The sequence below is a fragment of the Streptomyces sp. NPDC046716 genome, from assembly GCF_040645755.1.
GTDB lineage: Bacteria > Actinomycetota > Actinomycetes > Streptomycetales > Streptomycetaceae > Streptomyces.
On the sequence record NZ_JBEYYU010000038.1, the window covers coordinates 1 to 57069 of the forward strand.

General features: G+C 71.0%; 50 protein-coding genes and 1 riboswitch (1 of these 51 only partly in view). Of the genes, 15 read left to right on the top strand and 35 right to left on the bottom strand.

Annotated features, from left to right (window positions below; translation table 11 throughout):
- From ABZ930_RS26095 to ABZ930_RS26115, 5 genes are all read right to left on the bottom strand, one after another.
- Positions 1-1484 (bottom strand): DUF4118 domain-containing protein (locus ABZ930_RS26095; protein WP_361552325.1); only part of this gene is annotated, 1484 nt, incomplete at its 3' end.
- 137 nt (positions 1485-1621) lie between these two features.
- Positions 1622-2830: an alginate lyase family protein gene (locus tag ABZ930_RS26100; protein WP_361552328.1), complete on the bottom strand. Its 1209-nt coding sequence runs from the start codon at positions 2828-2830 to the stop codon at positions 1622-1624.
- Between the two features lie 199 nt (positions 2831-3029).
- The gene (locus ABZ930_RS26105) at positions 3030-3806 is read right to left on the bottom strand and encodes a DUF3710 domain-containing protein (RefSeq protein WP_361552330.1); all 777 of its coding nucleotides are present in this window, start codon (positions 3804-3806) and stop codon (positions 3030-3032) included.
- Between the two features lies 1 nt (position 3807).
- Positions 3808-4353 carry a dUTP diphosphatase gene (dut, locus tag ABZ930_RS26110; RefSeq protein WP_361552333.1) on the bottom strand — a complete coding sequence of 182 codons (546 nt, stop codon included), beginning with the start codon at positions 4351-4353 and terminating at the stop codon, positions 3808-3810.
- Positions 4350-4934, bottom strand: a complete 585-nt coding sequence (locus ABZ930_RS26115; protein ID WP_361552336.1) for a PaaI family thioesterase — start codon at positions 4932-4934, stop codon at positions 4350-4352. The genes dut and ABZ930_RS26115 overlap by 4 nt, the downstream gene beginning before the upstream one ends.
- A gap of 58 nt (positions 4935-4992) precedes the next feature.
- Between ABZ930_RS26115 and ABZ930_RS26120 the strand changes: the two genes are divergently transcribed.
- Positions 4993-5451, top strand: a complete 459-nt coding sequence (locus tag ABZ930_RS26120) for a DUF3093 domain-containing protein (RefSeq protein WP_361552339.1) — start codon at positions 4993-4995, stop codon at positions 5449-5451.
- Here the strand turns inward: ABZ930_RS26120 and ABZ930_RS26125 are convergent.
- The 4 genes from ABZ930_RS26125 to ABZ930_RS26140 all read right to left on the bottom strand — a co-directional run bounded on the left by ABZ930_RS26125 (position 5440) and on the right by ABZ930_RS26140 (position 9122).
- Positions 5440-6447, bottom strand: a complete 1008-nt coding sequence (locus ABZ930_RS26125) for a hypothetical protein (RefSeq protein WP_361552342.1) — start codon at positions 6445-6447, stop codon at positions 5440-5442. The two genes, ABZ930_RS26120 and ABZ930_RS26125, sit on opposite strands and share 12 nt — an antisense overlap.
- A 13-nt stretch (positions 6448-6460) precedes the next feature.
- Positions 6461-6757, bottom strand: a complete 297-nt coding sequence (locus tag ABZ930_RS26130) for a DUF4193 domain-containing protein (RefSeq protein WP_018535993.1) — start codon at positions 6755-6757, stop codon at positions 6461-6463.
- A gap of 450 nt (positions 6758-7207) precedes the next feature.
- On the bottom strand, positions 7208-8461 hold the full coding sequence (locus ABZ930_RS26135) for a HAMP domain-containing sensor histidine kinase (RefSeq protein ID WP_361552346.1): 1254 nt from the start codon (positions 8459-8461) through the stop codon (positions 7208-7210).
- A gap of 7 nt (positions 8462-8468) precedes the next feature.
- The gene (locus ABZ930_RS26140) at positions 8469-9122 is read right to left on the bottom strand and encodes a response regulator transcription factor (protein ID WP_111662538.1); all 654 of its coding nucleotides are present in this window, start codon (positions 9120-9122) and stop codon (positions 8469-8471) included.
- 349 nt (positions 9123-9471) lie between these two features.
- Between ABZ930_RS26140 and ABZ930_RS26145 the strand changes: the two genes are divergently transcribed.
- The gene (locus tag ABZ930_RS26145) at positions 9472-9645 is read left to right on the top strand and encodes a hypothetical protein (RefSeq protein WP_361552350.1); all 174 of its coding nucleotides are present in this window, start codon (positions 9472-9474) and stop codon (positions 9643-9645) included.
- Positions 9646-9735: 90 nt separating this feature from the next.
- Here ABZ930_RS26145 and ABZ930_RS26150 read toward each other — a convergent pair whose 3' ends face one another.
- Together ABZ930_RS26150 and ABZ930_RS26155 are read right to left on the bottom strand one after the other, a co-directional pair.
- Positions 9736-10533, bottom strand: coding sequence for an inositol monophosphatase family protein (locus ABZ930_RS26150; RefSeq protein ID WP_361552353.1), 798 nt, complete (start codon positions 10531-10533; stop codon positions 9736-9738).
- Between the two features lie 10 nt (positions 10534-10543).
- A complete protein-coding gene (locus ABZ930_RS26155; protein ID WP_361552355.1) occupies positions 10544-11683 on the bottom strand; it encodes a ferrochelatase in 1140 nt (379 codons plus the stop codon).
- Between the two features lie 165 nt (positions 11684-11848).
- On the opposite strand from ABZ930_RS26155, the gene ABZ930_RS26160 reads away from it, so the two are divergent.
- Both ABZ930_RS26160 and ABZ930_RS26165 read left to right on the top strand, forming a co-directional pair.
- Positions 11849-13105: an MFS transporter gene (locus ABZ930_RS26160; RefSeq protein WP_361552358.1), complete on the top strand. Its 1257-nt coding sequence runs from the start codon at positions 11849-11851 to the stop codon at positions 13103-13105.
- The gene (locus tag ABZ930_RS26165; protein ID WP_361552361.1) at positions 13053-14384 is read left to right on the top strand and encodes a D-arabinono-1,4-lactone oxidase; all 1332 of its coding nucleotides are present in this window, start codon (positions 13053-13055) and stop codon (positions 14382-14384) included. Before ABZ930_RS26160 ends, ABZ930_RS26165 begins: the two co-directional genes overlap by 53 nt.
- Before the next feature lie 6 nt (positions 14385-14390).
- Here the strand turns inward: ABZ930_RS26165 and ABZ930_RS26170 are convergent, their stop codons facing one another.
- Complete coding sequence (locus ABZ930_RS26170) at positions 14391-15674, bottom strand: hypothetical protein (protein ID WP_361552364.1); 1284 nt, start codon at positions 15672-15674, stop codon at positions 14391-14393.
- A gap of 522 nt (positions 15675-16196) precedes the next feature.
- On the opposite strand from ABZ930_RS26170, the gene sepH reads away from it, so the two are divergent.
- On the top strand, positions 16197-17285 hold the full coding sequence (gene sepH / locus ABZ930_RS26175) for a septation protein SepH (protein ID WP_361552367.1): 1089 nt from the start codon (positions 16197-16199) through the stop codon (positions 17283-17285).
- 66 nt (positions 17286-17351) lie between these two features.
- Here sepH and ABZ930_RS26180 read toward each other — a convergent pair whose 3' ends face one another.
- Complete coding sequence (locus ABZ930_RS26180) at positions 17352-18209, bottom strand: sulfurtransferase (protein ID WP_361552370.1); 858 nt, start codon at positions 18207-18209, stop codon at positions 17352-17354.
- A 284-nt stretch (positions 18210-18493) separates the two neighbouring features.
- Between ABZ930_RS26180 and ABZ930_RS26185 the strand changes: the two genes are divergently transcribed.
- Positions 18494-19270, top strand: a complete 777-nt coding sequence (locus ABZ930_RS26185; protein ID WP_361552373.1) for a VOC family protein — start codon at positions 18494-18496, stop codon at positions 19268-19270.
- Between the two features lie 37 nt (positions 19271-19307).
- On the opposite strand, the gene ABZ930_RS26190 is transcribed toward ABZ930_RS26185, so the two are convergent.
- The 4 genes from ABZ930_RS26190 to ABZ930_RS26205 form a co-directional block, all read right to left on the bottom strand.
- Entirely contained in the window at positions 19308-19958 is a 651-nt protein-coding gene (locus tag ABZ930_RS26190) for a thymidine kinase (RefSeq protein WP_361552376.1), read from the bottom strand.
- Positions 19959-20009: 51 nt separating this feature from the next.
- On the bottom strand, positions 20010-21197 hold the full coding sequence (locus ABZ930_RS26195) for a nucleotide pyrophosphatase/phosphodiesterase family protein (protein ID WP_361552379.1): 1188 nt from the start codon (positions 21195-21197) through the stop codon (positions 20010-20012).
- Positions 21197-21793 (bottom strand): DUF5998 family protein, encoded by a 597-nt coding sequence (locus ABZ930_RS26200; RefSeq protein ID WP_111662547.1) that lies wholly within the window; start codon positions 21791-21793, stop codon positions 21197-21199. Before ABZ930_RS26200 ends, ABZ930_RS26195 begins: the two co-directional genes overlap by 1 nt.
- Before the next feature lie 87 nt (positions 21794-21880).
- On the bottom strand, positions 21881-24688 hold the full coding sequence (locus ABZ930_RS26205; protein WP_361552382.1) for a GNAT family N-acetyltransferase: 2808 nt from the start codon (positions 24686-24688) through the stop codon (positions 21881-21883).
- Positions 24689-24887: 199 nt separating this feature from the next.
- Between ABZ930_RS26205 and ABZ930_RS26210 the strand changes: the two genes are divergently transcribed.
- Positions 24888-25169 carry an HPr family phosphocarrier protein gene (locus tag ABZ930_RS26210; RefSeq protein ID WP_361552385.1) on the top strand — a complete coding sequence of 94 codons (282 nt, stop codon included), beginning with the start codon at positions 24888-24890 and terminating at the stop codon, positions 25167-25169.
- Positions 25170-25396: 227 nt separating this feature from the next.
- On the opposite strand, the gene ABZ930_RS26215 is transcribed toward ABZ930_RS26210, so the two are convergent.
- From ABZ930_RS26215 to ABZ930_RS26230, 4 genes are all read right to left on the bottom strand, one after another.
- A complete protein-coding gene (locus tag ABZ930_RS26215) occupies positions 25397-26083 on the bottom strand; it encodes a GntR family transcriptional regulator (protein ID WP_361552388.1) in 687 nt (228 codons plus the stop codon).
- A 233-nt stretch (positions 26084-26316) separates the two neighbouring features.
- Positions 26317-27105 (bottom strand): M23 family metallopeptidase, encoded by a 789-nt coding sequence (locus tag ABZ930_RS26220; protein WP_361552391.1) that lies wholly within the window; start codon positions 27103-27105, stop codon positions 26317-26319.
- Positions 27106-27117: 12 nt separating this feature from the next.
- Positions 27118-27277: riboswitch (cyclic di-AMP (ydaO/yuaA leader) on the bottom strand.
- Between the two features lie 253 nt (positions 27278-27530).
- Positions 27531-28898, bottom strand: coding sequence for a pitrilysin family protein (locus ABZ930_RS26225; protein ID WP_361552507.1), 1368 nt, complete (start codon positions 28896-28898; stop codon positions 27531-27533).
- Between the two features lie 17 nt (positions 28899-28915).
- A complete protein-coding gene (locus ABZ930_RS26230; RefSeq protein WP_361552510.1) occupies positions 28916-30265 on the bottom strand; it encodes a pitrilysin family protein in 1350 nt (449 codons plus the stop codon).
- 252 nt (positions 30266-30517) lie between these two features.
- Between ABZ930_RS26230 and ABZ930_RS26235 the strand changes: the two genes are divergently transcribed.
- A complete protein-coding gene (locus tag ABZ930_RS26235; protein ID WP_361552394.1) occupies positions 30518-32986 on the top strand; it encodes a DNA topoisomerase IV subunit A in 2469 nt (822 codons plus the stop codon).
- Here ABZ930_RS26235 and ABZ930_RS26240 read toward each other — a convergent pair.
- A complete protein-coding gene (locus ABZ930_RS26240; RefSeq protein ID WP_361552397.1) occupies positions 32983-34056 on the bottom strand; it encodes a GTP-binding protein in 1074 nt (357 codons plus the stop codon). The two genes, ABZ930_RS26235 and ABZ930_RS26240, sit on opposite strands and share 4 nt — an antisense overlap.
- Before the next feature lie 321 nt (positions 34057-34377).
- On the opposite strand from ABZ930_RS26240, the gene ABZ930_RS26245 reads away from it, so the two are divergent.
- Complete coding sequence (locus ABZ930_RS26245) at positions 34378-34878, top strand: DUF6082 family protein (protein ID WP_361552400.1); 501 nt, start codon at positions 34378-34380, stop codon at positions 34876-34878.
- Between the two features lie 95 nt (positions 34879-34973).
- Positions 34974-35210: a hypothetical protein gene (locus ABZ930_RS26250; protein WP_353945190.1), complete on the top strand. Its 237-nt coding sequence runs from the start codon at positions 34974-34976 to the stop codon at positions 35208-35210.
- 273 nt (positions 35211-35483) lie between these two features.
- On the opposite strand, the gene ABZ930_RS26255 is transcribed toward ABZ930_RS26250, so the two are convergent.
- Positions 35484-36653, bottom strand: a complete 1170-nt coding sequence (locus tag ABZ930_RS26255) for a citrate synthase/methylcitrate synthase (protein ID WP_361552403.1) — start codon at positions 36651-36653, stop codon at positions 35484-35486.
- 97 nt (positions 36654-36750) lie between these two features.
- Here ABZ930_RS26255 and ABZ930_RS26260 point away from each other — a divergent pair, with 97 nt between their 5' ends.
- The 4 genes from ABZ930_RS26260 to ABZ930_RS26275 all read left to right on the top strand — a co-directional run bounded on the left by ABZ930_RS26260 (position 36751) and on the right by ABZ930_RS26275 (position 41452).
- Positions 36751-38025, top strand: coding sequence for a citrate synthase (locus ABZ930_RS26260; protein ID WP_361552406.1), 1275 nt, complete (start codon positions 36751-36753; stop codon positions 38023-38025).
- Between the two features lie 27 nt (positions 38026-38052).
- On the top strand, positions 38053-38979 hold the full coding sequence (locus ABZ930_RS26265; protein ID WP_361552409.1) for a sucrase ferredoxin: 927 nt from the start codon (positions 38053-38055) through the stop codon (positions 38977-38979).
- A 98-nt stretch (positions 38980-39077) separates the two neighbouring features.
- Positions 39078-40745, top strand: coding sequence for a sensor histidine kinase (locus tag ABZ930_RS26270; protein WP_361552412.1), 1668 nt, complete (start codon positions 39078-39080; stop codon positions 40743-40745).
- Entirely contained in the window at positions 40742-41452 is a 711-nt protein-coding gene (locus tag ABZ930_RS26275; RefSeq protein ID WP_361552415.1) for a response regulator, read from the top strand. Before ABZ930_RS26270 ends, ABZ930_RS26275 begins: the two co-directional genes overlap by 4 nt.
- A 76-nt stretch (positions 41453-41528) precedes the next feature.
- Here the strand turns inward: ABZ930_RS26275 and ABZ930_RS26280 are convergent, their stop codons facing one another.
- From ABZ930_RS26280 to ABZ930_RS26305, 6 genes are all read right to left on the bottom strand, one after another.
- Positions 41529-43139 (bottom strand): cation acetate symporter, encoded by a 1611-nt coding sequence (locus ABZ930_RS26280; RefSeq protein WP_361552418.1) that lies wholly within the window; start codon positions 43137-43139, stop codon positions 41529-41531.
- Positions 43136-43669 (bottom strand): DUF485 domain-containing protein, encoded by a 534-nt coding sequence (locus tag ABZ930_RS26285; protein ID WP_361552421.1) that lies wholly within the window; start codon positions 43667-43669, stop codon positions 43136-43138. Before ABZ930_RS26285 ends, ABZ930_RS26280 begins: the two co-directional genes overlap by 4 nt.
- A gap of 74 nt (positions 43670-43743) precedes the next feature.
- Positions 43744-44484, bottom strand: a complete 741-nt coding sequence (locus ABZ930_RS26290; RefSeq protein WP_361552424.1) for a response regulator transcription factor — start codon at positions 44482-44484, stop codon at positions 43744-43746.
- A complete protein-coding gene (locus ABZ930_RS26295) occupies positions 44481-45638 on the bottom strand; it encodes a histidine kinase (RefSeq protein ID WP_361552427.1) in 1158 nt (385 codons plus the stop codon). Before ABZ930_RS26295 ends, ABZ930_RS26290 begins: the two co-directional genes overlap by 4 nt.
- Entirely contained in the window at positions 45635-46141 is a 507-nt protein-coding gene (locus tag ABZ930_RS26300) for a DUF1453 domain-containing protein (protein WP_361552430.1), read from the bottom strand. The genes ABZ930_RS26295 and ABZ930_RS26300 overlap by 4 nt, the downstream gene beginning before the upstream one ends.
- A 182-nt stretch (positions 46142-46323) precedes the next feature.
- Positions 46324-48447, bottom strand: coding sequence for a DNA topoisomerase IV subunit B (locus ABZ930_RS26305; RefSeq protein WP_361552433.1), 2124 nt, complete (start codon positions 48445-48447; stop codon positions 46324-46326).
- 442 nt (positions 48448-48889) lie between these two features.
- Here ABZ930_RS26305 and ABZ930_RS26310 point away from each other — a divergent pair, with 442 nt between their 5' ends.
- On the top strand, positions 48890-49120 hold the full coding sequence (locus ABZ930_RS26310; protein WP_111662563.1) for a hypothetical protein: 231 nt from the start codon (positions 48890-48892) through the stop codon (positions 49118-49120).
- 106 nt (positions 49121-49226) lie between these two features.
- Here ABZ930_RS26310 and ABZ930_RS26315 read toward each other — a convergent pair whose 3' ends face one another.
- From ABZ930_RS26315 to ABZ930_RS26340, 6 genes are all read right to left on the bottom strand, one after another.
- Complete coding sequence (locus ABZ930_RS26315) at positions 49227-50057, bottom strand: serine protease (RefSeq protein ID WP_361552437.1); 831 nt, start codon at positions 50055-50057, stop codon at positions 49227-49229.
- A gap of 161 nt (positions 50058-50218) precedes the next feature.
- Positions 50219-51754 (bottom strand): RNA polymerase sigma factor, encoded by a 1536-nt coding sequence (locus tag ABZ930_RS26320; RefSeq protein ID WP_361552439.1) that lies wholly within the window; start codon positions 51752-51754, stop codon positions 50219-50221.
- Between the two features lie 430 nt (positions 51755-52184).
- Positions 52185-53069 carry a FadR/GntR family transcriptional regulator gene (locus ABZ930_RS26325; protein WP_361552441.1) on the bottom strand — a complete coding sequence of 295 codons (885 nt, stop codon included), beginning with the start codon at positions 53067-53069 and terminating at the stop codon, positions 52185-52187.
- 163 nt (positions 53070-53232) lie between these two features.
- The gene (locus tag ABZ930_RS26330) at positions 53233-55227 is read right to left on the bottom strand and encodes an ATP-binding cassette domain-containing protein (RefSeq protein ID WP_361552443.1); all 1995 of its coding nucleotides are present in this window, start codon (positions 55225-55227) and stop codon (positions 53233-53235) included.
- Positions 55228-55447: 220 nt separating this feature from the next.
- The gene (locus ABZ930_RS26335; RefSeq protein ID WP_361552445.1) at positions 55448-56227 is read right to left on the bottom strand and encodes an NUDIX hydrolase; all 780 of its coding nucleotides are present in this window, start codon (positions 56225-56227) and stop codon (positions 55448-55450) included.
- Between the two features lie 104 nt (positions 56228-56331).
- Positions 56332-57069, bottom strand: partial view of a glycogen debranching N-terminal domain-containing protein gene (locus ABZ930_RS26340; RefSeq protein ID WP_361552448.1) — the 3' portion only. 1182 nt of this gene lie beyond the right edge of the window; only the last 738 of its 1920 coding nucleotides appear in the window; the start codon falls outside the window, past its right edge — the gene reads right to left on this strand; its stop codon occupies positions 56332-56334.

The following is a 57069-nucleotide window of genomic DNA, read 5'->3' on the forward strand; positions in this document are numbered from 1 at the left end:
ATCTCCGACTCCGCACGCAACCGCGCCGCCTGATGCGTACGCCGGGCCGCCAGATCCACCACCGACGCCACCGACACCGCCACCCCGACGAAGATCGCGATGGCCACGATGTTCTTCGGGTCCGCGACGGTCCACAGGTGCAGCGGCGGGGTGAAGTAGTAGTTCAGCAGGAGCGAGCCGAACGCCGCCGACGCGAGCGCCGGCAGCAGCCCGCCGACCAGCGCCGCCGCCACGATCAGGGACAGGAACAGCAGCATGTCGTTGGCGAGGCCGAGGTCGCTGTCCACGTTGGTGAGGATCAGCGCGAGCAGCGCGGGCCCGCCGACGCCGATGAGCCAGCCCCACACGACGCGGGACCGGCCGAGCCGGGCGCCGCGGGCGACGGGCAGGCCGCGTCCCTTGGCGACCTCCTCGTGCGTGACGATGTGCACGTCGAGGTCGGGGCCCGACTCACGGGCGACGGTGGCGCCGACGCCGGGCCCGAACATGTACTGCCAGGTCTTGCGGCGGGAGGAGCCGAGGACGATCTGCGTGGCGTTGACCCCGCGCGCGAACTCCAGGAGGGCGGCGGGAATGTCGTCGCCGATCACATGATGGAACGTTCCGCCGAGGTCCTCGACGAGCGTGCGCTGGAGCGCCAGCTCCTTCGGGGACGCGGCCGTGAGCCCGTCGCTCCGCGCGATGTACACCGCCAGGACCTCGCCCCCGGCGCCCTTCTCCGCGAGCCGCGCCGCCCTCCTGATCAACGTACGGCCCTCGGGACCGCCCGTCAGACCGACGACGATGCGCTCGCGGGCCTGCCAGGTGGAGCGGATGTTGTGCTCGCCCCGGTACTGCTGGAGGTAGGCGTCGGCCCGGTCGGCGACCCACAGCAGGGCCAGCTCGCGCAGCGCCGTGAGGTTGCCGGGACGGAAATAGTTCGAGAGAGCCGCGTCGACCTTGTCCGGCTTGTAGATGTTGCCGTGCGCCATCCGCCGGCGCAGCGCCTGCGGCGACATGTCGACCAGCTCGATCTGATCGGCCCGCCGGACCATCTCGTCCGGCACGGTCTCGCGCTGCCGGACCCCGGTGATCGACTCGACGACGTCGCCCAGGGACTCCAGATGCTGGATGTTCACCGTCGAGACGACGTCGATGCCCGCGGCGAGCAGCTCCTCGACGTCCTGCCAGCGCTTGGCGTTGCGGGAACCCGGCACGTTCGTGTGGGCCAGTTCGTCGACGAGGGCGACGGCGGGGGCCCGTCGCAGGACGGCGTCCACGTCCATCTCGCGGAAGACCGATCCGCGGTACTCGATCTCCGCCCGCGTCACCTGCTCCAGGCCGTGCAGCATCACCTCGGTGCGCGTACGCCCGTGGTGCTCGACGAACGCGACCACGCAGTCGGTACCGCGCTCGACGCGGCGGTGCGCCTCGGAGAGCATCGCGTACGTCTTGCCGACGCCCGGTGCCGATCCGAGGTAGATCCGTAGCTTGCCGCGTCCCATGGCCCCATTGTCTTTCAGTCACCGCTCCACGCAGCGTCGACCTTACGGCCAATAATTCCGACAAAAGGGATAGAGGCCTGGTGGGCGGGCGGCTTTGACGCAACCCTGATGCGCCGAAGCCGCCCGCCGGCGTACGCCTAACTCGGGTTCTCGGCGTGCGTCAGGGTCTCCCAGGCCACGAACAGGTTGTTGGACCCGGCGGGCCGCTGCTGCTCGGTGAGCTTCTGGGTGTTGGTCATCGCGGTGCCGAGGCGGGTGTGCAGCGCGTTGTAGCCGACCTCGGTGACCGGCCCGAGACCGCGGTTGACGCTGCCGCCGCACAGCCAGCCGGGCGGCGCCTCGCCGAGCTCGTACTTGGCCTGGAAGCCGAGCGCCTGCCGCAGCCGCTCACCGACGTCCGTGCCGTACAGGTCCTGCCCCTGGATGCGGCTGGTCTCGGCGATGTGCGAGATGGCCGAGATGCCGTACCCGGTGTGCGTGAAGTCGCGGCAGGTCTCCTGCGTCAGGCCCGTCACGAAGGTCGACTGGCCCTGCCAGTAGCCGACGATCTTCGCCTTGGTGTCGAGGTTCTGGCTCGGCACGGTCTTGGGCAGGTCGCCGTCAGAGGCGAGATAGACGTACGCGGCCGTCCGGGTCCGGAACTTCGCCATGGCCTTGTCGTACGAGGTCTTGTCCTCCAGGAAGACGGAGATCCCGACGGCGGCCTCCATCATCGACAGCTCCCAGTTGCCGTTGGAGTTGGAGCCGTTGATGACCTTCGGCAGGTAGACGTCGCGCAGCATCGTCCTGAAACGGCCCTCGTTCGCCCAGCCGCCGCTGTACGTGTACTTGATGATCTCGGCGGCCTTGGGCCAGGAGGAGCCGGCCCAGCCGGTCTGCAGCGGCGCGTTGCTGTTGGTGTGCTCCTTGATCGTCCCGGACCAGGCGTCCATGAGCGCGATCGACTTCTTCGCGTAGCGCTCGTCGCGGGTGAAGTACCAGGCGAGGGCGTCGGTGTACGCGGCTATCGCGTCCTCGCGCTCGTCGGTGCAGCCGTAGTTGGGGTTGGAGTACGAGCCGCACTCGACGGTGGCACGGGGCTTGGGGGTGCGGTTCAGGTCCGCGTACTTGCTGCCCATCATCTGGTCGAAGGCGCCCTTCCAGGGCTGCGCCCCGGCGTCGACCTTGGCCTTGGCGAAGTCCAGCTGCCCCTGGGAGACGGTGACTCCGGGGTGGGCGAAGGTGCTCGGCGCCGCGTCGGCGCGGTCGGCACCGGGCCAGGCGAGGACACCGGCGACGAGAGCCGTGACGGTGGTCGTCAGGGTGGCGAGCAGGGCTGTGCGCGATCTTCTGTGACGAGCCTGCATGGTGGGGGCCATCCGTTCCCGTATATGAACGTGGGGCGCCAGTGTGAACTCTGGCGTTGGCCGGTGACCCTAGGTACGGACCAGCCTTCCGTCAAGTACTGAAGAAAGAACGGCAGTTGAGAGCCGGGCAGCAAAAAGCCGGGGGCCGCGCACCCTTGCGGATGCGCGGCCCCCGGCCGCGTACGACAACCGTGCCGCGTCAGCGCACCTCGGTGATCTCCGGGCCGCGGGCCAGCTGACCCATGCCGCCGGAGAAGCGCGAGGCCTCCTGGCTGTCCTGAGCGGCGCCCTCGGCGACCATCTGCGCGTCGTCCGGGAGCTTCAGGACGATCGGGTCGCGCGGGGCCATCGGACCGTCACCGCGCACCACGACCGTGTCGCGGAAGATCTGCTCGAGCAGACCGGCGGCCTGCGGCTGCACCGCACCCTGACCCGAGATCACACCGCGCAGGAACCAGCGCGGGCCGTCCACACCGATGAACCGGACGACCTGGAAGCCGCCCGTGCCGTCGGGCAGCTGCACCGGCACCTGGGCGCGCAGCTCCCAGCCGAGCGAACCCTCGATCTCGTCGATCACACCACCCTGCTGGGTGATGCCCGTGGCGATCTCCTCGCGGACCTCGCCCCAGATGCCCTCCTTCTTGGGGGCGGCGAAGGCCTGCAGCTGGATCGCGCTGTCCCTCAGGACCACGGTCGCGGCGACGATCGCGTCGCCCGCGACCTCCACCCGCAGCTCCATGCCCTCGACACCGGGGACGAAGAGACCGCCGAGGTCCACCCGGCCCTCGCCGGGCTCACGGACCTCGGAGCCGTCCCAGGGGCCGTCGGGACGCGGCTCGGGCTCGAGTCGCACCCGCTGCGACCCGGCTGCGGCGTCATCGGCACCGTCGGCGCTGTCGTCGACGACCTGCTCGGCCTCGCCCGCCGCGTCCACTGCGTCCTCAGCGGAGCTGTTCTTCTTGCGACGTCCGAACACGTCACTGTCCTTCCCGGTCGGATACGACCGAAGCGTATCGATTCCCACCCTTTTGACCGCCTGTGTCCTCGACGGTCCCGGCGGAGACACCCACAGAGGCATGCCCACCGGTGGACCCGAAGCCCCCCTCGGCCCGCGCCGATCCGGGAAGCTCCGCGACCTCGCGGAAGCGAACCTTCTCGACCTGCTGGACGACCAGTTGGGCAATCCGGTCGAAGCGCTCGAACCGCACGCTCTCGCGCGGGTCGAGATTCACCACGATCACCTTGATCTCCCCACGGTACCCGGCATCCACCGTCCCCGGGGCATTCACCAGGGCGACACCGCAGCGGGCGGCAAGACCGGATCGCGGGTGCACGAAGGCCGCGTACCCCTCGGGCAGGGCGACAGACACTCCGGTGGGCAGCACCGTCCGCTCGCCGGGGGCGAGCTCGTACGCCTCGGTGGTCCGCAGATCGGCGCCTGCGTCGCCCGGCTGCGCGTACGCGGGCAGCGGTACATCGGGGTCGACGCGCCGGATGAGCACGTCAAGGAGCTGCTGGGTCACGGGTTCACCTCGAAGGCACGGGCGCGCCGGATCTGGTCCGGGTCGCTCATGGCCGCCTGGATCTCTTCCTGACGGCCGTTGTCGATGAAGTGGTCGACCTTCACCTCGATGAAGAGGGCGTCGGCACGGACGGCGACGGGCCCGTCGGGGCCGCCGATCCGGCCGGTCGCGGTCGAGTAGATCTTGCGCCCGGCCACCGCGGTGATCTCGGCGGACAGATGCAGCACGGTGCCCACCGGCACGGGCCGCACATAGTCCGTCTCGAGGCGTCCCGTGACGGCGATGGCCTGCGTCAGCCAGTTCAGCGAGCCCAGCGTCTCGTCGAGCGCGGTGGCCAGCAGGCCGCCGTGTGCGAGGCCGGGGGCGCCCTGGTGCTCGGGGCGTACGGTGAACTCGGCGGTGACGGTGACGCCGTCGCCGGCCCGTGCCGCCAGGTGCAGCCCGTGCGGCTGTTCGCCGCCGCAGCCGAAACAGTGTCCGTAGTGCGGGCCGAGGAGTTCGCCGGGGGCGGGCGCGTCGGGGTGCCGCACGGGCGCTATCGCGTCGGCGGGGGGCGTCAGAGCTGCTGAAGTACCACTCACAGGCGCAGACCTTACCCGCGGGTCCTGTGCCCGCACGCATCGTGCCAAGCTAGTCCGCATGGAGCTCTCGACGATGCCGTACGAAGAACGACTCACCGCGCCCCGTTCGTGGTGGGTCATCACCTTTCTCGTCGGTGTCGCGGGCGGCATCATCGCGCTGCCGTTCGGCACGCTCCCGCTGCTCGGCGGCTTCGTCGTCGGCCTGCTCGTGGCCGCCGTCATCACCAGCTCGTACGGCTCGATCCGGATCCGGGTCGTGGGCGATTCGCTGATCGCGGGCGACGCGAAGATCCCGCTGTCCGCGCTGGGCGCCGTGGAGGTGCTGGACGCCGAGGAGGCGCGCGCCTGGCGCATGCACAAGGCGGACCCGCGCGCCTTCATGCTGCTGCGCAGCTACGTGCCGACGGCGGTGCGGGCCGAGGTCGTGGACCCCGAGGACCCGACCCCGTACGTGTATCTCTCGACCCGCGAACCTGAAACTTTGGCAAAGGCTCTGGGCGGCGGGTCAGCCCTCTAGCTCCAGGGGGTCCGCGGGGGCTTCCAGGGGCGGCAGGTCGCCGAGTTCGTCCCAGGGCACCTGGGCGGCCCGCAGGTCCTTGCGGATCCGCTCGGCGAGCTTCCTGGTGTCCCGTCGGTTCATGACCGCGCCGACGGCGGCGCCGACCATGAACGGCGTCAGGCTCGGCAGGTTCCGCACCATCCGCTTCATGATCTGCTGACGCAGCTCGCGCTTCATCTGGCCGCCGAGCGCCGCGTTGACCGTCATCGGCTTCTTCACGTCGATACCGCGCTCGTCCGACCAGGAGTGCAGATAGGCCGTGCTGCGGTCCTTCAGATTGCCGGGCGGGCGCAGTCCGTAGACCTCGTGCAGCTCGGCGATGAGCTTGAGCTCGATCGCGGCCACGCCCGTGATCTCCGCGGCCAGCTCGGTGGGCATCGCGGGCGGTACGGGGAGCATCGCCGCGGCGCCGACTCCGGCGCCCACCGTGGACGTCGCTCTCGCCGCGCCGGCGACCAGCTTGTCCGCGAGCCGCTCGGGCTCCAGGCCGGGGAACTGTCGGCGGAGGGTCGCCAGGTCCCGTACGGGCACCCGTGGCGCGTTCTTGATGATCTGGTCGGCGAGATAGCCGATACCGGCCTTGGCGGCGGCGCCGCCCTTGGCCATCCCCGTTCTCGCGGCGCTGCCGCCTTTCGCCATCCCCGATCTCGCGACGTCGCCGCTCTTGCGGACGCCGTCCATGACGGCGGCCATCCGGCCTCTGAGCGCCGCGTGCGTCTCGGCGGCCGGGTCGGTGTCGTACAGCTCCACGGCGCCCGAGGCGTCCGCGGACGCCGCTCTCGCCGGGTCTCCCGACAGCTCGTGACCGTCCGCCGATTCGAGCGAGGCCTCTTCACCGGCTGCGCCGGGGAAAGAGCCTCGCTCGTCGTCACGCACGGCCTCTGACGGGCCTTGAGCCGCATCCCTGCGCTTGCTCCAGGTACGGCGCTTCCAGGGCGGGGTCGAGCCAGTCATGCCCGACCCTGCCTCAGTCGCAGTCGCGGCAGATCGGCTGCCCGTTCTTCTCCCGCGCGAGCTGGCTGCGGTGGTGCACCAGGAAGCAGCTCATGCAGGTGAACTCGTCCTGCTGCTTGGGCAGGACGCGGACGGCCAGTTCCTCGTTCGAGAGGTCGGCGCCCGGGAGCTCCAGACCCTCGGCCGCCTCGAACTCGTCCACGTCGACATTCGACGCGGACTTGTCGTTCCGCCGGGACTTCAGTTCTTCGATGCTGTCCTCGTTGAGGTCGTCATCGGTCTTACGTGGAGTGTCGTAGTCCGTTGCCATGTCGCCTCTCCCCCTCTGGGTGTCTGCAGGTGTCTCAGCGCACGTAACGCATGAGAGGCCGGACTTGTGCCCGACCTGAGGCGGAGATTTTGCCTCACATCAAGGTCTGTTACTCAATCGACACCCAACCGGATCCCCCGAGAGTGATCAGCTTGGGTGGCGAACGGGACCGTACACGGTCCTGATGTCGCACTGCACGACCGCCATCCCGTGTACTTCCCGTGATCAAGGCGCCCGAAAACCCGGATTTTCCAGGCTTTCTGCCGCCTTGAGCGATCACGGACTGTAGATGGCCCGAAATTCGCCCATGTGATCGATCCCACACGGCTTCTCCGGGCGCAGGTCCCGAAAATTCCGCTAAAAGCGAACTCGGTCAGCGCGTCGGCGGAAGCATGTCAGATCCGCACGCGCTGTGCATCTCGAACCGGGCCGGTCGTGCCGACGACTGGCCTAGAGCGGCAGGGTGACGCGCATCACCAGGCCACCCCCCTCGCGGGGCTCGGCGGCGATGCGGCCGCCGTGGGCGCGCGCCACGGACCGGGCGATGGACAGGCCGAGACCCACGCCCTTGTCGCTGCCGGTCCGCTCGGTGCGCAGCCGCCGGAACGGCTCGAAGAGGTTGTCGATCTCGTACGCGGGGACCACCGGCCCGGTGTTGGCCACGAGGAGGACCGCCTGGCCGTGCTGGGCCTCGGTGTCGACCTCGACCCAGCCGCCCTCCGGGATGTTGTACCGGATCGCGTTCTGTACGAGGTTGAGCGCGATGCGCTCCAGGAGTACGCCGTTGCCCTGGACGACCGCCTCCTTGCGCTCGCCGCGGATCTCCACGCCCTTCTCGTCCGCCTCGGACCTGGCCTGATCCAGCGCCTGGGAGGCGACCTCCGCCAGGTTCACGGGCTTGCGCTCCACGATCTGGTTGTCGCTGCGGGCGAGCAGCAGCAGGCCCTCCACGAGCTGTTCACTGCGCTCGTTGGTGGCCAGGAGGGTCTTGCCGAGCTGCTGGAGCTCCACGGGGGCGCCCGGATCGGAGAGATGGACCTCCAGGAGGGTGCGGTTGATCGCGAGCGGGGTGCGCAGTTCGTGCGAGGCGTTGCCGACGAAGCGCTGCTGGGCGGTGAACGCCCGCTCCAGGCGGTCGAGCATCTCGTCGAAGGTGTCCGCCAGCTCCTTGAGCTCGTCGTCCGGGCCGTCCAGCTCGATTCGGCGCGTCAGGTCCGTGCCGGCCACCCGGCGCGCGGTGCGCGTGATGCGGCCGAGCGGCGACAGCACGCGGCCGGCCATGGCGTAGCCGAAGGCGAACGCGATGATCGCGAGGCCGAGCAGCGCCATGAGCGAGCGGCTGAGGAGGACGTCGAGCGCGTGCTGGCGCTGCTGGTTGACGCAGGCGTTCAGCGCGTCGTTCAGCTGGGAGTCCGAGGGGCTGGAGGGGAAGCTGCAGACGTTGCTGACGATGCTGACCTGGTTGTTCTCGGTGACGACCTTGAACGGCAGCTCGCTGCCCACGTTCAGCGCCTGCGCCGCCAGCAGATAGATGATCGACAGCAGCAGGATGCCCGCGATCAGGAACATGCCCCCGTACAGGAGCGTGAGCCGTATCCGGATCGTGGGCCGCAGCCAGGGGAAGGGCGGTTCGTCCTTCGGTCCGGGCAGCCATGTCGGCTTCGGTGGCGCCGTGGGCTTGGGGGGCGCGGGTGAGGAGGCCATCAGCGGATCAGATCCGGTACCCGGAGCCCGGCACGGTGACGATGACGGCGGGTTCGCCCAGCTTGCGGCGCAGGGTCATGACGGTGACCCGGACGACGTTGGTGAACGGGTCCGTGTTCTCGTCCCAGGCCTTCTCCAGGAGCTGTTCGGCCGAGACCACCGCTCCCTCGCTGCGCAGCAGGACCTCCAGGACGGCGAACTCCTTGGGCGCGAGCTGGATCTCCTTGCCGTCGCGGAACACCTCGCGGCGGTTGGGGTCCAGCTTGATGCCGGCGCGCTCCAGGACGGGCGGCAGCGGCACGCTCGTACGGCGTCCGAGGGCGCGGACACGGGCCGTCAGCTCGCTGAACGCGAAGGGCTTGGGGAGATAGTCGTCGGCGCCGAGCTCCAGGCCCTCCACGCGGTCGCTGACGTCGCCGGAGGCGGTCAGCATCAGGATGCGGGTGGACATGCCCAGCTCGACGATCTTCCGGGCGACGTCGTCGCCGTGCACGAGCGGGAGGTCGCGGTCGAGGACGACCACGTCGTAGTCGTTGACGCCGATGCGCTCCAGGGCGGCCGCACCGTCGTACACGACGTCGACGGCCATGGCCTCCCGGCGCAGTCCGGTGGCCACCGCATCGGCGAGCAGTTGCTCGTCCTCGACGACGAGTACGCGCACGTCGCTTGTCCTTCCACTAAAGCCTTCGGTCACCCACGGACAGCGCTCGGGCGCGCGTGGGCAGGTCCGGTCACGGGGTTGTGTGTCACCATCCTGCCCCTTTCGGCCATAAACCGGCTGTAAGACGGCCTGGCGTCCGGGGAATGCGGGATTTTCTCGACGGGTTGAGGTTTCTGCGGAAGGGCGCGCGGGGAGGACGGCACTACATCCGCGATCACGCTTTGTATGTGGCATGCCACGAGCCGCTGTCGAGTCCGCTTCCCGCAGGGCGGTCCGATACGTGATCGCCCCTTCCAGAGGGCACACCCCCGTGCCACCGACCCACGACCCAGGACGAGGGGGCGCAACCATGGACGCATTCACCGCAGGCCTGCTGCAGCGCATAGAGGCTGCCGAAACCGACCTGACGCGGGCACGTGAGACCGGCGACGACTTCCTCGCCGAGGTCGAGCAGGGCGAGCTGGACGATCTCCACCGTCTCGCCGCCGAGCACGGCGTGGAGATCCACGCCACGACCGTCTGACGCACCGCGCACGCACGCACCGCACACAGGGAAGGGCCCCGGCGCCTGGTTCGATCCAGGCGGGCGCCGGGGCCCTTTCGCGTGTGCGGGTCAGTCGTGCCAGGCGCCGAGCTCCTCCAGCCGGTTCTGCAGCGCCTCGAAGAGGCCGGGCGGGGCGGCGACGGTCAGCTCGCTCGACAGGGCGGCGCCGGGACGGCCGCCGGTGCGGGCGCCCGCCTCGCGCGCGATGAGGTCACCGGCCGCGAAGTCCCAGGGGTTCAGGCCGCGCTCGTAGTACGCGTCGAGACGGCCGAGGGCCACGTCGCACAGGTCGATGGCAGCCGAGCCGCCGCGCCGGATGTCGCGGACGCGCGGCACCAACTCCCGTACGACATCCGCCTGATGGGCCCGCCGCTGCGCCAGGTAACCGAATCCGGTACCGACCAGGGCCTGCTCGAAGGGCGGCGCGACACGCACGCGCGCGGGCTTGTCGTTCACGAACGCGCCGCCGCCGAGGACGGCGCGGTAGGTCTCGCCGCGCATCGGGGCAGCGACGACTCCGACGAGCGTCTCGCCGTCCTTGCGGGCCGCGATGGAGACGGACCAGTCGGGGCGCCCGTACAGGTAGTTGACCGTGCCGTCGATGGGGTCGATCACCCACTCGACGCCGCTGGTGCCCTCCGAGGAGGCGCCCTCCTCGCCGAGCACGCCGTCGTCGGGGCGGCGCTCCGCCAGGAAGTCCGTGATCAGCTTCTCGGAGGCGATGTCCATCTCGGTGACCACGTCGACGGCGCTCGTCTTGGTGGCGGCGACGCCGAGGTCGGCCGGGCGGCCGTCCCGCAGGAAGACTCCCGCGCGGGCGGCCGCCTCCAGGGCGACGTCGAGCAGCTCTGCCTTCAGATCGGTCACAGCGGTGTCCTTACGCGTACGGGCTGTCGGCGCCCGCGGCCGCGGGCTTGGGGGCGCGGGCCGGGCAGCAGCCCACCGGGCAGAGGTCGTGGCTCGGGCCGAGCGCGCCAAGTGCGCAGCGTGTGACGTTCCTGCCGCTCTCGGTGGCGGCGCGCTCCAGGACCAGCTCGCGGACGGCGCCGGCGAAGCGCGGGTCGGCGCCGACGGTCGCGGAGCGGCGCACCGGCAGGCCGATCTCCTCGGCCTTGTCCGTGGCCTCCGTGTCGAGGTCGTACAGGACCTCCATGTGGTCGGAGACGAAGCCGATGGGGGCCATGACGACGGCGGGGGCACCGGCGGACTTCCGCTCCTCCAGGTGGTCGCAGATGTCGGGCTCCAGCCACGGGATGTGCGGGGCGCCGGACCGCGACTGGTAGACGAGCTGCCAGGGGTGGTCGACGCCGGTCTCCTCGCGCACGGCGTCGGCGATCAGCCGCGCGACGTCCAGGTGCTGCCTCACGTACGCGCCGCCGTCACCCTGGCCCTCGACGGGCCCGGAGGTGTCGGCCCCGGCGGTCGGGATGGAGTGCGTGGTGAAGGCGATGTGGGCGCCGTCCCGGACGTCCTCGGGAAGATCGGCGAGCGACTTCAGGACGCCGTCGACCATGGGTCGCACGAAGCCCGGGTGGTTGAAGTAGTGCCGCAGCTTGTCGATGGTCGGGAGTTCGAGACCCTCGGCCTCCAGGGCGGCCAGCGACTCCGCGAGGTTCTCGCGGTACTGGCGGCAGCCCGAGTACGAGGCGTACGCGCTGGTGGCGAGGACGAGGATGCGGCGGTGGCCGTCGGTGACCATCTCGCGCAGGGTGTCGGTCAGGTAGGGCGCCCAGTTCCTGTTGCCCCAGTAGACCGGCAGGTCGAGGCCGTGCTCGGCGAAGTCCTTGCGCAGGGCGTCGAGCAGCGCCCTGTTCTGGTCGTTGATCGGGCTGACCCCGCCGAACAGGAAATAGTGCTGCCCGACTTCCTTGAGCCGTTCCTTGGGGATGCCGCGGCCCCTCGTCACGTTCTCCAGGAACGGGACGACGTCGTCAGGTCCCTCCGGGCCTCCGAAGGAGAGCAGGAGCAGGGCGTCGTAAGGGCGGGCATCGAGGCTGGCAGCGTGCGCTTCTGGCATGTGTTCGATCCTGCCACCCGTCACTGACAGGCGGAAAACTGCCATGCCGGTCGAACTCTGACACGCGTAAGCTGTTTGGGCCGCGTTCACGCCTTACCAGTTACGCCCCGTACCGTGCCGAGCCGCCCTCGGGCGCGCCCGGGTGCCCGCCCGACCGGAGTCGCTTTGCCCAGCCCCTACCGCGCCATCTTCGCCCTGCCCGGCACCAAGAGCTTCTCGATCGCCGGATTCCTGGGGCGGATGCCTCTGTCGATGATGGGCATCGGGATCGTGACGATGGTCTCGCAGCTCACCGGGCGCTACGGCCTCGCGGGGGCGCTGTCGGCGACGGTGGCGCTGTCCGCCGCCGCGATCGGGCCGCAGATCTCCCGCCTCGTCGACCAGTACGGCCAGCGGCGCGTGCTGCGTCCGGCCACGCTCGTCTCGCTCGTCGCGGTCACCGGGATGCTGTTGTGCGCGAAGTACGAGGCGCCGGACTGGACGCTGTTCGTGAGCGCCGCGTTCATCGGCTGCGTGCCGAGCGTCGGGTCGATGATCAGGGCCCGGTGGGCGGTGCTGTACCGGGAGACTCCGCGGTCGCTGCACACGGCGTACTCCTTCGAGTCCGTGATCGACGAGGTGTGCTTCATCTTCGGGCCGATCATCTCGATCGGTCTTTCCACGGCGTGGTTCCCGGAGGCGGGGCCGCTGCTCGCGGGCTGCTTCCTCGCGGTCGGTGTCTTCTGGCTGACCGGGCAGCGGGCCACGGAGCCGCTGCCGCACCCGCGGACCCAGGAGAGCTCGGGTTCGGCGCTCCGCGCGCGCGGGTTGCAGGTTCTGGTGGCCACGTTCATCGCGACGGGCGCGATCTTCGGCTCGATCGACGTGGTGACGGTGGCCTTCGCCGAGGACCAGGGACACAAGTCGATGGCCAGCCTCGTGCTCGCCGTGTACGCGGCCGGGTCGTGCGTCGCCGGAGCGGTGTTCGGACTGCTGCACTTCAGCGGGGCCCCCGCGCGCAGGTGGGTGGTGGGAGTGTGCGTGATGGCCGTGAGTATGATCCCCCTCCAACTGGTCGGGAACCTGTCACTCCTGGCCGTGGCGCTCTTCGTAGCGGGCCTGACCGTCGCTCCCACGATGATCACGACGATGGCCCTCGTCGAGCAGCACGTACCGCGCGCGAAGCTGACCGAGGGCATGACCTGGGTGAGCACCGGACTGACGGCCGGTGTCGCGCTCGGCTCGTCCGTGTCCGGCTGGGTGATCGACGCCGCCGGTGCGAAGGCCGGGTACGGGGTGCCGGGGATCTCCGGCGCCGTCGCGGTCCTGGTCGCGTTCCTGGGGTACCGCCGGCTGAAGCAGCCGGTTCCGCAGCGGGGAGGAACAACCGATGAGCACGGCGCAGACGGGCAGCAGCAGCAAGAGCGGCGCAGCGTGGCGTAACTGGGCGGGGAACGTCGTCTCGCGTCCCGTGCGTGAGGTGACGCCCGCCTCGGTCGAGGAACTGACCGCGGCGGTGCGCGGGGCCGCGGAGGACGGGCTGAAGGTGAAGGCCGTCGGCACGGGCCACTCCTTCACGGCCGCGGCGGCGACCGACGGTGTCTTGATCCGTCCTCAACTGTTGACGGGCATACGGAACATCGATCGTGACAAGGGCACTGTCACGGTCGAGGCCGGCACCCCGCTCAAGCGGCTCAACATGGCCCTGGCCCGCGAGGGTCTGTCGCTCACGAACATGGGCGACATCATGGAGCAGACCGTCTCCGGCGCCACCAGCACCGGCACGCACGGCACGGGCCGCGACTCGGCCTCCATCGCCGCGCAGATCAAGGGACTCGAGCTGGTCACGGCGGCCGGGGAGCTGATCTCCTGCTCGGAGACGGAGAACCCCGAGATCTTCGCCGCCGCCCGGATCGGCCTGGGCGCGCTCGGCATCGTCACCGCGATCACCTTCGCCGTGGAGCCGGTCTTCCTGCTCACCGCGCGCGAGGAGCCGATGAGCTTCGACAAGGTGCTCGCGGACTTCGACGAACTGCACGCCGAGAACGAGCACTTCGAGTTCTACTGGTTCCCGCACACCGGTAACTGCAACACCAAGCGCAACAACCGCAGCGCGGGCCCCGAGGCGCCGGTCTCGGCGGTCAGCAGCCTGTGGGAGGACGAGATCCTCTCCAACGGCCTCTTCCAGGTGGTCAATTCGATCGGCCGGGCCGTGCCCGCCACGATCCCGGCGATCGCCAAGGTCTCCAGCAAGGCGCTCTCCGCCCGGACGTACACCGACATTCCCTACAAGGTCTTCACATCTCCGCGCCGGGTGCGCTTCGTGGAGATGGAGTACGCGGTTCCGCGCGAGGCCCTGGTGGCGACGCTGCGCGAGCTGAAGTCCATGGTGGACGGCTCGGATCTGCGGGTCAGCTTCCCCGTGGAGGTCCGCACCGCCCCGGCGGACGACATCGCGCTGTCCACGGCGTCGGGCCGGGACAGCGCCTACATCGCCGTCCACATGTACAAGGGCACCCCGTACCAGCGGTACTTCACCGCGGCCGAGCGGATCTTCACGGCCCACGAGGGCCGCCCGCACTGGGGCAAGGTGCACACCAGGGACGCCGAGTACTTCGCCAAGGTCTACCCGCGCTTCGGCGAGTTCACGGGCCTGCGCGACCGCCTGGACCCGGACCGCCTGTTCGGCAACGCCTACCTGCGCCGGGTCCTCGGCGACTGACCCGGCCTACTCCCCCGGCGTCTGCGCGCCGGTGTCGCTGGTGGCACCGGTGCCCGAGCCCGCGCTCTGCGACGGGGTCGGGGTGGGCGTCGGGGTGGACGACGCGCCGTCGCCGTCGTTGTCCGAGCCGTCGCCGGACCCCTGGTCGGAGCCGTTGTCCGTGCCGTCGCCCGTGTCGGAGCTGCTGCTTCCGCTCGGCGTCAGCGTGGGGGTGGTGTTCCCGTCCGTGGACGACCCGTCGCCGTTCTCCGCGGTGCCGTCCGTGCCGGTGCTGCCACCGTCGGACGGTTCCTGCGAGGTTCCGGGCGTCGGTCCGCCGCCGCCCGACGACTTGTTGTGCCCCTTGAAGGCGTCGCCGATGGTGGTGTCGCCGCCGCCGCTGAAACTCTGGCCGCTCACCAGCTCGTACGTCGTGATGCCGCCCATGGTGACGCCGAAGACCACGGCCGCGGCGATCAACGGCCGCTTCCAGCTCTTGACACGGGTGCGGTGCACCGTGCCCTCGGTGAACTCCTCGCCGCCCCCGTCCGGGGCCGGCGGCCGGCCGGATCCGTCGTCCGCGATCCGCAGCAGGCGCGTGGCCTCGTCGACGCCTTCGGTACTGATGAGCTGCGTCTTGTCCGGGTCGGCCGCCCGGACCGTGCCCAGCACGCGCGTACGGTCGTCGCCGTCGGCTTCGCCGCCCGCGAGGGTGGCGGTGGTGTCGGCCAGCAGGTCGGCCACCGCACCGGTGTCGAGCAGCTGCGTCCCCTCGAGGTCCGGCGCCGGGCCGCCGGACACCTGCGGCAGCACGGTGGTCCTGTCGGCGTCCGCGACGTGCGCGGTGTGCTCGGCGGCGGTGTCCGCCGGTTCCGCCCTGCCCCACGTGGTGGTGGCCGGAGCCGTCGGCATCGCGCTCACGGCGGGCCGCGCCGCGGGCGGGCGCTCGCCCGTGACCATCGCGGTCGTGGCGTCCATCGAGGTGTCCGAACGGAACGTGCGCGGGACGGGGCGCCCCTCGGCCGTCACCGGGACCTGCCGCCCCTTGGGCTTGGCGGTCACGGCGACGTCGCGTATCTGCTCGCCCGTGCGCCGGAAGAAGTGCTGGAAGACCGTGCCGCCACAGGTGGCGAGGGCACTGACCACACCGGCGCCCAGAATCGTCCCGTAGACACCGAAGCTGGAGGCGAGCTTCGCGGCCACGACGGCGGCGACCGCGCTGCCCGCCACCTGGGGCACGCTCAGATCCGGCCGCTTCCTCTCCTTGGGCTCACCCTGATCGTCCTTGGAGTTCTCCGGCTTCTCGCCCATCTCCTGACCTAGCCTGCCCTTCTCGACATATACGACGGATTCGCACAGAAGTTCCCGAGGTTACGCGAACTTCTTGTGTCGTACGAGAGAGGGACGTACACGAGGAGCGCTCAGTTCCGGTTCTGCAGATTTCGTGAAGCACGCCACGCACATTCCCCACGAACGGGACGCTCCAGGCGGCGGTCCCGTACCCAACTCCCCACCACCGTGAGAAGTTGAGCGGCGTGCCGATCCACGCGAGTGGCCCGAATGGAGTACTGTTGCGAGCCCTGGGTCCGGTCTCCCGCCAGGGTGTACCGGGGCCTTCCAGGACCGCCGGGAGGGGGCTCGTTGCACAGGGTGACGTACGCGGTCACTTAGCGTTGCGAACAAGTAACCGTGCCATAACGGCGATCTTGGGTCCATGCCCGACACGCCGGGCAACTCGGCAAGGTTGTGGCAGGCTGCACCCGGGCAGGCCACACTCGACTAGCGGAAGCAGCGACGCACGTGACGTCGGCAGGCACCACCCGGGAGGTCCCCATGCCCGAACTGCGTGTCGTGGCCGTCTCTAACGACGGCACACGGCTGGTGCTGAAGGCTGCGGACAGCACGGAGTACACGCTTCCGATCGACGAGCGCCTCCGGGCCGCCGTGCGCGGCGACCGTCCGCGTCTCGGCCAGATCGAGATCGAGGTGGAGAGCCACCTCCGCCCGCGTGACATCCAGGCACGCATACGAGCAGGAGCCTCCGCCGAGGAGGTCGCCCAGCTCGCAGGCATTCCGGTCGACCGCGTACGCCGCTTCGAGGGCCCCGTGCTCGCGGAGCGTGCGTTCATGGCCGAGCGGGCCAGGAAGACTCCCGTGCGCCGTCCCGGCGAGAACACCGGCCCCCAGCTCGGCGAGGCGGTGCAGGAGCGACTCCTGCTGCGCGGCGCCGACAAGGAAACCGTCCAGTGGGACTCCTGGCGCCGCGACGACGGCACCTGGGAAGTCCTGCTCGTCTATCGGGTCGCGGGCGAACCGCACTCGGCGAGCTGGACCTACGACCCGCCCCGCAGGCTCGTCCAGGCCGTGGACGACGAGGCGCGCTCGCTCATCGGCGAGTCCGACGACATCGGTGCGCCCGAACCCACGTTCCCGTTCGTGCCGCGTATCGCGCGGCTGCCCAGGGACCGGCCGCTGGACCGCGCTCTGGACCGGCCGCTCGACCGCGCCCTGGACCGGCAGCTGGAACGTCCCGCCCCGCCGCCGGAGCCGTCCTCCGAGGAGAACCTGCCGGCGATCGCCTCCTCCTCGGAGCGCGACTCGCTGACCAGCCTGCTGGAGGCGGTGCCCAGCTACCGCGGCGACATCGTGGTCCCCGAGCGTCCGACGACCGCTCCCGAGCCGCAGGAGGAGCCGGAGCCGCCCGCGGCCGCCGAGCTGGAGGAGCCGCCCGCCGCGTCGGCCGGCGCCGGAGCGGCGTACGCGGACGTGCTGATGCCGCGCTCCGTCGCGGGCCACCGGGACCGTCTCACCGGTACCACCGACCGGCAGGCCGAGGCCGACGGGGTGCGCCCCGGACGCCGGGCCGCCGTGCCGAGCTGGGACGAGATCGTCTTCGGCACGCGCCGCAAGAAGCAGGACTAGCGCCCAGAAGTACGCGGTCGGGGCCCGGGTCGTTCAACCCGGGCCCCGACTCCGTTTCCGGGACGGCTACTGCGGGTCGGGGCCCGTCGCCACCGGGCGGGCGGTGTCCGCCGACCACTGCGACCACGAGCCGACGTACAGCTGCGCGTCGATCCCGGCGACCGCGAGCGCCAGTACCTCATGGGCGCCGGAGACGCCCGAGCCGCAGTAGACGCCGACCCGGCCCGGATCGCCGGTCGCGCCAAGCGACTTGAAGCGCTCGGCGAGGTCGGCGGCGGGGCGGAAGCGGCCGTCGTCCGTGACGTTCTCCGTGGTCGGGGCCGACACCGCGCCGGGAATGTGGCCGCCGACCCGGTCGATGGGCTCCACGTCACCCCGGTAGCGCTCGGCGGCGCGGGCGTCCAGGAGCAGTCCGGAGCGGGCCAGCGCGGCCGCCGCATCCGCGTCGAGGAGTCCGGTGGCACCGGGTGCAGGGTCGAAGGTGCCGGGTCGCGGCGACGGGGTCACGGTCTCCGCGGGCCCCTCCCAGGCGGGCAGGCCGCCGTCGAGGACGCGGACCGACGGATGACCCGTCCAGCGCAGCAGCCACCAGGCGCGGGCGGCCGCCCAGCCCTGTCCACCGTCGTACACGACCACGTCGCGGTCCGCCGACACGCCCGCCGCCCGCATGGCCGCCCCGAACACGGCAAGGTCCGGCAGGGGGTGCCGGCCCGCCTCGGGGCCCGCCTGTCCGGCCAGCTCCCGGTCCAGGTCGACAAAGACCGCACCAGGGATGTGACCTGCGGTGTATGCGGCGCGGCCGTCGAATTCCGGGGCCCCGGCGGCCTTCGCGAGGCTGAGCTGCCAGCGGACGTCGAGCACGACGGGCGGTCGCTCCCCCGCCAACTCGCTCGCAAGTTCGGATGCGGTGATGATGGCATTCATGTGGGCCATCCTTGCTCATGCTCTGGCCCGAGCGCCCGCGTTCGGATAGCGTGCTCGATCGACTACACAGCGTCGACCGGTCGGTCACGGTCGGGTCATGGCGCGAGAGCGTACGCGACACACCGTATTCGGGCTTCCTCAGCGAGGGGCTCGGCGGTTCCGGCGCGGTCGGGGAGCGCCGCGCGGCACGCAGTGCCACCATCAGCACGGGCGCGAAGCGACGCGTGGGAGCCCGATGCAGGGCCCGAGGATTCTGGTCCGAGACGTCCGAGGAGAGAGTGACGATGACCGAGGCAGCAGCCCGGCGCGCGCCCGGCACCCCTTGCTGGGTGAGCCTGATGGTGCACGACATGGCGGCGACCCAGGACTTCTACGGGGCGCTGTTCGGCTGGGAGTTCAGGCCAGGGCCGCAGCAGCTCGGCCCCTATGTGCGGGCCCTGCTCGACGGCGCGGAGGTGGCCGGCATCGGCCAGTTGCCGCCCGATCGACAGCTGCCGATCGCCTGGACGCCGTATCTGGCCGCGGAGGACGTGGACGTGACGGCGGAGTCGGTGCGGCACTGCGGCGGCACGGTGGGCGTCGGCCCGCTGGACGCCGGGGAGGCGGGCCGGATGGCGATCGCCTCCGACCCGGTGGGCGCGGTGTTCGGGCTCTGGCAGGCGGCCGCGCACCTGGGCATGGCGACGACCGGCGTGCCCGGCTCGGTGGTGTGGAACGAACTGGTGACGCGGGAGACCGCGAGCGTCGCCAAGTTCTACCAGGCGGTCTTCGGGTACAGCGAAGAAGCCGTGGTCTCGGCCGACTTCGACCATCTGGCGCTCTGCCTGGCGGACGGGCCGGTGGCGTCCGTGCAGGGTGTGGGGCACGCCCTGCCCCGTGATCGGGGCTCGCACTGGATGACGTACTTCGAGGCCGCGGACGTCGACGAGGCCGTGGAGCGGGTCGCCGATCTGGGCGGGCACGTGGTCCGGCCTGCGCGGGACGGCTCACACGGACGGGTGGCCACGGTGGCGGATCCGGAGGGGGCACGGTTCGCGCTCGTGGCGTCGCGGGAGGACTGATCCCGGCGCCGGCCGGACGGGCGCGGGCTGCGGGTTCTCAGGCCGGGGCCACCGGCAGTACGTCGGGCGAGAGCGCGGCGGCCCGCGCACCCGCGCTCGTCATCCGGCGCCGGTGGTGGCGTCGGCACAGCACCTCGTAGCCGATCCGGTCCTCGGCCTGGTCGACGTCTCCGACGACGACCTGGGCGCCTTCGACGACCATCTCCCCGTTGACGGTGCGGGCGTTGTGCGTGGCGCGCGCGCCGCACCAGCACAGCGCCTCGACCTGGAGCACCTCGACGCGGTCGGCGAGTTCTACGAGCCGCTGCGAGCCGGGGAACAGCTTGGAGCGGAAGTCGGTCGTGATGCCGAAGGCGTACACGTCGAGTTCGAGGTCGTCGACGATCCGGGCGAGCTGGTCGATCTGGCCGGGGGCGAGGAACTGCGCCTCGTCGGCGATCACGTAGTCCACCTTGCCGCCCTGGGAGAAATGATCGACGACGTACGCGTACACGTCCAGGTCGTCGGCCACCTCCACGGCGTCGGTGACGAGGCCGAGGCGTGAGGAGAGCTTTCCCTCGCCGGCCCGGTCGTCCCGGGTGAAGATCATGCCCTGGAGGCCGCGGGCGGAGCGGTTGTGCTCGATCTGCAGAGCCAGGGTGCTCTTTCCGCAGTCCATCGTTCCGGAGAAGAACACCAGCTCGGGCATGGGAGGTCGAGCACCTTTCGGATCGTGCGGCGGGAGGGCAGGGGGTGGGGGTCAGGAACGTACTTCGAGGAGCGGTACGAGCTGTTCCGCCGGGGTCATGGAGCCGTGGTTGCCCACCATCAGAGACTCCTTCGGCTCGCTCTGCGAGGCGATGATGAGGACGTCGTCGCGGGCGGCCGCGATGACGTCGCCGAGCCGGTCGTAGACCCGCTGGTCGACCTGCGGGCCGAACCAGCCGGCGGCGATCGCCTCGTCGCGGCTCGCGATCCAGAACTGCTCACCGAGCACCTCGCGCCAGACGGCGAGGACGTCGCCCTGGGCACCGGGCACGGCGTAGACATGACGGGCGCGGCCCTCGCCGCCGAGCAGGGCGACGCCCGCGCCCAGCTCCCAGTCCTCGTCGAAGTCGATCCGGGACTGCTCGTCGAAGGGAATGTCGACCATGCCGTGGTCCGCGGTGACGTACAGGGCGCTGCGCGGCGGCAGTTGCTCGGCGAGGCGCTGGGCGAGCCGGTCGACGTACATCAACTGGCCGCGCCACGGGTCGGAGTCGAGGCCGAAGCGGTGCCCCTTGCCGTCGACCTCGCTGTAGTACGTGTAGACCAACGACCGGTCCCCCGCCGCCAGTTGCTCGGCGGCCAGGTCCATGCGGTCCTCGCCGGAGAGCCGGCCGTAGAAGGTGCCGCCGCTGAGCGCGATCTTCGTGAGGGGGGTGGATTCGAAGGCGGGGGCGGAGACCTGGGCGGTGCGCACGCCCGCGTCGTGGGCGCGCTGGAAGATCGTGGGGTAGGGCTGCCAGGTCTTCGGCTTCGTCCACGGCTTCCAGCGGAGCTGGTTCATCAGCCGGCCGGTGTCCGGATCGCGCACCGTGTAGCCGGGCAGGCCGTGGGCGCCGGGCGGCAGTCCGGTGCCGACCGAGGCGAGGGAGGTCGCGGTGGTCGCCGGATAGCCGGCGGTGATCGGGCGGCCCGTGCCGCCGCGCGAGGACGCTATGAGCGAGTGCAGGAACGGCGCCTCGTCGGGGTGTGCCTTCAGCTGCTCCCAGCCGAGGCCGTCGATCAGGAAGACACAGGCCCGGTCGACCGGGGCCAGCTCGGTGATGGCCGGGGTGCAGTCGGGGACGCCCAGGTGGGCGCCGAGGGTGGGCAGCAGGTCCGCGAGGGATCCGGTGCCGTACGCCGGGACGGGAGCGGTGTGGACGGGCAGCGGCTCTACGTCGTCCCAGGCGGCCTGCGTCATCAGCGTCCCGCGTCCGCGGTGGCCTCGGACAGGGACTGGGCGAAGGCGAGGGCCTGGCGCACGGTCTCCGGACCGTCGCCCGCCTCGCTGACACGCAGGCTCAGGTCGTCCGCCGTCGAGCTGCCGGTGTAGCCGTGGTCGGCCTCGCAGTTGGGGTCGCCGCAGGCGGCGGGCTCCAGGTCGAGGCGGGAGACGGCGCCCCAGCCGATGGTCAGCACGACCTCGCGGGGCAGGGTGCCGGGGACGTACTTCTCCGGATTGGCGACGACCCGGCTGAGCACGACCGACGAGATCCGGTCGAGCTTGACGGACTCCGTGGACGTCGTCGCGTACGGCGTCGGGGAGGTGCTGTCGGCGGCCTGCTCGTCGGTGTGGCTGACGATGAAACGGGTGTCGGTCAGGACCAGGACGGTGACATGACGACGGACCTCGTTCGCATCGAACGTGGTCTCCTGGTGGACGAGGTACGACGAGATCGGCTCGCCGCCGACCGCGGCCTCCACCGCCTCGGCCACGAGGGCCGGGTAGTAGCCGCTGCGCTCGATCGCCGCTCGCAGCCCTTGGGTCGTCGTACTGGTCTTGGCCATGGGGTCCATCCTAAGGCCCGGGAAGAGGCTGCCGATGCGCCTGTGGATAACTCTCCGTAAGGGCATTTCGCGGCATTGCCGGGGACGCGGGGCGGGTCAGTAGGCGCTGGGCAGTGTGCGCGGGCCCAGGTCGTCGCGGGCGGGCGGGGGCGCGAGCCGGACGGAGGCGCCGAGCACGGTCAGCCCGGTCTGCGCGACCACGACCGGTTCGAGGGCGACGCCGACGACCTCGGGGTGGTCGTCGACGAGCCGGGACACCCGCTGGAGCAGTTCCTCCAGGGCGGGTGTGTCGACGGGGGCGGCGCCGCGCCAGCCGAAGAGGATCGGGGCCGTCTTGATCGAACGGACGATCGCCTGGGCGTCGCGGTCGGTCACCGGGATCAGGCGGTGCGCGGTGTCGCCGAGCAGTTCGGACGGGGCGCCGGCCAGGCCGAAGGAGAGCACGGCACCGGCGGCCGGGTCGATGACAGCGCGGACGACGGTGTCGACACCGCGCGGCGCCATGGCCTGGACGACCGGCCGCAGTTCGGCCGGTCTGCCGAGCCGGTCGGTGAGGTCCTCGTAGGCGCGGCGCAGATCGTCCTCGTCGGCGAGGTCGAGGCGGACGCCGCCGAGGTCCGCGCGGTGGCGCAGGTGCGGGGCGGTCGTCTTCAGCGCCACCGGGTAGCCGAGCGTGCGGGCTGCTTCGGCGGCCCGGTCTGCGTCGGGGGCCGACAGGGTCGGGCGGACGTCGATCCCGTAGAGGGAGAGCAGTTCGCGGGCGTCCTCAGGGGCGAGGTCCGTACCGCGCGGGTCGTCCTCCTTGGCGAGCAGCCCGGCGATCAGGGCGGCCGCGGCCTGCTCGTCGACGCGGTCGTACTCGGGCACCTTGCCGGGTTCCGCCGCGTCGCGCCGCCACTGCGCGTACCTGGCGGCCTGGGAGAGGGCGCGGACGGCGCGCTCGGCCGCGGGGTAGGCGGGGATGAGGCGCGGGGCGCCCTCCGGGGTCGCGGCGGTCGCGGGGGCCGGCCGGGAGGGGGCGTTGGGTCCGGTGCTGGTCGCGGCGGACAGCGCCTCGGCGAGGCCGCCGAGCTCGACGTGGACGACGAGCACGGTCTTGGTGGGGGCGGTGGCCGCGGCCGCGCTCAGGGCGGCGGCCAGTTCGGCGTCCCCGGTCGGGTCCTCCCCCACCACCGGCATCGCGGTGACGACGACGGCGTCGGTCTTGTCGTCGGCCAGCGCCTCCTCCAGAGCGGCCCGGAAGTCCGCCGCGGAGGCGCGGGTGGTGAGGTCGCGCGGCGTCTTGGGCCGCAGTCCCTCGGAGAGCGCGACGTCGTAGGTGAGCAGACCGAGCGACTCCGAGTTGCCCAGGATGGCGACGCGCGGGCCCGCGGGCAGCGGCTGGCGCGCCAGCAGGAGCCCGGCGTCGACGAGTTCGGTGATCGTGTCGACGCGGATGACACCCGCCTGGCGCAGCAGGGCGGAGACCGTGGCGTAGGGCAGGCGCGTGGCACGGACGGCGTGCCCGGTCGGCGCGATGCCGCTGTGCCGGGCTCCCTGTACGACCACCAGGGGCTTGGCGGCCGCCGTGCGACGGGCGAGGCGGGTGAACTTGCGCGGGTTGCCGATCGATTCGAGGTACATGAGGGCGACGTCGGTGTCGGCGTCGTCGTACCAGTACTGCAGGACGTCGTTGCCGGAGACGTCGGCGCGGTTGCCCGCCGAGACGAAGGTGGAGACGCCGGTGACCCCGGTGACGCCGCCGCCCCTGCGGTGCAGCCGGGCCAACAGGGCGATGCCGATGGCGCCGGACTGGGCGAACAGGCCGATGCGTCCGGCGCGGGGCATCTCGGGGGCGAGCGAGGCGTTGAGCCGTACTTCCTGGGAGGTGTTGACCACCCCGAAGGCGTTCGGCCCGATGATGCGCATCCCGTAGGTGCGTGCCTGGCGGACGAGTTCGCGCTGGCGCTCCCGGCCCTCCGCGCCGCTCTCCGCGTATCCGGCGGACACGACGACCAGGCCCTGCACTCCGCGTGCGCCGCATTCGGCGACGATCTCGGGGACGTGCGTCGCGGGCACGGCGACCACGGCCAGGTCCACGGGTTCGGCGGGGTCGATGTCCTTCACGGAGCGGTGGGCGGGGGCTCCGTCCACGTCGGTGAGGTCGGCGGGGAACGCCTTGTTGACGGCGTAGAGGCGGCCGGTGAATCCGGCGTCCTTGAGGTTGCCGAGAACGCTGCGGCCCACTCCTCCGGCCGTGCGTCCGACACCGATCACGGCGACGGAGCGGGGGGCGAGGAGGCGTTGCACGGAGCGGGCCTCGGCGCGCTGCTCGCGCGCGTGCTGCACGGCGAGGGACGCCTCGGTGGGCTCGATGTCGAACTCCAGGCGGACGACGCCGTCCTCGAAGCTGCGCTTCTGGGTGTACCCGGCGTCCCGGAACACCTTGATCATCTTGGTGTTGGCGGGCAGCACCTCGGCGGCGAACCGGCGGATGCCCCGCTCGCGCGCGACGGCCGCGATGTGTTCCAGCAGGGCGGAGGCGACGCCGCGCCCCTGATGGGCGTCCTGCACCAGGAAGGCGACCTCGGCCTCGTCGGCCGGGGCGGAGGCGGGCATTCCTTGTGCGTTGATCCGGTCGTAGCGGACCGTCGCGATGAACTCGCCGCCCACCGTGGCCGCGAGGCCGACCCGGTCGACGTAGTCGTGATGGGTGAAGCGGTGCACGTCCTTGGCGGACAGCCGCGGGTAGGGCGCGAAGAAGCGGTAGTACTTCGACTCGTCCGAGACCTGCTCGTAGAAGCTGGTCAGCCGCTCGGCGTCCGCGGTGGTGATGGGCCTGATCCGGGCGGTGCCGCCGTCGCGCAGCACCACGTCGGCCTCCCAGTGGGCGGGATAGGCGTGCCGGTCCGACGGGGTCTCCATGCCGCAAGGGTAGGGCCGACCGCCGGCCGGCGGTCGGGTGCGTGTCGTCGGCTCACGGGTCGCGGCCCGCGCGCGTGGGAGGCAGGCTGAAGAAGGCCGGAGGGCCATGCGCGTACGGGACATGGGTCCGCGTCGGGCACGGGCCACGGTGTGTGAGAATGGTCTAGACAACTGTGAGACACCTGAAGGGCAGCATCACATGGCTGAGCGCCGCGTCAACGTCGGCTGGGCCGAGGGCCTCCACGCCCGTCCCGCCTCCATCTTCGTCCGCGCGGCCACGGCGGCCGGCGTCCCCGTGACGATCGCCAAGGCCGACGGCAACCCCGTCAACGCCGCCTCCATGCTCGCGGTGCTGGGCATGGGCGCCCAGGGCGGCGAGGAGATCGTCCTGGCCTCCGACGCCGAGGGCGCGGACGCCGCGCTCGACCGGCTGGCCAAGCTGGTCGCCGAGGGCCTCGACGAGCTTCCCGAGACCGTCTGACCCCAGCGCCTTTCGACGGAGCCGCGCGTTTCCCCCAGGGAACGCGCGGCTCCGTCGTTTTCTGTCGCGACGGCACTGCGCCCCCTTTCCCGAGCTCCCCGAAATCGACGCACGGCAGAAAGCACAGGGGAAATCAGCCGCGCTGAATGCGGCACAAACAAGGGCAGCGGAAAAGAGGCCGCAGCCCATTCCGCGAATAGTGCACTTCTTTGTATACGGCTCCCCTGTTAATGCTGGAGCCCCGCCGTGTTTACGGGATGTTGCGAAGTCCTCACACGCTCACCCGCGCGCGGGACGCGCAGTCGGTGGGCGGCCGTCGCGCGCTCGGCGTGCTGGGCCGTCAGGGCGCGCGCCCGCTCGGCGTCGCCGCGGGCCACGGCGTCGACGATGGCCCCGTGCTCGGACCAGGACTCGGCCGGCCGGCCCGGGGTCTCGACCGCGTACATCCAGGCGATCTTGTGCCGCAGCTGGGTGAGCAGGGTGATCAGACCGGGGCTGCCGGAGGCCTGGGCGAGCGTCTCGTGGAACCAGCCGCCCAGTGAGCGCAGGTCCTCGTTCTGCCCCCGCCTGGAGCGCTCCTGACCCAGCCTGACCAGGCCGCGCAGCACTTTGAGGTGGGCCTCGGTGCGACGCTGGGCCGCGCGGGCCGCCCCCAGCGGTTCGAGCAGCATGCGGATCTCCAGGAGGTCGGCGGCCTCCTGCTCGGTCGGCTCGGCGACGCACGCGCCCGCGTGCCGGCGCGTGACGACGAACCCTTCCGCCTCCAGGGTGCGCAGCGCCTCACGGACCGGGACGCGCGAGACGCCGTAGCGTCGCGCGAGCAGTTCCTCGGTGAGCCTGCCGCCGCGCTCGTAGACACCCGCGACGATGTCGTCGCGGATCGCCGTGCATACCGAGTGCGCGGGAATGCGCATGACCCGACCTCCGCCTTAATCCCCGCGAAACGCGGTCGATTGACGCCCGTACAAGCGCGATTGACCTCCGGTCAGCGCGCTTGCCCGATGACTCTATTCCACCGCGCTTGAATTTCCGACGGGAGGCCGTAATCCAGGGATATTTTTTGGCCACCGGCGGGTCGATCGGGACAGGCAACGCGAAAGCCCCGGCTCGGTGAGCCGGGGCTTTCGGGCGATGAGGCGGAGCCGCGTCAGACGTTCACGCCGTGCGAGCGCAGGTACGCGACGGGGTCGATGTCCGAACCGTAGTCGGGGCCGGTGCGGGCCTCGAAGTGGAGGTGCGGGCCCGTCACGTTGCCGGTGGCGCCCGAGAGGGCTATCTGCTGGCCCGGGGTGACCGACTGCCCGACGGAGACTCCGATGGACGACAGGTGACCGTACTGGGTGTACGTACCGTCGTTCATCTTGATGACGATGTTGTTGCCGTAGGCGCCGCCCCAGCCGGCCTCGACGACGGTGCCGGAGCCCACGGCGTGCACCGCGGTGCCGCTGGCGGCGTGGAAGTCGATGCCCGTGTGGCTGCCGGAGGACCACAGGCCGCTGCTGGCCTTGTAGGCGGTGGAGACGTACGAGCCGGAGATGGGCGCCACGAAGGAGTTGAGGCGCTTGCGCTCGGCCTCACGGGCGGCGCGCTCCTTGGCCTCGCGCTCCTTCTTGGCCTTCTCCTCGGCCTTGCGCTTGGCCTCCTCGGCCCGCTTCTTGGCCTCGGCCTCCGCCTTCTTCTTCGCGGCGGCCGCGTCGGCGGCCTTCTGCTGGGCGGCGGCCTGGGCGTCGATCTGGTCGGCGAGGGAGTCGCCGATGGAGATGGCCTGCGTCAGGTTGTTCTGCTCCGGGGCCGCGGTGTCCGCGGCGAGCGCCGGAGCGGCGAGGCCACCGACGACACCGGTCGTGGTGAGCGCGGCGACACTCGCGACCTGCGCGGTGGTACGCGTGATGCGGCTCGGACGACGGTGCTTCCCGGTGGCACGGGTGAACGCCATGTGGAGGCTGATCCTTTCCTTCCCTCTCGCCTACCGGGTTAGCTGACGGGTTCGGAGCAGGAAGGTCTCCTACGGGCCTCTCCTTGCGGGAGGAGCCCGATTCACCCCAGGGACTGCGGTGGGTCCCCGGCTCCCCTGGCTCGCGCCATGGGGGACTCGGCGATGACTGTCCGGTGACGCGGGCGCGGCACTGGTGCGGCGGACAGCCGGACCGACGCTAAGCGGGACATCTTTTAATCAACAAACGGATCCCGGCTTTTGTCGCGCATGCCACAGGGCAGACAGGCAACCTCCGCACCATTTCGGACATTTACGAAGCGCGGCGATCGCTTTTGCGCACGTGAGGGACATCACGGACACGACCGAGCCCCGGTGCCCTCGCGGGTCACCGGGGCTCCGGGGCGGTGCGCTCGGGAGCCTCCCGATCAGCCGGTGACCACCGTCACCTCACCGATGCCGAGTGCCTTGACCGGCTCCTCGATCTGCGCGGCGTCCCCCACGAGGATCGTGACCAGACGGTCCGCCGGGAAGGCGTTCACGACCGCCGCCGTGGCCTCCACCGTGCCCGTCTCGGCGAGTTGGCGGTACAGGCGGGCCTGGAAGTCGTCGGGCAGGTGCTGCTCGACCTGGTCGGCGAGGGTGCCCGCGACGTTCGCCGCGGTCTCGAACTTGAGCGGGGCCACGCCCACCAGGTTCTGCACGGCCGTGTCCCGCTCGGCGTCGGTGAGGCCCTCCGCGGCCAGCGTGCGCAGGACCTGCCACAGGTCGTCGAGCGCCGGGCCGGTGTTCGGGGTGTCCACGGAACCGCTGATGGCGAGCATCGCGGCGCCCGTCCCGTCCGGCGCCGAGCGCAGCACCTGGGCGAAGGACCGCACCCCGTAGGTGTAGCCCTTCTCCTCGCGCAGGACCCGGTCCAGGCGCGAGGTGAGGGTGCCGCCGAGGCAGTACGTGCCGAGGATCTGCGCGGCCCACACCCGGTCGTGCTTGTCGGGTCCGATGCGGCCGATCAGCAGCTGCGTCTGCACGGCGCCCGGGCGGTCCACGATGACGACGCGGCCGGTGTCGTCGGCCGTGACGGGCGGCACGGGGCGCGCCTGCGCGGTGTTCCCGGTCCAGGCGCCGAGCGTGTCGGCGAGCAGGCCGTCGAGGTCGACGCCGGTGAGGTCGCCCACCACCACGGCGGTGGCGGTGGCGGGGCGTACGTGCTTCTCGTAGAAGGCGCGCACGGCCGCCGCGTCGATGGCCGCGACGGTCTCCTCGGTGCCCTGGCGCGGGCGCGACATGCGCGCGTCGGCCGGGAAGAGCTGCCTGGAGAGCTCCTTGGCGGCGCGGCGGGCCGGGCTGGCGCTCTCGTGCGGGATCTCGTCGAGGCGGTTGGCCACCAGACGCTCGATCTCGCTGTCGTCGAAGGCGGGCGCCCGCAGGGCGTCGGCCAGCAGGGCGAGTCCCTTGGGGAGCCGGGAGACGGGCACTTCGAGCGAGACCCGGACGCCGGGATGGTCGGCGTGCGCGTCCATGGTGGCGCCGGCCCGCTCCAGTTCGGCCGCGAACTCCTCGGCGGAGTGCTTGTCGGTGCCCTCGTTGAAGGCCCGCGCCATGATCGTGGCGACGCCGTCGAGGCCCTGGGGCTCGGCCTCCAGGGGCGCCTCCAGGTTGACCTCCACGGCGACGACCTGCTGGCCGGGGCGGTGGCAGTGCAGGACGGTGAGGCCGTTGTCCAGCGCGCCGCGCTGCGGGGCGGGGAACGCCCACGGCCTGGCCTCGCCGGGCTGCGGCTGCGGGTGGAAGTCCATGCTCGCGAGCTGCTCGGTCACTGGCCCGCCTCCTCGTCGTTCGCTGCGGTCTCGTCGTCGGCCTCGGCGGGGGCCGTGGGCTCGTACACCAGGACCGCGCGGTTGTCGGGCCGCAGGCGCGCCTCGGCGATCTCCCGGACCTCCTCGGCGGTCACGTCGAGGACGCGCCGCACGGCGGTGAGGGCGAGCTGCGGGTCGCCGAACAGCACGGCGTAGCGGCACAGCTCGTCGGCGCGGCCCGCCACGGTGCCGAGCCGGTCCAGCCACTCGCGCTCCAACTGGGCCTGCGCGCGCTCCATTTCCTCGGGGCTCGGGCCCTCCTCGGCGAACCGGGCCAGCTCCTCGTCGACGGCAGCCTCGATGACGGGCACCTCGACGTCGCCGGACGTCTTCACGTCCAGCCAGCCGAGGCAGGGCGCTCCGGCGAGCCGCAGCAGGCCGAAGCCGGCGGCGACCGCGGTGCGGTCCCGGCGGACGAGACGGTTGTACAGCCGCGAGGACTCGCCGCCGCCGAGCACGGTCAGGGCGAGGTCGGCGGCGTCGCACGCGCGCGTGCCGTCCGCGGGGAGCCGGTAGGCGGCCATCAGGGCGCGGGCCGGCACCTCCTCCTCGACGACCTCGCGCAGCTGCTCGCCGATGACCTCGGGCAGGGCGCCGTCGCGCGGGGCCGGCTTGCCGTCGTGGCCGGGGATGGAGCCGAAGTACTTGTCGATCCAGGCGAGCGTCTGCTCGGGATCGATGTCGCCCACCACGGAGAGCACCGCGTTGTTGGGCGCGTAGTACGTGCGGAAGAAGCTCCGCGCGTCCTCCAGGGTGGCGGCGTCCAGGTCGGCCATGGAGCCGATGGGCGTGTGGTGGTACGGGTGGCCCTCGGGGTACATGAGGGCGGTCAGCTTCTCGAAGGCGGTGCCGTACGGCACGTTGTCGTAGCGCTGCCGGCGCTCGTTCTTGACGACGTCGCGCTGGTTCTCCATCGACTCGTCGTCGAGGGCCGTCAGGAGCGAGCCCATGCGGTCGGCCTCCAGCCAGAGCGCGAGCTCCAGCTGGTGGGCGGGCATGGTCTCGAAGTAGTTCGTGCGCTCGAAGCTCGTCGTGCCGTTGAGCGAACCGCCCGCGCCCTGGACCAGCTCGAAGTGGCCGTTGCCCGACACCTGCTTCGAGCCCTGGAACATCAGGTGCTCGAAAAGGTGAGCCAGACCGGTACGGCCCTTGACCTCGTGGCGCGAGCCGACGTCGTACCAGAGGCAGACCGCCGCGACCGGGGTCAGGTGATCCTCGGAAAGCACCACGCGCAGGCCGTTGGCCAGCCGGTGCTCGGTCGCTGTCAGGCCGCCGGAACCGGCCTCGGCGGTGGCCGTGTGACCCATGGGCATGTACGTCCCTTCGATCGCGGAAAGTGCAGAAGTGCTGCCAGTCCTGCCACTGTATGCAAGCGTGCTGACCCCTGGCGAAGTTCCCGCCCGGGCTACGCCGTGAGCGAGCACTCGGCCCCGGGAGAGCCCCGAACCGCACGGTACGGACGGGTCGCGAGCAGCGTTGTCAGTGGCGCGGTCCACAATGGTCCGCGACAGTTCCCGTTTCATGTACCCGTTCATGTTGGTGAAGGAGCCGCAGCAGCGATGGCCCGCCGCAGCACGAAGACCCCGCGACCCGATGACGACGCTCCCTTCGAGGAGAGGATCCTCGACATCGACGTGGTCGACGAAATGCAGGGCTCCTACCTGGAGTACGCGTACTCGGTCATCTACTCCCGCGCCCTGCCTGACGCGCGCGACGGGATGAAGCCCGTGCACCGCCGCATCGTCTACCAGATGAACGAGATGGGGCTGCGCCCCGAGCGCGGCTATGTGAAGTGCGCCCGCGTCGTCGGCGAAGTCATGGGTAAGTTGCACCCCCACGGCGACGCGTCGATCTACGACGCGCTGGTCCGTCTGGCCCAGCCGTTCTCCATGCGCGTCCCCCTGGTGGACGGGCACGGCAACTTCGGCTCGCTGGGCAACGACGACCGCCCGGCCGCCATGCGGTACACCGAGTGCCGCCCGGCCGCCGCCGCAGCCCTGATGACGGACTCGATCGACGAGAACACGGTCGATTTCGCGCCGAACTACGACGGCCAGGAGCAGGAGCCCCTGGTCCTCCCGGCGGCCTACCCGAACCTGCTGGTGAACGGCGCGTCGGGCATCGCGGTCGGCATGGCGACGAACATGCCGCCGCACAATCTGGGTGAAGTGATCGCCGCCGCGCGCCACTTGATCAAGCACCCGGGAGCGGACCTCGAGACGCTCATGAAGTTCGTACCGGGACCCGACCTGCCGACCGGCGGCCGGATCGTCGGCCTGGCCGGCATCAAGGACGCCTACGAGTCGGGGCGCGGCACCTTCAAGATCCGCGCGACGGTCGCGGTGGAGACCGTGACGGCGCGCCGCAAGGGCATCGTCGTCACGGAGCTGCCCTTCGCGGTCGGCCCCGAGAAGGTCATCACGAAGATCAAGGAACTGGTCGGCGCGAAGAAGCTCCAGGGCATCGCCGACGTCAAGGACCTGACCGACCGCGAGCACGGCCTGCGCCTGGTCATCGAGATCAAGAACGGCTTCGTGCCGGAGGCCGTCCTGGAGCAGCTCTACAAGCTGACGCCGATGGAGGAGTCCTTCGGTATCAACAATGTGGCGCTGGTCGACGGCCAGCCGCTCACCCTCGGCCTCAAGGAACTCCTCGAGGTCTACCTGGACCACCGGTTCACCGTGGTGCGCCGCCGCAGCGAGTTCCGCCGCACCAAGAAGCTGGACCGGCTGCACCTGGTGGAGGGCCTGCTCGTCGCCCTGGTCGACATCGACGAGGTCATCCGCATCATCCGCTCCAGCGAGAACAGCGCGGAGGCCAAGCAGCGCCTCATCGAGCGCTTCTCGCTGAGCGAGATCCAGACGCAGTACATCCTGGACACGCCGCTGCGCCGGCTCACCAAGTTCGACCGCATCGAGCTCGACGCGGAGCGCGACAAGCTCAACGGCGAGATCGACGAGCTGACCGGGATCCTCGACTCGGACGCGGAGCTGCGCAAGCTGGTCTCCACCGAACTGGCCGCCGTGGCGAAGAAGTTCGGCACCGACCGGCGCACGGTGCTCCTGGAGTCCGCGGGCACCCAGGTCGCCTCCGTGTCGCTGCAGGTGGCCGACGACCCGTGCCGCGTACTGCTCTCCTCGACGGGCCTGCTGGCCCGTACGGCGAACGGCGAGCCGTTCCCGGAGGACGACGGCAGCGCCAAGCGGGTCAAGCACGACCTGATCATCTCCGCGGTGCCGGCCACGGCCCGGGGCGAGATCGGTGCGGTCACCTCCGAGGGCCGTCTGCTGCGGCTGAACGTGATCGATCTGCCACAGCTCCCGGACACGGCGTCGGCGCCGAATCTGTCCGGTGGTGCGCCGGTCACCGAGTTCCTGTCCTCCCTGGAGGCCGACGAGAAGGTCGTCTGCCTGATGACGCTCGACGAGTCGTCGCCTGGCCTGGCCATCGGCACCGAGCAGGGTGTGGTCAAGCGCGTGGTGCCGGACTATCCGGCCAACAAGGAGGAGCTGGAGGTCATCACGCTCAAGGACGGTGACCGGATCGTGGGCGCGATCGAGCTGCGGACGGGCGAGGAGGACCTGGTCTTCGTCACGGACGACGCGCAGTTGCTGCGCTTCCAGGCGTCGATCGTGCGCCCGCAGGGCCGTCCCGCGGGCGGCATGGCCGGTGTGAAGCTGGCGACCGGAGCGAAGGTCATCTCGTTCACCGCGGTCGATCCCGCGGTCGACGCGGTGGTGTTCACGGTGGCCGGCTCGCGCGGCACGCTGGACGACTCGGTGCAGACGACGGCGAAGCTGACGCCGTTCGACCAGTACCCGAGGAAGGGCCGCGCCACGGGCGGGGTGCGCTGCCAGCGGTTCCTGAAGGGCGAGGACTGCCTGAGCCTGGCCTGGGCCGGCCCGGCGCCCGCACGGGCGGCGCAGAAGAACGGCACGCCGGCCGAGCTGCCGGAGATGGACCCGCGCCGCGACGGCTCGGGCATCTCACTGGCGAAGACGGTGGCGGTGGTGGCGGGGCCCGTCTAGAGGTCCGCCGTCTCGTTGTCCTGTACGTAGCGGAGAACGCCCCACATGCTGTGCTCGTCGGCAGTGTGCGGGGCGTCGCTCGTACAGGCGGCGAGTGCGCGGTCGAGCGCCTCGATGTCGACACCCGCGCCGATGAGGACGAGTTGCGTCAGCCGCGGCGCACCGGTCCCCGGCCACGGTTCCGGATAGAACCGCAGGAACCGCCCGACGGCGTGCACCGCGTACCTGTTGCGCGGATCGACGGCGCCGAAGTCGACGTACCCCTTGATCCGGTAGAGCCCCTCGGGCCGGCTGTCCAGGAAGGCCATCAGCCGGCGTGGGTCCATGGGCACCTCGGAGGTGAAGGCGACGCTCTCGTAGGCGTCGTGCAGATGCCCTTGATGCGCCTGGTCCTCGCCGTGACCGTGCCGGTGGAGATCGTCGAACGACAGCTGCCCGATCCGCTCCTCGCCCGGTCGGCAGTCGAAGAGCATCTCCGGGTCGACACGCCCGTACGACGCGGTGACGACGGCCGCGGTCTCCGCCGCCGTCCGTACGGCGCCGAGCACCCGCTCCCGCTCCGCCGCGTCCACGCGGTCGCCCTTGTTCACGACGACGAGGTCCGCGAGGCCCAGGTGCCGGGTCACCTCGGGGTGCTTCTCGCGGGTCGCGTCGAACTCGGCGGCGTCGACGACCTCGACCAGACCGCCGTAGACGATCCGCGGATTCTCACTGGCGAGCACCATGCGCACCAGCTCCTGCGGTTCCGCGATCCCGCTGGCCTCGATCACGATGACGTCAATGGCATGCATGTCATTGACGGGACGAGTCAACTTGTCCAGGTAGACGTCAAGCTCACTGGCGTCCACGGCGCAGCACAGACATCCGTTGCCGAGCGACACGGTCGAGTCGCCGAGCTGTCCGGCGACGGCCATCGCGTCGATCTCGATCGCCCCGAAGTCGTTGACGATCGCCCCGATCCGGGTACCACCGCTGTGGTGGAGCAGATGGTTCAGGACCGTGGTCTTCCCCGAGCCGAGAAAGCCCGCCAGAACGACGACCGGGATCTGCGACGGGTTCGCCTTGCTCAACGTGCGACCTCTCTCACTCCGGAGCACCACCGGCTCGGTGGCCGGATCTCGTACGAAGGACGACTGCCGCCCCAGGATACGAGCGCGGGAAAGGTCGCTCGGTGAACGATTGCTAACGCCGATCGCTGGGAAGATGTCAGGACATGGCGCCGGGGTGTGCGACCCGAGCTTCCCTCCGTGCGCCTCCTCTCCGCCCCCCTGCCGATCAGAGCCGCTCGGCATCCTGGGAGGCGGCAAGCGCACCGCCCACCGCTCGCCGGTCCCCGTCTCTGTCGACCCGCACCGACGACCGGCTCGCGGTCGCCTGAACCGGGGGTTGACATGGCCACTAAGAGTTACGGAGCACGGGCACTGGCCGCCGCGCTGGCGGCCGGTGCCGGGACGGCCGCGGGGTCCCTGACCTCGCTGGTGACGCGCAGACGGCGGAACGCCGCCCTCACCGAGCAGCACCGGCTCCACTTCGATCTGCTCTGCAAGGCCATGGACGATCCGGCGCTGGCCGCCGTCCTCGACACGTACGAGGAGCCGGTCCCTCCGGAGCAGCAGCGCCAGTTCCTGTTCGCCAACGCGCTCTACACGAACGCTCTCTACTTCCATCGCATCGGCGCCATGAACCGCCGTGAGCTCTACGGCCACCTTCGGGTGATCTGCCAGAACCCGATCGTCCGGTCCTACCTGACGGCCACCCAGCATCATCGCGCCAGTCTCGAAGGGACCTCCGCCGAAGCCGAACTCGGCCGCATGGTCGAACAACTGCTCCAGGATCTGGAGGAGGCTGAAACGGATGAGTGGTGGGTGGTTGGCGAACCTCCTTGCGATTAAACCCAGTTGGCGTATCCAACACGCTTCGAGAGGGTTCCCGAGCGGCTAATCTGTGCCCGCTCCTAACCCACCCAGCCCCAAGGACCGGGATCCTCTTGAAAATCGTGCGCCGCATCGGTGCGTCTCCCCGTCAACGCGGAAGCGCCTCTGGTCAGACCTGTCCCGACATCTTCGAGCTCGCGGACGGCAACTTCGCGGTCATCGGCACGGATGCGACCGAGGCACTCGACGCCGAGTTGCCCACCGATGCCGCGCGGGCCGACTACGAGCGGATCGTGGTCATCACCCGCGACACTCTGGTGCGGGCCAAGGCGGACATCCCGGAGGCGTGATGCCGGCCATTCGGACATCGGGCCATCCGGACATCGGCACAACGTGACCGTCGCCCGCGTCCCGTCTCACGACCAGCGCAGCACCAGGGGCGACGACGCCCCGCCCCTACCGTCCGGCAGCGACACCAACGCGGCGCCGGCCGACCTGGACTCCAGCACAGACCGTCCTCCGGACGGGCCCACTCCCTGATCGGGACCGCGTAGCTCCTGCGCGGTCGAGGTCCGGCAACCACCGTCGCCCGGCCTCGACCGCACCAGTCTCGCCCGCACTCGTCACGAGACGACCGGCACCGCCACCGGCGGCTCCACGCCCACATAGCGCGCCGCAGGCCGGATGATCTTCGAATCCTGAGCCTGTTCGAGAATGTTGGCGCTCCAGCCGACGACCCGCGCCGCGGCGAACGTCGGCGTGAACATGGTCCGGGGCAGCCCGCACAGCTCCATGACCACGCCCGCGTAGAACTCCACGTTCGTGTGCAGTTCCCGGCCCGGCTTCAGCTCGGCGAGGATCGCCTCGACATGGCGTTCGACCTCGACCGCGAACTCCACGAGCGGCCCGCCGAACCCCTCCGCGATTCCGCGCAGCATCCGCGAACGCGGGTCCTCCGTCCGGTAGACGGGGTGCCCGAATCCCATGATCCGGTCACCGGCCAGGACCCGTTCGCGGATCCAGGCGTCGATGCGGTCCGGGGTGCCGATCGCGTCCAAGGTGTCGAGCGCACGACTGGGCGCGCCGCCGTGCAGCGGTCCGGACAGCGCTCCGATCGCGCCGACCAGACAGGCGGCGACATCCGCGCCGGTCGACGTGATGACGCGCGCCGTGAACGTTGACGCATTGAAACCGTGGTCAATGGTGGAGATGAGGTACTGCTCCACGGCCCGTGCGGACGCGGGGTCCGGCTCCGAACCCGTCAGCATGTACAGGTAGTTGGCCGCGTAGGAGAGGTCCGCGCGCGGCTCCACCGGATCGAGCCCTTCGCCGAGCCGGTGCAGTGCGGTGAGCAGCGTGGGGACCACGGCGGCCGCGGCGAGGGTGTCCTCACGGCGCCGGTCGGCATCGATGTCGTAGACGGGCCGGAAGCCGCGGGAGGCACCGAAGAGCGACAGGGCCGTGCGGAGTCCGGCGAGCGGCCCCGACAGGGGCCCGGCCGCCGCGATGGCGGGCAGAGCCGCGCGCACCTCGTCGGGGAGGGTGCGCAGTGCAGCGGTCTCCCGGGCGAAGGCGGCCGACCGCCGGGCGTCGGGCAGTTCGCCGTGGATCATCAGGTGCCAGACGTCCTCGAAGCTGCGGCTCTGCGCGAGTTCGACGGCGGAGTACTGGCGGTAGTGGTAGAAGCCCTCGCGTCCTCTGACGTCCCCGAGCGCGGTGTCGGTGACGACGACACCGGCGAGCCCGCGCGGTACGTCGACGACAGGGGTGGCCGTGGTCCCGTTGGTCGGCATGTTTCCTCCCTTTACTTGATTCGACTGTCCATGCTTGACTCGATCTCTGTCAATATTGATTGAATCAACCTATTGTCGTCCGGATACGGTGACGCACATGAGGGATCAAGAACCGGGACCGCCGGCCACCCGTCAGGCTCGCCGACTGAGCACAAGGGAGACCGCCGAACTGCTCGGTGTGAAGCCCGAGACCGTGTACGCGTACGTGAGCCGGGGGCAGCTCACGAGCCGCCGGGGCGAGGGCAGGCGCGGCAGCACCTTCGACGCCGCCGAGGTCGAGGCCCTGTCCCGGCGCAACAAGCGGGAGAGCACGACGGGTTCGGCGGCGAACGAGCTGACGGTGCGCACCCGTCTCACCCTCATCGACGCGGACAGGTACTTCTTCCGGGGGGTCGATGCCGTGGAGCTCGCGAAGCGTCACTCCTACGAGGAGGTCGCGGAGTGGCTGTGGACCGGGACCCTGCGGCCCGGCGCCCGGTTCACCGCGCCGCAGGAGTCGCGCGCGGCGGCCCGGCGCGCGGTCGCCGCACTGCCCGAATTCACCAGTCCCGTGGACCGGTTGCGCGTCGCGGCCGTCGCCGCCGCCACCGCCGACCCGCTGCGCTACGACCTGTCCGAGGAGTCCGTCCTCGGCGCCGCGCGCTCCCTCATCCCGACGCTCGCGACCGCTCTGCCCCTCGTGAGCTCCACGTACGCGGACGATGAGCCGATCGCCCGTCGGCTGTGGGGCAGGCTGTCGCACAAGGCGCCCGACGAGGCGTCACTGCGCGCGCTGGACCTGGCCCTGGCCCTGCTCGCCGACCACGACCTGGCCGCTTCGACGCTCGCCGTCCGGGTGGCGGCGTCGGCCCGCGCGCACGCGTACGCGGCCGTCTCCGCGGGTCTGGGCGTCCTCGAGGGACCTCTGCACGGCGCGGCGAGCGGCCTGGCCCACCGGATGCTCCTGGACGTCCTGGACCGCGGCGGCGCCGGTCCGGTGGTCTCCGACGAACTGCGCGCCGGGCGCCGCGTCCCCGGCCTCGGGCACCGCCTCTACCGGGGCGAGGATCCGCGCGCGCAGGCGCTGTTCGCGGCACTGGAGGAGTTGCCCGAGGCACGGCCCGCGCTCGCCGCGGCCCGTGACGTGGTGGCGACGACGGCCCGCCACACCGACCTGCACGCCAACGTGGACCTCGCGCTCGCCGTGTTCACGGCCTCCTTCGGGATGCCTGCCGAGGCGGGCGAGACCCTGTTCGCCGTCGCGCGCACGGCGGGCTGGATCGCCCACGCCCTGGAGGAGTACGGCGAACGGCCGCTCAGGATGCGGCCCACCGGCCACTACGTAGGCGCGCGTCCGCCGCAGCCGCTGCCGGCCCCACCTGGACAGGAGTGATCGGCGCAGCGGATTAGGCTGCCCTTTGTGAGTACGTGTACGACCGCCTCGCGTGATCTCGACGAACCCCTCGCGGGAACCGCGGCCACCGCCCGGACCTGGCTGCTGATCGAGCAGCCGGGCCCCTGGGGCGCCAAGGCGCTGACCTCCAGCCATCTGGACCCCGAGGTGGGCCGGGCCCTGGAGGCGGCCGCCGACGGCACCGGCGTGCGCGTCGCCCTCGTGCGCCGCCCCGGCCGGCACGCGGACCGCCACGGACAGCCCCGGCGCCAGGTGTACATCGCCCACACCGCACCCGGTGGCGCCTGGCTGCGCGGCGCCACGATCACCTCTCCCGATGAGTTGCTGACGCTCGATTTCGCGGCTCTGGGGGCGGGGGTGCACGGCGGTTTCGGCACGCCCCACGAAGGCGCTCCGCTCGCGCTCGTCTGCACGAACGGAAAGCGCGACCGCTGCTGCGCCGTCCTGGGCCGGCCGCTCGCCTCCGAACTCGCGCTCTCCGGCGAGGAGGGCGTCTGGGAGGTCACCCACCTCGGCGGGCACCGCTTCTCCCCCACGCTCCTGGTGCTCCCGTACGGCTACGCCTACGGACGGTCCACGGCCGCGGAGGTGAAGGAGATCCTGGAGGCGGTCCGTACCGGCCGCGTCGTCACCGAAGGGTGCCGCGGCAGCTCCGCCTGGGACCGCCCGGGCCAGGCGGCGGAGCTCGCGGTGCGCCGGGCCGCCCACGAGGACGCCGCCGATGCCCTGACCGTCGTCCACACGCGGACCGTCGAGGGCGACGCCCCGCGCTGGGAGGTGGCGCTCGCGCACGTCGACGGGCGCCGGTGGCAGGCCACGGTGGTTCAGGAGGCGTCCGCGCCGCCACGCCCCGAGAGCTGTGGTGCCGCGCTCGGATCACCGGCCCGCATGGATGTCGTGGCGGTTCGGGAGGTTCCCGCGCCTCTCGGCTGACGGAGTCCTCACCTCGTACGAGGGCGGTTCCGGCCGCGTACGAGATCCGCGCCACAAGGTCTTCGACGGGGACGCACGGGCCCGTACCGTTCGTCCTCATGAGCACGACTCCCCCCGCCCGCCGCCTGCGTCTCGGCCTGCCCCGGCGCATGTTCGCGCAGGTGCTGGTCATGCAGCTGGCGATCGCGGCCGGTGTCGCCGTGCTCGCCACCGGGCTGTTCCTGGCACCCCTGAGCGACCAGTTGGACGACCAGGCGATGCGGCGGGCGCTGGCCATCGCGCAGACCACCGCGGCCCAGCCGCGGATCGCCGACGATCTGCGCTCCACGCGGCCCACGGTCGGCGGGCCCGTGCAGGCGGCGGCGGAGCGGATCCGGCGGGCCAGCGGCGCCGAGTACGTCGTGATCATGAACAAGAAGGGTGTGCGCTGGTCGCACACCGACACCGGCCAGATCGGCAAGGTCGTCTCGACGGACCCCAGCGAGGCGCTGAAGGGCCGCGAGGTGATGCAGATCGACGACGGGACCCTGGGCCGCTCCGCGCGCGGCAAAGTGCCCCTGAGGGGCCGTGACGGCGCCATCGTGGGCGCCGTGTCGGTCGGTATCGAGTACGACAGCGTGCGGGCCCGCCTCGTCCATGCCATCCCCGGCCTGTTCGCGTACGCGGGCGGAGCGCTGGCCGTCGGCGCGCTCGCCGCCTACCTGATCTCCCGCCGGGTCCAGCGGCAGACGCGCGATCTGGCCTTCTCGGACATCGCCGCGCTGCTGGCCGAGCGCGAGGCGATGCTGCACGGCATCCGGGAGGGCGTCGTCGCCCTGGACCGCGGCGGCCGCATACGGCTGCTGAACGACGAGGCGCAGCGGCTGCTCGGCCTCGACGCGGCGTCGATCGGTCAGCCGCTGGACGCCGCGCTCGGCCCCGGACGGACGACCGACGTGCTCGGCGGCCGGGTCGCCGGCACCGATCTGCTGACCGTGCGCGGCCAGCGCGTTCTCGTCGCCAATCGGATGCCCACGCACGACGGGGGCGCCGTCGCCACCCTGCGCGACCGGACCGAACTGGAGCAGCTCGGCCGCGAACTCGACTCCACGCGCGGCCTGATCGACGCCCTGCGCGCCCAGGACCACGAGCACGCCAACCGGATGCACACCCTTCTGGGGCTGCTGGAGCTGGAGATGTACGAGGACGCCGTGGAGTTCGTGGGCGAGGTGGTCGGTGACCACCGGGCGACCTCGGAACAGGTCACCGAGAAGATCCACGATCCGCTGCTCGCCGCGCTGCTCGTCGGCAAGGCGGCCGTGGCGGCCGAGCGGGGCGTGGCCCTGTGGATGTCCGACCGTACGCTGCTGCCCGACCGGCTGATCGATCCGCGTGGCCTGGTGACCGCGGTGGGCAATCTGGTCGACAACGCGCTGGACGCCGTCGCGGGCACCCCGCACGCGCGCGTGGAGGTCGAATTGCGCGCCGAAGGGACGACGGCCGTCGTGCGCGTGCGGGACACCGGGCCCGGGATCCCCGCGGACCAACGAGAGTTGATCTTCACCGAGGGCTGGTCCACCAAGAAGCCGCCGGCACACGGCAAGCGCGGTATCGGTCTGGCCCTGGTGCGCCGGCTCGCGGAGCGGCAGGGCGGCCGTGCCACGGTCACGGAGGCCGACGGCGGCGGAGCCCTGTTCACGATCGTGCTGCCCGACGCCCTCACCGAACCGGCCTCCGGTACCGCGCACGACGACGCGGGCACCCTGACGACGGAGGAGACGCGATGAACGACGGACCCATCGACGTCTTGGTCGTGGACGACGACACCCGGGTGGCGCGGGTCAACGCCGCGTACGTGGCGAAGGTCTCGGGATTCCGGGTCGCCGGTGAGGCGCACAACGCGGCCGACGCGCTGCGGCTGGTGGAGGAGCGGCCTGGACTCGATCTGGTGCTCCTGGACCACTATCTGCCCGACGAGACGGGCCTGGACCTGGTACGCGAGATGCGCCGGCGCGGCCACCAGACCGATGTGATCATGGTGACTGCTGCTCGTGACGTGGCCACGGTGCAGGCGGCGATGCGTCAGGGTGCGCTGCAGTACCTGGTCAAGCCGTTCGCGTTCGCCGCTCTGCGCGCCAAGCTGGAGGCGTACGCGGCGCTGCGGCACACCTTCGCGGGCGGCGGCGAGGCCGAACAGGCCCAGGTGGACCGGATCTTCGGGGCCCTCTCGGCGACCGGGGCGCAGCCCGAGCTGCCCAAGGGCCACTCGTCGAGCACGGCGGAGCTGGTCCGCAGGACGCTGGTCGACGCCGAACGGGCGCTGTCCGCGCAGGAGATCGCGGACCTGACGGGCCTGAGCCGGCAGACCGCTCAGCGCTATCTGAAGCTGCTGGAGCGCACCGGCAGCGCGAAACTCACGCTGAAATACGGTGACGCGGGCCGCCCGGAGCATCTCTACGTCTGGGCGGACCCGCGCCGGGGGCCCGGGGCCTGAACCAGGCTCCACGCTCACCCCGAGAGCGGCCCCGACGGTCCGCCTGCGGCTGGTGCGGTCCGTCGGGGCCGTGCGCTCACACGGCGCCCGCGCCGGTGAGCGCCCGCACCTCGGTCTCCGCGTGCTTGGCGTCGTCCGGCGGCTCGTGCGAGGTCACGGTGCCCATCCAGCCCGCCAGGAAGCCCAGCGGGATGGAGACGAGCCCGGGGTTCTCCAGCGGGAAGTACTGGAAGTCCACCCCCGGGAACAGGGAGGTCGGGCTGCCCGAGACCACCGGTGACAGCACGACCAGCAGCAGCGCGGGCACCAGGCCGCCGTACACCGACCACACCGCGCCGCGCGTCGTGAAGTTCCGCCAGAACAGCGAGTACAGCAGCACCGGCAGGTTGGCGGACGCGGCCACGGCGAAGGCCAGGCCGACCAGGAAGGCCACGTTCAGATCGCGCGCGAGCAGTCCGAGCGCGATGGCGAGCACACCGATGCCGGCCGCGGCGACACGTGCTACCGCGACCTCGCTGCGCTGCTTGCCCACCGGCTTTCCGGTCCGGTCACGCCGCCGCAGGGAGGCGTACAGGTCGTGTGCGACGGACGCGGAGGAGGCCAGCGTGATCCCGGCGACGACGGCGAGGATCGTGGCGAAGGCGACCGCGGCGACGACCGCGAACAGCACCGTGCCGCCCGTGGAGTTGGCACCGCCGCCCAGGTCGAGGGCGAGCAGCGGGACCGCCGTGTTCCCCGCCGCGTTCGACTCCCGTACCGCGGTGGAGCCCACGATGGCGGCCGCGCCGAATCCGAGCACGATCGTCATCAGGTAGAAGCTGCCGATGAGTCCGATGGACCAGACGACGGAACGGCGTGCGGCCCGCGCCGTCGGCACCGTGTAGAAGCGCGACAGGATGTGCGGCAGACCTGCCGTGCCGAGGACCAGCGCGAGGCCCAGGCTGATGAAGTCGAAGCGCGCGGTCCAGCTTCCGCCGTACTTCAGACCGGGCACGAGGAAGTCGGAACCGTGCCCGCTGCGGGCCGCGGCGGCGCGCAGCAACTGGTCGAAGTCACCGTGGAATCGCGCCAGGACGAGCACCGTCAGGGCGATCGTGCCGCCCATGAGCAGAACGGCCTTCACGATCTGGATCCAGGTGGTGGCCCGCATCCCTCCCATCGACACATAGATCACCATGAGCGCGCCGACGCCGACGACGGTCCAGGCCTGCGCGCCCCCGCTCTCTCCGCCGAGCAGCAGCGCGACGAGGCTGCCCGCACCCACCATCTGCGCCACCAGATAGAGAACGGACACGGTGACCGAGGACGTTCCCGCCGCGATGCGCACCGGACGCTCCCGCATCCGCGCCGCGACGACGTCGGCGAGGGTGAACCGCCCGCAGTTGCGGACCAGTTCGGCCACCAGGAAGAGCACCACGAGCCAGGCCACGAGGAAGCCCACGGAGTAGAGCAGCCCGTCGTACCCGAAGAGCGCGATCACTCCCGAGATGCCGAGGAAGGAGGCCGCCGACATGTAGTCACCGGCGATGGCAAAACCGTTCTCCATGGGGGAGAAGAGTCGGCCGCCGGCGTAGAACTCCTCCGCCGATCCGTGCCGATTGCGGCTCACCCATGTCGTGATCCCCAGCGTCACCGCCACGAAGGCGCTGAACAGCACCAGGGCCAGGGTCTGATGCGTCCCGGTCACCACTGACCACCCTCGCCGTGAGCCGAACCGTTCTTGCTCGCGGAGTTGCCGATACCGCGGGTCATCTCCTGTGTGTCCCAGCGCAGTTCGAGCGCGGGACGGTCGCGGCGCAGCCGCGCGTGACGCACGTACAGCCACGTCAGCAGGAACGTGCTGGCGAACTGCCCGAGCCCCGCCACCATCGCGACGTTCACCGCGCCGGTGACCCGCTGGGCCATCAGGCCCGGCGCGGTCGTGGCAGCCACCACGTACGCCACGTACCAGGCGAAGAAGACGGCGCACGCGGGAACGACGAACCTCCGATAACGCCTGCGCACTTCTTGGAAGGCGTCGCTGCGCTGCACTTCCAGGTAGATGCCCGCCGCACTCCGCTGCCCCGGCACGGGCTGGGCGGGTACGGCAGGCGCCGGCGCGCCGGTACCGTCCACATCGCCCCACCCCGAGGCCAGCGCGTCGTACCAGGGATCGCTGACTCCACCGCGATCACCGGCCCGGGGCTGCGCCGTCTCGCACCCGTCTTGCTTCTCCACCGAACTCTCCTTGTCCGCGGCCCACTGCGGCCGCCTGCCAAGGATGGACAGATCGGGAAGATCCTGGACTCAGCTCACAAGTCGTTCACCCCATTAGGTGATGGCGAAATGCGGTTAGTTTCCGGAAGGTTCGCAAGCCCGTGCCGATATGCGTAACGCACCGCCTGCGCACGGTCCTTGAGGCCTGTTTTGGCGAACAAATTATTAATGTGCGTTTTCACCGTCGCGGTGGAGACATGGAGGGTGCGGGCGATCTCCTGATTCGTCAGTCCGTCCGCGATGAGCCGGATGACTTCCGCCTCCCGGGCCGTAAGTCCGTCCGGCGGCTCCTTCGGTCCGGGCGGCGCGACGGGCTCGGTACGCGCCAGCCGCTCCAGCAGCCTCCGCTGGATCTTCGGGGAGAGCCCCGCGTCACCGGACAGCACATTTTCGACGGCCTGGACGATCTCTTCACCACTGGCGTCCTTGGTGAGATATCCGCGCGCTCCGGCTGTGAGAGCGGGGAACAGCGACTCGTCGTCGGCATAGGTGGTCAGAATGACGACCTGGGTTCCCGGATGCCGGGCTCTGATCCGCCGGGTCGCCTCGACCCCGTCGCAGCGCGGCATGCGCAGATCCATCAGAACGACGTCCGGCGCCAGCTCGGCCACGCGCGCCAACGCCTCCTCGCCGTCGCCCGCGGCGCCGACCACCTCGATTCCCGGCAACAGTCCGAGAAGCATCACGATGCCTTCGCGCACCACCGTCTGGTCGTCGACCACCAGCACGCGGGCCGACGGCCTGCCCCCGCGCTCCCCCGCCTCTGCCCCGCTCACAGGGGCACCTTCAACGTGACCACGAAACCCCCCTCGTACGGCCCTGCCTCCAGCGTCCCGCCCAGCAACTCGGCACGCTCCCTCATCCCCAACAGACCGTAGCCGGAACCACTGACAGTGAGCTCCTCGTGCTGCCGAGTCGCCCCCGAGTCCCTTGTCTCCAGGGCGACTTCGCGGGTCCCGTACGTCAGCCGCATCGCCGCCCTGGCTCCCGGAGCGTGCTTGCGTACGTTCGTCAGCGCTTCCTGCGCGACTCTGCGCACCGCCTGCGAGGCCTCCGCGGGCAGCCGCCGGCGCTCGCCCTCCACCGTGAGGGTGGCGCCGTCCGCGGACGCGACCAGCCCTTCGAGGAACTCCTCCAGCGGCGTCATCTCGCCGCGCAGCGCCGACAGCGCCTGCCGGGTCTCGGTGAGCCCGTCGCGCGCCATGCCGCGTGCCGCCACGACCCGGTCGAGGATCTGCTCCCGGTCGGCGCCGCGCTCGATGAGGAGCCGTGCCGCCTCCAGGTGGACGAGCTGGGCGGAGAGGCTGTGCGCGAGAACGTCGTGGATCTCCCGGGCGATCCGTGCCCGCTCGGCGAGGGCCGCCGATTCGGCCTCCGCGGCCCTGGCCGCCCGCTCCTGCACCAGCAGGCGCTGCGCGCCGCCTCTGGCTTCGGCGTCGAGGCGCACCACATAGCCGGACAGGCACAGTCCCGCCATGATCGCCGCGGTCGTGAGCCAGGGGTCCTGATTGACGACCGCGAAACCGGCGAGCGCGACGCCGGCGGAGGGAACCGCGGCGAGCAGCGGCAAGCGCTGGAGTGCGGTGACGGCGCAGCCGCACCACAGCAGGGTGGCGGGCCCGAGGAATCCGATACCGTGCGCCGCCACCGCGGCCAGCAGAAGCAGTGCGAGCAGGCCGAGCGAGGGCCACAGCCGATGGGCCAGTGTCGTCCAGTAGAAGCCCCAGGTCGCCGCCGCACAGGCGATCAGTCCCACAGGGGCGGCCGCGACGGCCCACGGGCCCACATCGCGCTGTGCCACCGCGGTCCACAGCAGCGTGCCCACCAGGGCGATCCGCACCGCCCAGGAGAGCCAGCGCCGGGCGCGCGTCCGCCCCACACGGGAGAGCGCCTCCCGCGTGGGCCACGTCGTCCAGAGACCGGGATTCACCTGCGCCCCTCCCCCACCGGCTGCGGGACAGCACCAACGTACGCCGCCTGCTGATGGCCGGCCCGCCACATCAGGACTCCGGTACGGGCCAGGAGCGAGAGGGCGAAGCCCAGCAGGAACGAGGAACTGCCGAGGTGGACGCCCATCGCCAGGCCGACCCCGACGACGGCCGCCCGGGCCGCCATGCCCCCGACCCAGGTGCCGGCGGTGGCCGCCGTGCCCTTGGTCCAGATGTCCCCCTGCTCATCGGCCCAGACACGCGTGGTGAACGCCCAACCGATCCCTATGCCGATGCTGACCACCACCTCGACGGCGAGCAGGACCACCGAGGCCGCGGTGTGCCGCGGGTCCATGAGGGAGCCGTCCCTCACGGCCACGAATCCGAGGATCAGGGGCAGCAGCCACCACTTGCGGTCCATCGCCAGGCGCTCGGTCCTGAACTGACGCACGAGGACGAGCGCGACGGCGGCGACGATCACGAGTACTTCGGTCGGCCCGGACATGACTGCCTCCGTGGAGCGGTCGGAGCGGAGTGGTTCAACACCGTCGACGCTACGGAAGAGTGCAGGTCAGGAGATCGGAGCCAGGGTGGATCGTGGGTGGATCGTGCGGCTCCACCCATGGGTGGAGCCCCGGACCACGCGAAAGGGGCGCGCCGCACGGCGCGCCCCCGGTACCGCGCTGGTCAGGCGTCGATGCGCGAGCGGTCGAGGGTCGCTGCGGAGCTGCTGATGAACTCCTTGCGCGGCGCCACGTCGTTGCCCATCAGCAGATCGAAGACCTGCTCCGCCGCCTCCAGCTCGCCGATGTTGATCCGGCGGAGCGTGCGGTGGCGCGGGTCCATGGTGGTCTCGGCCAGCTGGTCGGCGTCCATCTCGCCCAGGCCCTTGTAGCGCTGGATGGAGTCCTTGTAGCGGACGCCCTTGCGCTGGAACTCGAGCAGCGTCTCGCGCAGCTCGCGGTCCGAGTACGTGTAGACGTACTTGTCCTGGCCCTTCTTCGGCTGGACCAGTTCGATGCGGTGCAGCGGCGGCACAGCCGCGAAGACGCGCCCGGCCTCGATCATCGGCCGCATGTAGCGCTGGAACAGCGTCAGCAGCAGCGTGCGGATGTGGGCGCCGTCGACGTCGGCGTCGACGAGCAGGATGATCTTGCCGTACCGCGCCGCGTCGATGTCGAAGGTCCGGCCCGACCCGGCTCCTATGACCTGGATGATCGCGCCGCACTCGACGTTCTTCAGCATGTCCGAGACGGACGACTTCTGAACGTTGAGGATCTTGCCGCGGATCGGCAGCAGCGCCTGGAACTCTGAGTTCCGGGCGAGCTTTGCGGTGCCGAGCGCCGAGTCGCCCTCGACGATGAAGAGCTCGCTGCGCTCCACGTCGTCGCTGCGGCAGTCCGCGAGCTTCGCGGGCAGCGACGACGACTCCAGGGCCGTCTTGCGGCGCTGCGCGTCCTTGTGCTGGCGAGCCGCGATACGCGTGCGGGCCGCGGCGACGGCCTTCTCCATGACGGAACGGGCCTGCGCCTTGGCGTCGCGCTTGGTGGACGTCAGGAACGCCTTGAGTTCCTTGGCGATCACATTGGCGACGATCCGGTTCGCCGCCGAGGTGCCGAGGACCTCCTTGGTCTGGCCCTCGAACTGCGGCTCCGCGAGGCGCACCGTGACGACGGCCGTCAGCCCCTCGAGGGCGTCGTCCTTGACGATGTCGTCCTCGGCGACGCGCAGCAGCTTCTGGGCACGCAGCACCTCGTTCATCGTCTTCGTGAGCGAGCGCTCGAAGCCGGTGACGTGGGTGCCGCCCTTGGGGGTCGCGATGATGTTCACGAACGACCTGATGGTCGTGTCGTAGCCGGTGCCCCAGCGCATCGCGACGTCGACGGCGAGGTCGCGCTGCACCTCGGTCGGCGTCATCTGGCCGTGCTCGTCGAGCACGGGGACGGTCTCCTTGAAGGTGCCCTGCCCGGTCAGGCGGAGGACGTCGCACACCGGCTTGTCCTGCGCCAGGTACTCGCAGAACTCGCTGATGCCGCCGTCGAAACGGAAGGATTCCTCGCCCTTGCTGCCGCCCTCGCCGAGACCGAACTCGTCCCGTACGACGATGGTGAGCCCCGGCACCAGGAAGGCCGTCTGGCGGGCACGCTGGTGCAGGTTCTCCAGGGAGAGCTTGGCGTCCTTCAGGAAGATCTGCCGGTCCGCCCAGTAGCGCACGCGCGTGCCCTGGCGGGCCTTCGGGACCTTCTTGATCTTGCTCAGGCGGGCGGCGGGGTCGAACGGAGCCTCGGGGCCGGGCTTGGAGAAGGCGCCGGGGACGCCGCGCCGGAAGCTGATCGCGTGCGTGTGCCCGCCGCGGTCGACCTCGACGTCGAGACGCGCCGACAGCGCGTTCACCACCGAGGCGCCCACGCCGTGCAGGCCGCCGGAGGCGGCGTACGAGCCGCCGCCGAACTTGCCGCCCGCGTGGAGCTTGGTCATGACGACCTCGACTCCGGAGAGGCCGGTCTTGGGCTCGACGTCCACGGGGATGCCGCGGCCGTTGTCCCGCACCTCGACGGAGCCGTCGTCGTGCAGGATCACCTCGATGTGGTCGCAGTAGCCACCGAGAGCCTCGTCGACGGAATTGTCGATGATCTCCCAGAGGCAGTGCATGAGACCGCGGCTGTCGGTCGAGCCGATGTACATGCCCGGACGCTTGCGTACGGCCTCGAGCCCCTCGAGGACGAGGAGGTGCCGCGCGGTGTAGTTGGAACCGTCCCGGTCTGCTCCGGTCAGCAGCGCTGTGGACGGCACGGACGTTTCGGCGGTCACGCGGTTCGCTCCTCGCTGAATTTCAGATGGGGCCCTTGTGGGTAAGGGGCCGGCGTCGGTCGACGCCCAGAGCCTACCGAGGCCTGGTAGAGCCGTTGTCACGCCACCCTCACCTCACGCACAGACTAATCCAAGGTCGCATGCGTGTTCGATCCCTCGATGGAGTGAAGCACACATCACGTTCCCTTCCAGGCATGAACCATTTAGGCTCCGGGCACGTCCTCATGAACAACCGGCAAGCCGGCCGGGGAGGACCGACCTGACAGAACGCGCGAACCCGTAGGACTCGTAAGAGACGCAATACGGCACATTCGCCGCCACCCGGCAGCACCTGGCCGGCCTCGGAGAAAATTTTCGAGGAAAAGCCGCGAGCGGGAACGTTTTCGGCCTGGTTGGATGTTGACCCTGGTACGACAGCTCGTCGAGCTAGAGAAGAGGCGACGTGACTACTGTTCTGACCCCCGCGAGCCCGCTGACGGCCGCTGACCGCTGTGACCGTTGCGGCGCCCAGGCATATCTGCGCGTCGTTCTCATCAGCGGTGGTGAACTGCTCTTCTGCGCCCACCACGGTCGCAAGTTCGAGCCGGAACTCAAGAAGATCGCCGCTGAGATACAGGACGAGACGGAGCGACTCACCGCCGCTCCGGCAAGCGCCGACACCGAGGAACGCTGACGCCTCGCATCCACGACGAGCCAGCAACGGCACCAGGCCGGTAATCGGGCGGCCATCCCTGCACCCAGGGATGGCCGCCCGTCCTCATGTCCGCGTGCGTGACGCGTCAGGAGTGCTTGCGCAGCACGCGCAGCACGTCCGAGACCCGCGTGTAGACACCGGGGCTTCCCGCCCGCCCGCAGCCGCTTCCCCAGGACACGAGGCCGATCAGCTTCCCGCGGGCGACCAGCGGGCCGCCGCTGTCCCCCTGACAGGCGTCCTTGCCGCCACGCGACTCGCCCGCGCACAGCATCGAGGCAGGCAGGTACGTGCCGTCCGAGCTGCCCGGGTACGCCTCCTGGCACACCGAGTCCGGCAGCACGTGGACCCGCGCGGCACGCAGAGTGCGCGGATAGTCACCCGCACCCGTCGTGTCGCCCCACCCGTAGACCTCGGCCCGCGTGCCGGGCTCGTAGGCGGGGTCGCCCTCGTCCGCCATCGGGAGGACGTATCCCTCGGGCAGCGGTGTGGCCAGTGTGAGGACCGCCACGTCTCCCGCGTTGGTGGACCCGTCGTAGTCCGGGTTGACCCACGCCTCCCGGACGGGGATCTCCGCGCCCTCGTCCGCGCGCAGATCGCTGCGCCCGGCGATCACCTTGAGATCGCGCACCTCGTCGCGCGCCACCCCGAGCACACCCTGGCTCATGCAGTGCGCGGCGGTGAGAACCGTGGTCCGCGCGACGACCACACCCCCACAGAACTGTCCCGCGCGCGTACCCCCGAACCGGTCACGACTGGAGAGGGCTACCGTCCACGGACTGTCGGACACCTGGACCTGACGGCCGCCGATGATCCCGCCGTCGGCGGCCGCGGGCGCCGCCGAGGACGCGGGCAGCGCGGCCGCGGCGGCCAGGACGGTCAGCGACGCGGTCAGCGCTCTCGCGAAGGGACGACTCATACGGTCTCCTCACTCTGAGTTGCAGTGGCACACCCAGAGTGATTCACCGGGGGGTCGCACGCACCGCGAGGATCGACCCACAGCCACGCACGCAGAAGGCCCGGCACTCTCCCTCGCGAGAGGAGTGCCGGGCCTTCTGATGGACGTACAGGAGCCTGTGACTAGTCGAGGTAGTCGCGCAGGACCTGCGAACGCGACGGGTGACGCAGCTTCGACATCGTCTTGGACTCGATCTGACGGATGCGCTCGCGCGTGACGCCGTAGACCTTGCCGATCTCGTCGAGGGTCTTCGGCTGACCGTCGGTGAGACCGAAGCGCATCGAGACGACGCCCGCCTCGCGCTCGGAGAGGGTGTCGAGCACCGAGTGCAGCTGCTCCTGGAGGAGCGTGAAGCTGACCGCGTCGGCGGGAACCACGGCCTCGGAGTCCTCGATGAGGTCACCGAACTCGCTGTCGCCGTCCTCACCCAGGGGGGTGTGGAGGGAGATCGGCTCACGGCCGTACTTCTGGACCTCGATGACCTTCTCGGGGGTCATGTCGAGTTCCTTGGCCAGCTCCTCCGGGGTGGGCTCGCGGCCCAGGTCCTGGAGCATCTGGCGCTGCACACGCGCGAGCTTGTTGATGACCTCGACCATGTGCACCGGGATACGGATGGTGCGGGCCTGGTCGGCCATGGCGCGGGTGATCGCCTGACGGATCCACCAGGTGGCGTACGTGGAGAACTTGTAGCCCTTGGTGTAGTCGAACTTCTCGACCGCGCGGATCAGACCGAGGTTGCCCTCCTGGATGAGGTCCAGGAAGAGCATGCCGCGGCCGGTGTAGCGCTTCGCCAGGGAGACCACCAGACGGAGGTTGGCCTCCAGGAGGTGGTTCTTGGCGCGGCGGCCGTCCTCGGCGATGATCTCCAGCTCGCGCTTGAGCTTGGGTGCGAGCTTGTCGGCGTTGGCCAGCTTGTCCTCGGCGAACAGGCCGGCCTCGATGCGCTTGGCGAGCTCGACCTCCTGCTCGGCGTTGAGCAGCGGGACCTTGCCGATCTGCTTCAGGTAGTCCTTGACGGGGTCGGCGGTGGCGCCGGCGGCGGCGACCTGCTGGGCAGGCGCGTCGTCCTCGTCCTCGTCCGACAGGACGAAGCCCTGGCCCTCGGGAGTCTCCTCGCCGTCACCCTTGGTGGCTGCGGGGGTCTCCTCGGCCGACTCGTCCTCGAGAAGCTCGTCGTCCTTCTTGCCCGCCGTCTTCTTGGCGGCGGTCTTCTTGGCGACGGTCTTCTTGGCGGTGGCCTTCTTGGCGGTCGCCTTCTTCGCCACGGCCTTCTTCGCGGGCGCGGCTTCCTCGGCGGCGGCCTCGGAGGTCGTCGACTCGGGAGTGGTGGTCGCAGCGACCCTCTTGGCGGTGACCGTCTTGGCCGCGACAGTCTTGGTGGCGGTGCGCTTGACCGGACTCTTGGCTGCGACGCTCTTTCGGGGACGCTTGGGCTCAGCGGCACTGACCATCAGCGTCACACCCTCTTCCTCGAGGATCTGGTTGAGGCTGCGCAGAACGTTCTTCCACTGAGTGGCCGGAATCTGGTCGGCTTCGAACGCACGGCGCACGTCGTCGCCGGCGATCTGGCCATCAGCCTTTCCCCGCTCAATGAGCGCCATGACAGAGACGGATTCGGCGATCTCCGGCGGGAGCGTACGGGATGTGCTGGCCGACACGAACAACCTCTCGGAACGTTGGAAAACGGCTTCCGGCCCCGTCCTGTGTGGACCGGAGCCGACGACCGCCGGCTTGGGGATGGGCCGACGGCGTGGGCGGGGACCGGGGAGATAGTCAGCGCCGCAAGCGGCTGCCGTATTCCCTCCTCGGCTGTCACCTCTTAGGTCATCGCGCTGCCCCGAGGAGCGTTACGCCCAATCTGCGTGGCCCGAGTCACACCCCGTAAGCGGTCAAAAACTGACGGATACGGGCAGATGCGGTCACCCCGCGAGCGTCCGCAGTCCCTCGACGAACCCGGCACCAAGGCCCGGCGAATCCCTCAACGACCGAGTCGCCGGATCGCGCCCCGCTTCCCCGTGCTCGAGGCAGGCGGCGGGGCCGTCCGGCGACACCTGGTCGCGGCTTCTCTTCTGGCGGCGCTCCGCGCGCTCAGTGCTCGCGCGGGGCCGGAACCACGCGCTCCCCCTCGGGGTGGACGGTGAGCAGGTGGCGCATCGCGGCCTCGGCACCGGTGCCGTCCCCCGCGGCGAGCGCGTCGACGATGCGCGCGTGGTGGCCGATCGCCGTCTCGTTCGGACGGTCACAGCCGGTGACGGGACCGCCGGAGACCTGAAGGGCGGACGAGACGATGCCGGAGAGGTGCTCCAGCATCCGGTTGCCGGCGAGCTGGATCAGCAGCGAGTGGAACTCGGCATCGGCCCGGGAGAAGGTGATCGCGTCCCCCTGGCTCAGGGCGTGACCCATGATCTCGACCATGTCGGCAAGGCGCTGCTGCACGTCCTCACGGCCGTGGCCGGCGGCGAGCCGCGCGGCGAGCGGTTCGATCGTCCAGCGCAACTCGTTCAGCTCACGGCGCTGGTCGTCGCGCTGCGGGCCGAAGGCGCGCCACTCGATGATGTCCGGGTCCAAGAGGTTCCAGTCGCTGACCGGACGCACGCGCGTGCCGACGTTCGGCCGGGCGCTGACCAGGCCCTTGGCCTCGAGTACGCGAAGGGATTCGCGGACGACAGTACGGGACACCTCGAAACGCTGGCCGATCTCCTCGGGCACCAGCGGGCGGTCGGCGCCCAGGTCGCCGGAGACGATCATCTGCCCCAGCTGCTGAACGAGTTGACCGTGCAGACCGCGGCCCCGGTTGCCCGTGGGGCGCCGGCCGACGCGGCCCAGTTCATGGTCCGTGCTGTCCCAGGCGGAGGCACCGACTCTGTCGGCGGCCGACTCCGGGAACGGGTAGCGGTCGAGTTCGCCCGGTCCGGCGAGGCCGGAGTCGGCGGAGCGGGCGGCGGTCATCATGGTGTGCGCAAGGGTACTCACGGAATCTGTTGTCGGCGCTGTTCCCAACTCCCTTGAGGTCTTTGGTGAAAAGCACACGAAAGGGTGATCGCCGCCCTCGCCGCAATTGACGCCTTATCGGAAAGAAATGGGCTTTCCAGAAGGAGTTGCGAACAGAGGAGCGCCGGAAGGCTCCGGACGGCCGTCAACGCACCTTGGGACGCAGCACCGCGAGCAGATATGCGCAGAGCAGCGCGGTCAGCGACAACAAGAGCGCACCGCCCACAGGTTGAGCGATCATGCGTACTCCGGCCGCGACGAACCGCTCCGCGCCGAAGGGCCAGTGCAGCAGCGCGAGTTCTCGGAGCCGTCCCGGCAGCCCGGCCGCTGTTCGCACAGATGGTCCCTCGAGGGCCTTTTGTACGAGTGGCACGATGACGATCGGAACCGCCACCACGGCGGCGAGACCGGCGGCCGTGGAGCGGAAGACTCCGGACGCCAGCACCCCGGCCCACGCGCACGCCACGACCAGGACGATCCAACTCGCGCTCAGCGAAAGCCAGTCGGCGGGAACCTGCGTGAGCTCCTGTCCGTATACGAGGTGGAGCAGCGCGGCGTCGCAGCCGACGACGAGGGCGGCCATCAGGACGGCTGTCGCCGCGCCGACGGCCAGCTTGGCCGCGAGAAGCCCCAGGCGGTGCGGGACCGTGCCGCGGTCGGCGGCGAGGGCGGGGTGGCGGAACTCGTCGCCGAAGGCGAAGGCCCCGAGCAGCCCCGCTCCCACGGCGGCGGGCGGCAGGGGCAGCGCCTGGGGCCATGCGGCCAGGAGCCGCGGTTGCGGTGTGTGTCCCGCGCGGGCGAGCAGTACGGCGATGAGCCCGGAGACGGCGACGACGAGTGCCACGGTGACGTAGCCGGTGGCGATGCCGGTGGCCCGGCGCAGCTCGTAGCGGAGCGGGCGCAGGGGGCTGCGTGCGAGGCGGACCGTGATGGGGGGCGGCAGCGCGGGCAGTGCCGCGGCGGGCGTTCGAGCGCTGCTCGCGACGCCCTCTCGGTGTTCGCCGGCCGAGCCGGTCCCGGTGCTCCCGGACGGCGACGTGGCGCCGGCGAGCGGCACGAAGGTGCTGGTGGCTGCTGACGGCTCGGCCGCGGGAGTGAGGGAGCGGGCATGGGTGCGGCCCGGAGCGGGGGCGTCGGCCTCGGCAGCCGCTTGCCCACCGGAGGGGGCGGTAAGGGCCCGGTCCGCCGGGTCGTCGGCTGCGACATCGGCCACACCGGCGGCGGCGCCAGCGTCCGCATCGGCAAGGGGGGACAACGCCACCAGGGGCCCCGCGTCCCCGGCCTCGTCGGCGAGTTGGTGCACGAGGATGTTGTGCCGGAACGCGGTCTCGCCCACGTCCGCGCAGCTGCTGCCGTAGACCGACAGGCGGCTGCCGTCCTCGGTGACGACCTCGACGGAGCGTTTCGCCGTGCGGGCCTCCTTGGTCAGCAGGACGCCGAGCCGCGCGGCGTGCGGGCTGCGGACGGCGACCCGGGGCCGCAGCCTGGTGCGGGCGAAGGCTGCGACATCCTGGTCGGCAATCACTCTGCCGGCGTCGAGGGTGACGACATGGTCGGCGGTCCGCGCCGCCTCCTTGGCGTCGTCGGTGGTGAACAGCACCGTGCCGCCGACGGTCGCGTGCGCCCGCAGGATCCCGTGCAGCCACTTGCCCTCACGGATCGACAGGCCGTCCGCCGGGCCGTCGAGGACCAAGGTGTGCGGGTCGGCGAGCAGCGCGCAGGCCAGGCCGAGCCGCCGGTCCATGCCGCGCGACAGAGTGCCGAGCCGCAGATCGCGCAGGCTCACGAGCCCCACGACCTCCAGCACCTCGTCCGCGCGCTGGACGGGGACGCCGGCCGCGGAGCAGAGCATGCGCAGTTGGCCGCGGACGGTACGGGCCGGATGCCCCGGCACATCACCGAGAAGCACGCCCACTTCACGTGCCGGGTGGGTGATGCGGTGCAGGGGGCGGCCTCTGAAGTAGGTGATGCCACGGCCCTGTTGGAGTTCGAGCATCAGCCGCACCGTGGTCGTCTTGCCCGCGCCTCGGGCGCCGAGCAGGGCTGTCACACGGCCCGTGGCGGCCTCGAAGGACACGTCGTCGACCGCGGGCGGACTCTCCTTGCGGGCGGTGCTGGTCAGTCCGATGGCCTGGATCATCGCTTCTCTCGCAGGATGGGCGACCGCTCGGCGGCCGGGGCCCGTCCGCCGGTTCCCTGGCAGGCGAACCCCGTGGGTACCACAGCAAGATAACGCGACATTTCTGTCATTTAGGGCAGGGTGACGGCGCGAACGTCCGAAAAACGGCCGACCGAAATTTCGCCCCCGCCCTGACGCCAAGAGCCGTGTGCCGAACGACGGCGCGGTGCCCGCGAGTTGGTCAGACCTCGGGCCGCAGCATCGGCGGATTGAGCAGCGTGGCACCGCCCGCGCGGAAGAGCTGGGCGGGACGGCCTCCCTGGCGCGTCGTCGTTCCACCGGTGGGCACCAGGAAGCCGGGCGTCCCCGTCACCTTGCGGTGGAAGTTGCGCGGGTCGAGCGCGACGCCCCACACCGCTTCGTAGACCCGGCGCAGCTCTCCCACGGTGAACTCCGGAGGGCAGAAGGCCGTGGCGAGCGAGGAGTACTCGATCTTCGAGCGGGCCCGCTCCACCCCGTCGGCCAGGATCCTGGCGTGGTCGAAGGCGAGCGGCTCGGTCTGCTCACCCTCGCGTCCGTACCCGCTCTGGTTCAACAGCGCCTCGACCGGCGCCCAGCGGGCGCTGTGCGCGTCTCCGCCGGCCCGCGGCGCCGGCAGGTCGGGGGCGAGCGCCAGGTGAGCGACGCTGACCACACGCATCCGCGGGTCCCGTTTCGGATCGCCGTAGGTGGCCAGTTGTTCGAGGTGCGCGCCGTTGTCCTGCGCGGGCGCGTCCGGGTCGTGGGCGCACAGGCCCGTCTCCTCGGACAGCTCGCGCGCGGCCGCCGCGGTCAGGTCCTCGTCGTCCCGTACGAATCCACCGGGCAGGGCCCAGCGCCCCTGGAACGGCGGCTCCCCACGCCGCACCGCCAGCGCGCACAGGGCGTGACGGCGCACGGTCAGCACGACCAGGTCGACGGTGACTGCGAAAGGCGGGAAGGCCGACGGGTCGTAGGGCGCCGACGGGTCGTAGGGCGACATGGAACGATCATAGTCGTCTGCCTGACGATAAACACTCCCTTCGCCTGTGGTTCCCCACTTGATCGACGCCCGCCGCCGGGACGCCGGAGCCTCTTCCCGAGCCGTCACACCCCCAATTGCAGACTGTCCGCCGCCTCCTCGACCATCCCGAGTCCCAGTCGGCTGACCCGCGCGGAGAACGCGTGTCCGCCGACGCTCAGTCCCGTCAGACCCAGCTCACCGAGCGGCGCCCCGCGCACGGGTGACAGCGCCACCGTCCCGGCGGGCACGTCCGGGCGGATACCGACGAGGGTGGCCAGCAGATGTACGCCCGCGGCCGCGGCCACGGCGGCGGGTCTGCAGGCTGCGGGATGCGCCAACGGAGCTCCGCCCTCGACTCGCTGCTCCCCCGCGTACATCTCGGGCAGCCGGAGGGCGAACGCCTCCGCCGCGGCCAGGGTGCCGCGCAGCAGGGACGCGGCTTCCTTCTCGTATCCGGCCGCGGACAGGCCGGCGACCGCCACGGCTGTCTCGTGCACCCGTACCGCGCCGGTCCGGTGCCCGAACGGGTTGTACAGCGGCTCCTTGAGCTCGAGGGTGCGCAGCCCCCACCCCGAGTCGAGCCCGGGGCTGCCGAACAGCCGCGCCAACTGCTCGGTCTGCACCTTGTCCAGGAGGCCCGGTGCACAGGTGCCGCCGCCCAGCAGTCCGGTGTCCAGCAGATGCGCGGCGCCGCTGCCCAGGTGCGAGATCGGGCGGCCGGAGGCGGTGCGGGCCGCCGCGGGTCGGCCACCGCCCCGGTCGTCCACCCAGAAGTCCTCTCTGAATCGACGTCTCAGCTCCTCCGCCCACTGGCGCAGCTC

Excerpts from the sequence above, each read along its gene's own strand:
- ABZ930_RS26260 (WP_361552406.1), top strand. The coding sequence starts at position 36,751 with ATGAGGGATCAAGAACCGGGACCGCCGGCCACCCGTCAGGCTCGCCGA.
- ABZ930_RS26100 (WP_361552328.1), bottom strand. The coding sequence starts at position 2,830 with ATGCAGGCTCGTCACAGAAGATCGCGCACAGCCCTGCTCGCCACCCTG.
- ABZ930_RS26330 (WP_361552443.1), bottom strand. The coding sequence starts at position 55,227 with ATGATCCAGGCCATCGGACTGACCAGCACCGCCCGCAAGGAGAGTCCG.
- ABZ930_RS26220 (WP_361552391.1), bottom strand. The coding sequence starts at position 27,105 with ATGGCGTTCACCCGTGCCACCGGGAAGCACCGTCGTCCGAGCCGCATC.
- ABZ930_RS26270 (WP_361552412.1), top strand. The coding sequence starts at position 39,078 with ATGAGCACGACTCCCCCCGCCCGCCGCCTGCGTCTCGGCCTGCCCCGG.
- ABZ930_RS26255 (WP_361552403.1), bottom strand. The coding sequence starts at position 36,653 with ATGCCGACCAACGGGACCACGGCCACCCCTGTCGTCGACGTACCGCGC.
- ABZ930_RS26205 (WP_361552382.1), bottom strand. The coding sequence starts at position 24,688 with ATGGAGACCCCGTCGGACCGGCACGCCTATCCCGCCCACTGGGAGGCC.
- ABZ930_RS26165 (WP_361552361.1), top strand. The coding sequence starts at position 13,053 with ATGAGCACGGCGCAGACGGGCAGCAGCAGCAAGAGCGGCGCAGCGTGG.
- ABZ930_RS26130 (WP_018535993.1), bottom strand. The coding sequence starts at position 6,757 with ATGGCAACGGACTACGACACTCCACGTAAGACCGATGACGACCTCAAC.
- ABZ930_RS26135 (WP_361552346.1), bottom strand. The coding sequence starts at position 8,461 with ATGGCCTCCTCACCCGCGCCCCCCAAGCCCACGGCGCCACCGAAGCCG.
- ABZ930_RS26155 (WP_361552355.1), bottom strand. The coding sequence starts at position 11,683 with ATGCCAGAAGCGCACGCTGCCAGCCTCGATGCCCGCCCTTACGACGCC.
- ABZ930_RS26195 (WP_361552379.1), bottom strand. The coding sequence starts at position 21,197 with ATGACGCAGGCCGCCTGGGACGACGTAGAGCCGCTGCCCGTCCACACC.
- ABZ930_RS26185 (WP_361552373.1), top strand. The coding sequence starts at position 18,494 with ATGACCGAGGCAGCAGCCCGGCGCGCGCCCGGCACCCCTTGCTGGGTG.
- ABZ930_RS26235 (WP_361552394.1), top strand. The coding sequence starts at position 30,518 with ATGGCCCGCCGCAGCACGAAGACCCCGCGACCCGATGACGACGCTCCC.
- ABZ930_RS26125 (WP_361552342.1), bottom strand. The coding sequence starts at position 6,447 with ATGACTGGCTCGACCCCGCCCTGGAAGCGCCGTACCTGGAGCAAGCGC.
- ABZ930_RS26180 (WP_361552370.1), bottom strand. The coding sequence starts at position 18,209 with ATGAATGCCATCATCACCGCATCCGAACTTGCGAGCGAGTTGGCGGGG.
- ABZ930_RS26335 (WP_361552445.1), bottom strand. The coding sequence starts at position 56,227 with ATGTCGCCCTACGACCCGTCGGCGCCCTACGACCCGTCGGCCTTCCCG.
- ABZ930_RS26190 (WP_361552376.1), bottom strand. The coding sequence starts at position 19,958 with ATGCCCGAGCTGGTGTTCTTCTCCGGAACGATGGACTGCGGAAAGAGC.
- ABZ930_RS26145 (WP_361552350.1), top strand. The coding sequence starts at position 9,472 with ATGGACGCATTCACCGCAGGCCTGCTGCAGCGCATAGAGGCTGCCGAA.
- ABZ930_RS26230 (WP_361552510.1), bottom strand. The coding sequence starts at position 30,265 with ATGGGTCACACGGCCACCGCCGAGGCCGGTTCCGGCGGCCTGACAGCG.
- ABZ930_RS26315 (WP_361552437.1), bottom strand. The coding sequence starts at position 50,057 with ATGAGTCGTCCCTTCGCGAGAGCGCTGACCGCGTCGCTGACCGTCCTG.
- ABZ930_RS26170 (WP_361552364.1), bottom strand. The coding sequence starts at position 15,674 with ATGGGCGAGAAGCCGGAGAACTCCAAGGACGATCAGGGTGAGCCCAAG.
- ABZ930_RS26200 (WP_111662547.1), bottom strand. The coding sequence starts at position 21,793 with ATGGACCCCATGGCCAAGACCAGTACGACGACCCAAGGGCTGCGAGCG.
- ABZ930_RS26215 (WP_361552388.1), bottom strand. The coding sequence starts at position 26,083 with ATGCGCATTCCCGCGCACTCGGTATGCACGGCGATCCGCGACGACATC.
- ABZ930_RS26300 (WP_361552430.1), bottom strand. The coding sequence starts at position 46,141 with ATGTCCGGGCCGACCGAAGTACTCGTGATCGTCGCCGCCGTCGCGCTC.
- ABZ930_RS26245 (WP_361552400.1), top strand. The coding sequence starts at position 34,378 with ATGGCCACTAAGAGTTACGGAGCACGGGCACTGGCCGCCGCGCTGGCG.
- sepH (WP_361552367.1), top strand. The coding sequence starts at position 16,197 with ATGCCCGAACTGCGTGTCGTGGCCGTCTCTAACGACGGCACACGGCTG.
- ABZ930_RS26275 (WP_361552415.1), top strand. The coding sequence starts at position 40,742 with ATGAACGACGGACCCATCGACGTCTTGGTCGTGGACGACGACACCCGG.
- ABZ930_RS26210 (WP_361552385.1), top strand. The coding sequence starts at position 24,888 with ATGGCTGAGCGCCGCGTCAACGTCGGCTGGGCCGAGGGCCTCCACGCC.
- ABZ930_RS26120 (WP_361552339.1), top strand. The coding sequence starts at position 4,993 with ATGGAGCTCTCGACGATGCCGTACGAAGAACGACTCACCGCGCCCCGT.
- ABZ930_RS26225 (WP_361552507.1), bottom strand. The coding sequence starts at position 28,898 with ATGGACTTCCACCCGCAGCCGCAGCCCGGCGAGGCCAGGCCGTGGGCG.